Source organism: Vagococcus coleopterorum (assembly GCF_011303955.1).
Taxonomy (GTDB): domain Bacteria; phylum Bacillota; class Bacilli; order Lactobacillales; family Vagococcaceae; genus Vagococcus_D; species Vagococcus_D coleopterorum.
The window spans coordinates 1,441,121-1,498,791 of sequence record NZ_CP049886.1 but is presented as its reverse complement, the minus strand read 5'-3'; the positions used below and the strand labels follow the sequence as shown (position 1 = coordinate 1,498,791).

50 protein-coding genes and 1 other annotated feature (2 of these 51 running past the window's edge) are annotated in these 57,671 nt (G+C 38.1%); of the genes, 47 read left to right on the top strand and 3 right to left on the bottom strand.

Annotation, left to right across the window (positions count from 1 at the left end; genetic code table 11):
• The 10 genes from mgtA to G7081_RS07440 all read left to right on the top strand — a co-directional run.
• A protein-coding gene (mgtA, locus tag G7081_RS07485) for a magnesium-translocating P-type ATPase (RefSeq protein WP_166008315.1) crosses the window boundary here: on the top strand, positions 1–2,180 show its 3' portion. Its footprint begins 454 nt before the window's first position; the window shows 2,180 of its 2,634 coding nt (coding positions 455–2,634); its start codon lies off the left edge, out of view; it ends in the stop codon at positions 2,178–2,180.
• A gap of 459 nt (positions 2,181–2,639) precedes the next feature.
• Positions 2,640–3,752: a pyruvate dehydrogenase (acetyl-transferring) E1 component subunit alpha gene (pdhA, locus tag G7081_RS07480; protein ID WP_166008314.1), complete on the top strand. Its 1,113-nt coding sequence runs from the start codon at positions 2,640–2,642 to the stop codon at positions 3,750–3,752.
• 2 nt (positions 3,753–3,754) lie between these two features.
• Positions 3,755–4,732, top strand: coding sequence for an alpha-ketoacid dehydrogenase subunit beta (locus G7081_RS07475; protein ID WP_166008313.1), 978 nt, complete (start codon positions 3,755–3,757; stop codon positions 4,730–4,732).
• Between the two features lie 83 nt (positions 4,733–4,815).
• Complete coding sequence (locus G7081_RS07470; RefSeq protein WP_166008312.1) at positions 4,816–6,435, top strand: dihydrolipoyllysine-residue acetyltransferase; 1,620 nt, start codon at positions 4,816–4,818, stop codon at positions 6,433–6,435.
• A gap of 12 nt (positions 6,436–6,447) precedes the next feature.
• A complete protein-coding gene (lpdA, locus tag G7081_RS07465) occupies positions 6,448–7,854 on the top strand; it encodes a dihydrolipoyl dehydrogenase (protein ID WP_166008311.1) in 1,407 nt (468 codons plus the stop codon).
• 163 nt (positions 7,855–8,017) lie between these two features.
• Positions 8,018–10,843, top strand: coding sequence for a GW dipeptide domain-containing protein (locus G7081_RS07460; protein ID WP_202982265.1), 2,826 nt, complete (start codon positions 8,018–8,020; stop codon positions 10,841–10,843).
• A gap of 89 nt (positions 10,844–10,932) precedes the next feature.
• Positions 10,933–13,380 (top strand): GW dipeptide domain-containing protein, encoded by a 2,448-nt coding sequence (locus tag G7081_RS07455; protein ID WP_166008309.1) that lies wholly within the window; start codon positions 10,933–10,935, stop codon positions 13,378–13,380.
• 88 nt (positions 13,381–13,468) lie between these two features.
• The gene (locus G7081_RS07450; protein WP_166008308.1) at positions 13,469–13,639 is read left to right on the top strand and encodes a hypothetical protein; all 171 of its coding nucleotides are present in this window, start codon (positions 13,469–13,471) and stop codon (positions 13,637–13,639) included.
• 115 nt (positions 13,640–13,754) lie between these two features.
• On the top strand, positions 13,755–15,938 hold the full coding sequence (locus G7081_RS07445; RefSeq protein WP_166008307.1) for a Tex family protein: 2,184 nt from the start codon (positions 13,755–13,757) through the stop codon (positions 15,936–15,938).
• Positions 15,938–16,402 (top strand): SprT family protein, encoded by a 465-nt coding sequence (locus G7081_RS07440; RefSeq protein ID WP_166008306.1) that lies wholly within the window; start codon positions 15,938–15,940, stop codon positions 16,400–16,402. Before G7081_RS07445 ends, G7081_RS07440 begins: the two co-directional genes overlap by 1 nt.
• 31 nt (positions 16,403–16,433) lie before the next feature.
• On the opposite strand, the gene G7081_RS07435 is transcribed toward G7081_RS07440, so the two are convergent.
• Positions 16,434–17,408, bottom strand: a complete 975-nt coding sequence (locus G7081_RS07435; RefSeq protein WP_166008305.1) for an asparaginase — start codon at positions 17,406–17,408, stop codon at positions 16,434–16,436.
• Between the two features lie 355 nt (positions 17,409–17,763).
• On the opposite strand from G7081_RS07435, the gene G7081_RS07430 reads away from it, so the two are divergent.
• The 9 genes from G7081_RS07430 (at position 17,764) to radC (ending at position 29,034) form a co-directional block, all read left to right on the top strand.
• Positions 17,764–19,494, top strand: coding sequence for a septation ring formation regulator EzrA (locus G7081_RS07430; protein WP_166008304.1), 1,731 nt, complete (start codon positions 17,764–17,766; stop codon positions 19,492–19,494).
• Positions 19,495–19,627: 133 nt separating this feature from the next.
• Entirely contained in the window at positions 19,628–20,776 is a 1,149-nt protein-coding gene (locus G7081_RS07425; RefSeq protein WP_166008303.1) for a cysteine desulfurase family protein, read from the top strand.
• Positions 20,777–20,790: 14 nt separating this feature from the next.
• Positions 20,791–22,008, top strand: coding sequence for a tRNA uracil 4-sulfurtransferase ThiI (thiI, locus tag G7081_RS07420; protein ID WP_166008302.1), 1,218 nt, complete (start codon positions 20,791–20,793; stop codon positions 22,006–22,008).
• Positions 22,009–22,114: 106 nt separating this feature from the next.
• Positions 22,115–22,783: a redox-sensing transcriptional repressor Rex gene (locus G7081_RS07415; protein WP_166008301.1), complete on the top strand. Its 669-nt coding sequence runs from the start codon at positions 22,115–22,117 to the stop codon at positions 22,781–22,783.
• Positions 22,784–22,847: 64 nt separating this feature from the next.
• A complete protein-coding gene (gene tpx, locus G7081_RS07410; protein ID WP_238786636.1) occupies positions 22,848–23,342 on the top strand; it encodes a thiol peroxidase in 495 nt (164 codons plus the stop codon).
• Between the two features lie 44 nt (positions 23,343–23,386).
• Positions 23,387–23,598: a binding site (T-box leader), on the top strand.
• A 79-nt stretch (positions 23,599–23,677) separates the two neighbouring features.
• Complete coding sequence (locus G7081_RS07405; protein ID WP_166008299.1) at positions 23,678–26,320, top strand: valine--tRNA ligase; 2,643 nt, start codon at positions 23,678–23,680, stop codon at positions 26,318–26,320.
• 17 nt (positions 26,321–26,337) lie between these two features.
• Positions 26,338–27,639 (top strand): bifunctional folylpolyglutamate synthase/dihydrofolate synthase, encoded by a 1,302-nt coding sequence (locus G7081_RS07400; RefSeq protein WP_166008298.1) that lies wholly within the window; start codon positions 26,338–26,340, stop codon positions 27,637–27,639.
• Position 27,640: 1 nt separating this feature from the next.
• A complete protein-coding gene (locus G7081_RS07395) occupies positions 27,641–28,306 on the top strand; it encodes an HAD family hydrolase (protein WP_166008297.1) in 666 nt (221 codons plus the stop codon).
• Between the two features lie 56 nt (positions 28,307–28,362).
• Entirely contained in the window at positions 28,363–29,034 is a 672-nt protein-coding gene (gene radC, locus G7081_RS07390; protein WP_166008296.1) for a RadC family protein, read from the top strand.
• 36 nt (positions 29,035–29,070) lie between these two features.
• Here the strand turns inward: radC and G7081_RS07385 are convergent, their stop codons facing one another.
• Positions 29,071–29,238 (bottom strand): DUF3042 family protein, encoded by a 168-nt coding sequence (locus G7081_RS07385; protein WP_166008295.1) that lies wholly within the window; start codon positions 29,236–29,238, stop codon positions 29,071–29,073.
• 136 nt (positions 29,239–29,374) lie between these two features.
• On the opposite strand from G7081_RS07385, the gene G7081_RS07380 reads away from it, so the two are divergent.
• From G7081_RS07380 to G7081_RS07355, 6 genes are all read left to right on the top strand, one after another.
• Entirely contained in the window at positions 29,375–30,112 is a 738-nt protein-coding gene (locus tag G7081_RS07380; RefSeq protein WP_166008294.1) for a glycerophosphodiester phosphodiesterase, read from the top strand.
• Positions 30,113–30,120: 8 nt separating this feature from the next.
• Positions 30,121–31,065 (top strand): tRNA (adenosine(37)-N6)-dimethylallyltransferase MiaA, encoded by a 945-nt coding sequence (miaA, locus tag G7081_RS07375; protein ID WP_166008293.1) that lies wholly within the window; start codon positions 30,121–30,123, stop codon positions 31,063–31,065.
• 12 nt (positions 31,066–31,077) lie between these two features.
• Positions 31,078–32,325 carry a GTPase HflX gene (gene hflX / locus G7081_RS07370; protein ID WP_166008292.1) on the top strand — a complete coding sequence of 416 codons (1,248 nt, stop codon included), beginning with the start codon at positions 31,078–31,080 and terminating at the stop codon, positions 32,323–32,325.
• A gap of 116 nt (positions 32,326–32,441) precedes the next feature.
• Positions 32,442–32,804: a MerR family transcriptional regulator gene (locus G7081_RS07365; protein WP_166008291.1), complete on the top strand. Its 363-nt coding sequence runs from the start codon at positions 32,442–32,444 to the stop codon at positions 32,802–32,804.
• A gap of 18 nt (positions 32,805–32,822) precedes the next feature.
• Positions 32,823–34,163: a type I glutamate--ammonia ligase gene (gene glnA, locus G7081_RS07360; RefSeq protein ID WP_166008290.1), complete on the top strand. Its 1,341-nt coding sequence runs from the start codon at positions 32,823–32,825 to the stop codon at positions 34,161–34,163.
• 74 nt (positions 34,164–34,237) lie between these two features.
• A complete protein-coding gene (locus G7081_RS07355) occupies positions 34,238–34,540 on the top strand; it encodes an ArsR/SmtB family transcription factor (protein WP_166008289.1) in 303 nt (100 codons plus the stop codon).
• Positions 34,541–34,572: 32 nt separating this feature from the next.
• On the opposite strand, the gene G7081_RS07350 is transcribed toward G7081_RS07355, so the two are convergent.
• On the bottom strand, positions 34,573–35,400 hold the full coding sequence (locus G7081_RS07350) for a pyruvate, water dikinase regulatory protein (protein ID WP_166008288.1): 828 nt from the start codon (positions 35,398–35,400) through the stop codon (positions 34,573–34,575).
• 65 nt (positions 35,401–35,465) lie between these two features.
• Between G7081_RS07350 and G7081_RS07345 the strand changes: the two genes are divergently transcribed.
• The 22 genes from G7081_RS07345 to G7081_RS07240 form a co-directional block, all read left to right on the top strand.
• The gene (locus tag G7081_RS07345; protein ID WP_166008287.1) at positions 35,466–35,891 is read left to right on the top strand and encodes a Fur family transcriptional regulator; all 426 of its coding nucleotides are present in this window, start codon (positions 35,466–35,468) and stop codon (positions 35,889–35,891) included.
• A 126-nt stretch (positions 35,892–36,017) separates the two neighbouring features.
• Complete coding sequence (gene rpsU, locus G7081_RS07340) at positions 36,018–36,194, top strand: 30S ribosomal protein S21 (RefSeq protein WP_126831326.1); 177 nt, start codon at positions 36,018–36,020, stop codon at positions 36,192–36,194.
• A 135-nt stretch (positions 36,195–36,329) separates the two neighbouring features.
• Positions 36,330–36,773, top strand: a complete 444-nt coding sequence (locus tag G7081_RS07335) for a GatB/YqeY domain-containing protein (RefSeq protein WP_166008286.1) — start codon at positions 36,330–36,332, stop codon at positions 36,771–36,773.
• Between the two features lie 143 nt (positions 36,774–36,916).
• On the top strand, positions 36,917–37,927 hold the full coding sequence (locus G7081_RS07330; RefSeq protein ID WP_166008285.1) for a PhoH family protein: 1,011 nt from the start codon (positions 36,917–36,919) through the stop codon (positions 37,925–37,927).
• Positions 37,928–37,940: 13 nt separating this feature from the next.
• Positions 37,941–40,115 carry an HD family phosphohydrolase gene (locus G7081_RS07325; protein ID WP_238786635.1) on the top strand — a complete coding sequence of 725 codons (2,175 nt, stop codon included), beginning with the start codon at positions 37,941–37,943 and terminating at the stop codon, positions 40,113–40,115.
• A 1-nt stretch (position 40,116) separates the two neighbouring features.
• Positions 40,117–40,593 carry an rRNA maturation RNase YbeY gene (gene ybeY / locus G7081_RS07320; protein ID WP_166008284.1) on the top strand — a complete coding sequence of 159 codons (477 nt, stop codon included), beginning with the start codon at positions 40,117–40,119 and terminating at the stop codon, positions 40,591–40,593.
• Positions 40,577–40,957, top strand: coding sequence for a diacylglycerol kinase family protein (locus G7081_RS07315; protein WP_166008283.1), 381 nt, complete (start codon positions 40,577–40,579; stop codon positions 40,955–40,957). Before ybeY ends, G7081_RS07315 begins: the two co-directional genes overlap by 17 nt.
• Positions 40,958–41,017: 60 nt before the next feature.
• Positions 41,018–41,920, top strand: a complete 903-nt coding sequence (gene era / locus G7081_RS07310; protein WP_166008282.1) for a GTPase Era — start codon at positions 41,018–41,020, stop codon at positions 41,918–41,920.
• Between the two features lie 56 nt (positions 41,921–41,976).
• Positions 41,977–42,783, top strand: coding sequence for a DNA repair protein RecO (gene recO / locus G7081_RS07305; protein WP_166008281.1), 807 nt, complete (start codon positions 41,977–41,979; stop codon positions 42,781–42,783).
• A gap of 255 nt (positions 42,784–43,038) precedes the next feature.
• Entirely contained in the window at positions 43,039–43,941 is a 903-nt protein-coding gene (glyQ, locus tag G7081_RS07300) for a glycine--tRNA ligase subunit alpha (protein ID WP_166008280.1), read from the top strand.
• Position 43,942: 1 nt separating this feature from the next.
• Positions 43,943–46,030, top strand: a complete 2,088-nt coding sequence (gene glyS, locus G7081_RS07295) for a glycine--tRNA ligase subunit beta (RefSeq protein WP_166008279.1) — start codon at positions 43,943–43,945, stop codon at positions 46,028–46,030.
• A gap of 22 nt (positions 46,031–46,052) precedes the next feature.
• Positions 46,053–46,433: a RidA family protein gene (locus G7081_RS07290; protein WP_202982291.1), complete on the top strand. Its 381-nt coding sequence runs from the start codon at positions 46,053–46,055 to the stop codon at positions 46,431–46,433.
• Positions 46,434–46,560: 127 nt separating this feature from the next.
• Positions 46,561–48,099, top strand: a complete 1,539-nt coding sequence (locus tag G7081_RS07285) for an ABC transporter permease (RefSeq protein WP_166008277.1) — start codon at positions 46,561–46,563, stop codon at positions 48,097–48,099.
• Between the two features lie 13 nt (positions 48,100–48,112).
• Positions 48,113–48,787 (top strand): ABC transporter ATP-binding protein, encoded by a 675-nt coding sequence (locus G7081_RS07280; protein WP_166008276.1) that lies wholly within the window; start codon positions 48,113–48,115, stop codon positions 48,785–48,787.
• Positions 48,788–48,791: 4 nt separating this feature from the next.
• Positions 48,792–50,252, top strand: a complete 1,461-nt coding sequence (locus G7081_RS07275; RefSeq protein ID WP_166008275.1) for a PASTA domain-containing protein — start codon at positions 48,792–48,794, stop codon at positions 50,250–50,252.
• Between the two features lie 209 nt (positions 50,253–50,461).
• Positions 50,462–52,342 carry a DNA primase gene (gene dnaG, locus G7081_RS07270; protein WP_166008274.1) on the top strand — a complete coding sequence of 627 codons (1,881 nt, stop codon included), beginning with the start codon at positions 50,462–50,464 and terminating at the stop codon, positions 52,340–52,342.
• 357 nt (positions 52,343–52,699) lie between these two features.
• Positions 52,700–53,758 (top strand): RNA polymerase sigma factor RpoD, encoded by a 1,059-nt coding sequence (gene rpoD / locus G7081_RS07265; RefSeq protein ID WP_238786677.1) that lies wholly within the window; start codon positions 52,700–52,702, stop codon positions 53,756–53,758.
• Positions 53,759–53,871: 113 nt separating this feature from the next.
• Positions 53,872–54,333: a hypothetical protein gene (locus G7081_RS07260; protein ID WP_166008273.1), complete on the top strand. Its 462-nt coding sequence runs from the start codon at positions 53,872–53,874 to the stop codon at positions 54,331–54,333.
• A 23-nt stretch (positions 54,334–54,356) separates the two neighbouring features.
• On the top strand, positions 54,357–55,058 hold the full coding sequence (locus tag G7081_RS07255) for a tRNA (adenine(22)-N(1))-methyltransferase (RefSeq protein ID WP_166008272.1): 702 nt from the start codon (positions 54,357–54,359) through the stop codon (positions 55,056–55,058).
• Complete coding sequence (locus tag G7081_RS07250) at positions 55,055–56,089, top strand: Nif3-like dinuclear metal center hexameric protein (RefSeq protein WP_166008271.1); 1,035 nt, start codon at positions 55,055–55,057, stop codon at positions 56,087–56,089. Before G7081_RS07255 ends, G7081_RS07250 begins: the two co-directional genes overlap by 4 nt.
• Positions 56,090–56,110: 21 nt before the next feature.
• The gene (gene pepT, locus G7081_RS07245; RefSeq protein WP_166008270.1) at positions 56,111–57,349 is read left to right on the top strand and encodes a peptidase T; all 1,239 of its coding nucleotides are present in this window, start codon (positions 56,111–56,113) and stop codon (positions 57,347–57,349) included.
• An 86-nt stretch (positions 57,350–57,435) separates the two neighbouring features.
• Positions 57,436–57,671, top strand: the 5' portion of a protein-coding gene (locus tag G7081_RS07240) for a hypothetical protein (RefSeq protein ID WP_166008269.1). It continues 220 nt past the right edge of the window; 236 of the gene's 456 nt are visible here — the first part of the coding sequence; the start codon lies at positions 57,436–57,438; the stop codon falls past the right edge of the window.

The following is a 57,671-nucleotide window of genomic DNA, read 5'->3' as shown; positions in this document are numbered from 1 at the left end:
AAGTGGTGCCGGGAGATATTGTTAACCTATCAACAGGGGATATGATTCCAGCGGATGCGGTTTTGATTTGGTCGAATGACTTATTCGTCAATCAATCGTCACTAACAGGTGAATCTATGCCAGTCGAGAAATTTGTCGAAGCCGGGGTTCCTGAGAAGGCTATCAAAGACGATTCATTGACAGCTTTGGATATGGAAGATTTAGTGTTTATGGGGACGGATGTTTTAAGTGGTCAAGGTAAAGCGATTATTTTAAGAACAGGTGAAGGAACCTTCTTCGGTGGCATTGCTAAGACTGTTTCGGGAAGTCGTGAAGAAACAGCTTTTGATATTGGGTTAAATAAAGTCAGTCGTTTGTTATTAAGAATGGTGGCAGTCTTATTCCCAGTCGTTCTTTTATTAAATGGCTTTACTAAGGGAGATTGGAGTCAGGCCTTCTTCTTTGCAATTGCAGTAGCAGTTGGTCTAACACCAGAGATGTTACCAATGATTGTGACGAGTAACTTAGCGAAAGGTGCCATTGCGCTATCTAAGAAAAAAGTCATCGTGAAAGAGTTAGCAGCGATTCAAAACCTAGGTAGCATGGATATTCTATGTACGGATAAAACCGGAACGATTACGGATGATGAAGTCGTGTTAGTAAAACATGTGAATCCGCTGGGTGATGTGAATCAAGATGTTTTGAACATGGCCTACTTAAATTCAAAATATCAAACAGGTTGGAAAAACTTAATTGATCATGCTGTCATTAAATATTATGACGAAACAAAAGATAAGTTGAACCAAGAAATCATCACAAAAATTGATGAAATTCCGTTTGATTTTTCACGTCGTCGTTTAACTGTGGCGGTTGATGTAGATGGTCGTCATTTGATGGTGACTAAAGGTGCCGTTGAAGAGATGAGTGATATCTGCACTTATGCAGAAATTGATGGTGAGATTTTACCAATAGATGCTAAATTAAAAGCAGAAATGCTGGCAGTTAACGAACGTCTTAACATGGACGGGATGCGTGTGATTGCTGTGGGTTACCGTCAGGATGTCTATGACGAACCAATTTATACAATCGAAGATGAGCGCGACATGATTTTAGTTGGATTTGTAGGTTTCCTTGATCCTGCTAAAAAATCTGCCATTCCTGCGATTGCTTCGTTACATGAGCATGGGGTCGGCGTTAAAGTTTTGACAGGAGACAATGAAATTGTTGCACGCAAAGTCTGCCAAGATGTGGGGATTGAAGTGAATGAGGTTTTAGTGGGTAATCAGATTGAAGAGATGACAGATGAGGAATTAACCGGAAAAGTTGAGGGTGTTAATCTATTCGCCAAACTATCACCTATGCAAAAATCACGGATTATTGACTTGTTGCAAAAACAAGGGCATACAGTTGGGTTTATGGGGGACGGCATTAATGACGCGCCAGCGCTAAGAAAAGCTGATGTCGGTATTTCGGTAGACACGGCTGCGGATATTACGAAAGATGCTAGTTCGATTATTTTGCTAGAGAAGAGTTTAACCGTTCTTGAAGATGGTATTTTAGAAGGACGTAAAGTTTTCTGTAATATGATGAAATACATTAAAATTACCATTAGTTCAAACTTTGGGAATGTCTTCTCGGTATTAGTCGCAAGTGCCTTCTTACCGTTCTTACCAATGTTGTCATTCCAACTGTTAGTTCAAAACTTAGTGTACGATATTGCTCAGTTAACAACGCCGTGGGATAACGTGGATGAAGAAGATATTGCTCATCCAGTTAGCTGGGGAACAAAAGGGTTGTTGAAATTCACCTTAAGTATTGGGCCGATTAGTAGTATTTTTGATATTTTGACATTCTTTATTATGTGGCATGTCTTTAGTGCCAATACCGTTGCTGAACAAGGGTTATTCCAAGCAGGTTGGTTCTTAGTTGGGTTGACGAGTCAAACGTTGATTGTTCACATCATACGGACTAAGAAATTACCATTTATTCAAAGCGTTGCTAGTTGGCCACTATTGTTATCTAGTGTCATGGCAATCTTAGTAGGATTTGTTATTGTCCTAACACCATTAGGCGGGAAATTTGGCTTTGAATCTGTTCCAACATCATACTGGCCTTGGTTTGTAGGGATTATGATTGCTTATATGTTAGTGACCGAAGTTGTCAAACGTATTTATATTAAAGTTAATAATGAATGGTTATAAAATATAAAAAAGTTTGTTAAATATTTATTTCACTAACTAGTGAAAATAAAACAGTTTATGAGAGAGAAAAGTATTTTTCAGAAGGAACTTTCCTACTGGAAAATACTTTTTTTATTTCCTCTGAAAATAAGGGTTATTAGTTGGAATACTTAGCAAAGGTCGATATACTGTAGGTATGGGAGGATGTATCGAAATAATAGCATCATCTTTGACAAGTTTAGGGAAGGAGGAAGTACTTTTAAAGGGAAACGTTTTAAGCGCAAGTGACATTGTTCACTAACTGATACAGAAGTAAAAACTGTCATACATCTGTACTAGTAAAATGACAAGCAATTACCTTGCGTCCTTATATGTATCATGGTAAATTGGGATTGTAACAGCAAGAAATACTGATACAGTTTTCTTGCACAGTTTGATATTCAAACACTACTAAATGGAAACAGAGAGGATTGTGAAACAATGGCGACTAAAAAGAATAACACAGTTGATTTTGAAGCATTGTTAGAAAACATCAATGCAGATTTCCCAACATATCAAGTGTTGGATGAGGATGGTAAAGTTACTAACCCTGACTTAATGCCTGATTTATCAGATGAGGAATTGGTTGAATTAATGAGTAATATGGTATGGGCTCGTGTCCTAGACCAACGTTCAACAGCCTTGAACCGTCAAGGACGTTTAGGTTTCTACGCTCCTACAGCAGGACAAGAAGCAAGTCAATTAGGTAGTCAATTTGCAATGGATAAAGAAGATTATCTATTACCAGGTTACCGTGATGTTCCGCAACTTATTAAACAAGGATTACCTTTAAAAGAAGCTTTCTTATGGTCACGTGGTCACGTGGCAGGTAACTACTACCCAGAAACGCTTAAAGCATTACCACCACAAATCATCATCGGAGCACAATATGTGCAAGCTGCTGGTGTGGCTCTAGGTCTTAAAAAACGTGGTAAAGATAACGTCGTAGTAACTTACACTGGTGACGGTGGATCTTCACAAGGTGACTTCTATGAAGGTATTAACTTTGCAGGAGCTTACAAAGGAAACGCAATTTTCTTCATCCAAAACAATGGATTCGCGATTTCTACTCCACGTGAAAAACAAACAGCCGCTACAACATTAGCTCAAAAAGCTGTTGCAGCAGGAATTCCTGGTATCCAAGTAGATGGTATGGATGCGTTAGCAGTTTATGCTATTACTAAACAAGCAAGAGATTGGTCAATTGCCGGTAACGGTCCTGTCCTAATCGAAACATTAACTTACCGTTACGGTCCACACACACTTTCAGGTGATGACCCAACACGTTACCGTTCAAAAGAAGAAGACGATATTTGGGAAAAACGTGACCCATTGAAACGTCTACGTATTTACTTAACTGACAAAGGTTTATGGTCAGAAGAAAAAGAAGAAGCAGTAATTGAAGCAACTAAAGAAGAAATTAAAGTAGCAATTAAAGAAGCTGATTCAGCTCCAAAACAAAAAGTTTCTGACTTCTTGAAAAATATGTTTGAAGTTGCTCCTCAAAGCATCCAAGAACAAATTGAAATCTACGAAGCAAAGGAGAGTAAATAATCATGGCACAAAAAACAATGATCCAAGCCATCACAGATGCGCTTGCTGTTGAATTAGAAAAAGATCCTAACGTCCTAATTTTTGGTGAAGACGTTGGTAATAACGGTGGTGTTTTCCGTGCGACTGAAGGCTTACAAGCTAAGTTCGGTGAAGACCGCGTGATGGATGCCCCTCTTGCTGAGTCAGGTATCGGTGGTATGGCATTCGGTTTAGCCTTAGAAGGTTACCGTCCAGTACCAGAAATCCAATTCTTCGGATTTATCTTCGAAGTAATGGATGAAGTTGTTGCTCAAATGGCACGTACTCGTTACCGTATGGGTGGCACTCGTCACATGCCAATTACAATCCGCGCGCCTTTCGGTGGTGGTGTACATACTCCAGAATTACATGCTGATAACTTAGAAGGATTGATCGCTCAATCTCCTGGTATCCGTGTTGTTATTCCGTCAAACCCATATGATGCTAAAGGATTACTTATTTCAGCAATCCGTGATAACGATCCAGTTATCTTCTTAGAGCACATGAAACTTTACCGTTCATTCCGTGATGAAGTTCCAGATGGTGAATACACTGTTCCCCTAGATAAAGCAGCTGTTACTAAAGAAGGTAAAGATGTTTCTATCATTACTTACGGTGCAATGGTTCGCGAATCAATCAAAGTTGCAGAAAAATTAGAAGCAGAAGGTATCTCAGTTGAAATTATCGACTTACGTACTGTTGCTCCTTTAGATATTGAAACAATTATCGCTTCAGTTGAAAAAACTGGTCGCGTAGTAGTTGTTCAAGAAGCTCAAAAACAAGCAGGGGTTGCTGCACAAGTTGTTTCTGAAATTTCAGAACGCGCAGTCATGTCATTAGAAGCTCCAGTTGGACGTGTATCTGCTCCAGACACAATCTTCCCATTCGGTCAAGCTGAAAATGCTTGGTTACCAAATGCAGCTGATATTGAAGCTAAAGTTAGAGAAGTATACGAATTCTAATTATAAAAAAATAAGCGAGTAGGGAGTTAGTTAGCTGACTCCCTATGCGCTAATACTATGTAAATGAAGGGATGAGTGCGATCATGGCATTTAAATTTAAATTACCAGATATCGGTGAAGGTATCGCAGAAGGCGAAATCGTAAAATGGTTTGTAGCAGTAGGCGATACAATTAACGAAGATGATACATTATTAGAAGTACAAAACGACAAATCTGTTGAAGAGATTCCATCTCCAGTAACAGGTAAAGTATTAAACATTGTTGTTCCAGAGGGAACTGTAGCAAACGTTGGTGACGTCTTAATCGAAATCGACGCTCCAGGTCACGAAGACAATGATGCTCCAGCAGAAGCAGCACCTGCAGCGCCAGCTCAAGAAGCGGCTCCAGCAGCAGCTCCAGCCGGTGGCGTATTCCAATTCAAATTACCAGATATCGGCGAAGGTATTGCTGAAGGCGAAATCGTTAAATGGTTCGTAGCAGCAGGCGATACAATCAACGAAGATGATACATTATTAGAAGTCCAAAACGACAAATCTGTTGAAGAGATTCCATCTCCAGTAACAGGTAAAGTTGTGAACATCGTTGTTGCTGAAGGTACAGTAGCAAACGTTGGTGATGTCTTAATCGAAATCGATGCACCAGGTCACAACGACTCAGCAGCTTCAGCTCCAGCAGCCCCAGCGGCAGCTGCACCAAAAGCAGAAGCAGCACCGGCAGCAGTTACACCAGTAGCAGCTGTAGCAGCAGATCCAAACAAACGCGTTTTAGCAATGCCTTCAGTCCGTCAACATGCACGTGAAAAAGGAATTGACATTACAACTGTACCTGCAACAGGTAAAGGTGGACGTGTTCTTAAATCAGATATTGATGCCGTAGCAGCAGGTGGCGCACCAGTAGCAACTACTGAAGCTCCAGCAGCAACAGCAACAACTGAGGCAGCTGCACCAAAAGCAGCAGCAACTCCAGTAGCAGCACCAATTGCTCCAGCAGCAAGTGGCGAAGCTCAAACTCGTGAGAAATTAACACCAATGCGTAAAGCAATTTCTAAAGCAATGGTTAACAGTAAACACACTGCTCCTCACGTAACATTATTTGATGATGTAGAAGTTTCTAAAATGTGGGATCACCGTAAGAAATTTAAAGATACAGCTGCGGCTCAAGATGTTAAATTAACATTCTTACCATACGTAGTTAAAGCGTTAGTTGCGACAATGCGCGACTTCCCAATCTTAAATGCTTCTATCGATGATACTACTGAAGAAATTGTTTACAAAAACTACTTCAACATCGGTATCGCTACAGATACTCCAAACGGATTATTTGTACCAAACATTAAAAACGCTGACTCAAAAGGCATGTTCCAAATTGCTAGCGAAATTACATCTAATGCTCAAAAAGCAATGGAAGGTAAATTAGCTGCAGGTGAAATGCGTGATGGTACAGTAACAATCAGTAACATTGGTTCAGCACGTGGTGGCTGGTTCACGCCAGTTATCAACTACCCTGAAGTAGCTATTTTAGGTGTAGGTACAATTGCTCAACAACCAATCGTGAACGAAGACGGCGAATTAGCTGTTGGACGCGTAATGAAATTATCATTAAGCTTTGACCACCGTATCGTTGATGGCGCTACAGCGCAAAATGCTATGAACAACATTAAACGTTTACTAGCAGATCCTGAATTATTATTAATGGAAGGGTAAGGTGAATTATTCATGGTAGTAGGAGATTTCGCTTTAGAATTAGATACAGTTGTTATCGGTGCCGGCCCTGGTGGGTACGTTGCAGCTATCCGTGCAGCTCAAATGGGACAAAAAGTTGCCATTATTGAACGTGAATACATCGGCGGCGTTTGTTTAAACGTCGGCTGTATTCCTTCAAAAGCACTTATCAGTGCAGGACATAAATACCAAGAAGCATTAGATTCAGAAATCTTTGGTGTATCAACTAAAGGTGTTGAATTAGACTTTGCTAAAACGCAAGATTGGAAAGATAACCAAGTTGTTAGCAAATTAACTTCTGGTGTTGAATTCCTTCTTAAGAAAAACAAAGTTGAAGTAATCAGAGGGGAAGCTTTCTTCGTAGATGAGCACACTTTACGTGTTATCAACGATGAATCAGCTCAAACTTATGAATTCAACAATGCGATTGTTGCGACTGGTAGTCGTCCAATCGAAATCCCAGGTTTCAAATTTGCTGGTCGTGTCTTAGATTCAACTGGTGGTTTAAACCTTAAAGAAGTACCTAAAAAACTGATCATCATCGGTGGTGGAGTTATTGGTGCTGAACTAGGTGGAGCTTACGCTAACCTAGGTGCTGAAGTAACTATCCTTGAAGGTTCTCCACAAATCTTACCAAGTTTTGAAAAAGACATGGTTAAATTAGTTGAGAAATCATTTGAAGATAAAGGTATTACAGTTGTCACTAAAGCAATGGCTAAAGAAGCTGTTGATAATGGTGATAGCGTAACAGTTAAATACGAAGTTGATGGTAAAGCGCAAGAAGTTACTGGTGACTACGTAATGGTAAACGTGGGACGTCGTCCAAACACTGATGAACTTGGTTTAGAAGTTGCGGGTGTTGAAATGACTGACCGTGGTTTAGTGAAAGTAGATAAACAAGGCCGTACGAATGTATCTTCAATCTTTGCGATTGGTGATATCACTCCTGGTGCTGCTCTTGCTCACAAAGCAAGCTACGAAGCTAAAATTGCTGCTGAAGCAATTGCCGGAAAACCTGTTGAAATCGACTACCGTGCTATGCCAGCTGTGGCCTTCACAGATCCTGAATTAGCAACTGTTGGTTTAACAGAAAAAGAAGCTAAAGAACAAGGCTTAGATGCTAAAGGTTACAAATTTGCATTAGGTGGAAATGGCCGTGCTATTTCTCTTAACCAAATGGAAGGTTTTGTACGCTTAGTAACAACTAAAGAAGACAACGTTATCGTTGGGGCACAAGTTGCCGGCGCTGGCGCTAGTGATATGATCGCTGAACTTGGTTTAGCAATCGAAGCTGGTATGAACGCTGAAGACATCGCTTTAACAATTCACTCACACCCATCACTTGCAGAAGCAGTAATGGATACAGCTGAATTAGCTTTAGGTATGCCTATTCATATGTAATAAATTGAAAGACCTGACTAGTAATAGTCAGGTCTTTTTTTGTTTGGATGCTTAGGCTCTAATGATGATCGTTTTCTGAAAATGTGTTGATATTTTTCTTAAGAACTTTGACGAGAAAATAAAAAAAAGGTATACTTTAGTATAAATGTTTTGGAGGATATATATGAAAAAAGTAAATATAATATTATTGATTATGGTTTTTTTTTCGTCTGTAAAAATTGTTAATGCTGAATCCTCTCAAGTTGTTAAAGAGGTTCAGCAACAAATTGCGTTCGATAAGTCAACGGCAGTCGGGAAAAATGGTAAAGGGGAAGATGATAGAGCTCATTCGGATAATTATTTTAAATTTAGTGAAAAAAACCCTAAAAAAACAAAAATAAATGAGTATATCAAAAAAAATAAATTGCCATTAGCAAATGTTGATTTTAAAGATAGCAGATTTGGAAAAATTACGCCTAAGTATAAATATGCTGGAAATAAGCCGATAGGTGTTGTTATTCACGAGACTGCAAATCCAAATTCAAATATTTATGGCGAAGTTAACTACATGTTTAATAATTATTTTAACGCTTTTGTTCATGCCTATGCTTCTAGTGATAAAATTATAAATACAGCACCTACCAAATATTTAGCTTGGGGGGCTGGTCCAGAAGCCAATCCTTATTTTATGCACATTGAACTGGTTGAAGAACACAGTTTAGACGCCTTTGCAAGATCTGTTAATAATGACGCTTATTGGGTTGCAACACAATTGCTTGAATATAACCTCCCTGTAACTTTTGGGGATACAAATGGAAACGGAACTGTTATTAGTCATTCAGCGATTTCTAAATTTTGGGGAGGATCAAATCATACAGATCCAGTTGGTTATTTTGGTTCTTGGGGTTACTCAATGAAAGAATTCTATGAACTAGTAAAAAAACATTACAATGGAATTGAACGATATAGAGAAATAGATGAAGATGTTAGATTAATTGAAGGAGGTTATTCTGTCTATAGTGCACCTAAAGGATTTGAAGGTGCAAAATATCTTGGTAAGACAAAGCAATACGTAGGGAAAGATTTTACAATAAAAAAAGAATCTATCGCTCCAGATGGGGTATCATATGAAATTCCTGGTATTGGCTGGGTAGGGAAAAATGCCTTTGAACAATTGAGTAAACCAAAATATAAAACGATGGATCAAGATGTCCGACTGTTGAATGGGAGTTTTGCAGTTTACAATGTGCCGAAGTATTACAAAGGATACAAGTATCTAAGCAATGCGAAAGCATATGAAGGGCAAGACTTTACAATCACAAGAGAAGCAACATCGAAAGATGGAGTATCATATGAAATTCCTGGTGTTGGCTGGGTAGGGAAAAATGCCTTTGAACAATTGAGTAAACCAAAATATAAAACGGTGGATCAAGATGTCCGACTATTGAATGGGAGTTTTGCAGTATACAACGTGCCCAAGTATTACAAAGGATACAAGTATCTAAGCAATGCGAAAGCATATGAAGGGCAAGACTTTACAATCACAAGAGAAGCAACATCGAAAGATGGAGTATCATATGAAATTCCTGGTGTTGGCTGGGTAGGGAAAAATGCCTTTGAACAATTGAGTAAACCAAAATATAAAACGGTGGATCAAGATGTCCGACTATTGAATGGGAGTTTTGCAGTATACAACGTGCCCAAGTATTACAAAGGATACAAGTATCTAAGCAATGCGAAAGCATATGAAGGGCAAGACTTCACAATCACAAGAGAAGCGACATCGAAAGATGGGGTATCATATGAATTAAAAGAAACTGATGATAAAGTAATCGGTTGGGTAGGAAAAAATGCTTTTGAAAATCTAGAACCAGAAAATTATAAAACAATTAACAAAAAAATGTGGTTAGATAGTAGTAAAGGGTATGCAATCTACAGCAAACCGAAATATTATAAAGGTTATCAAAAAACAGGCAATATAAAAACACTAGCAAGTAAGGATTACTTGGTAACACGACAAGCAACGGCATCAGATGGAATTTCATATGAAATTAGTCTAAACGATGAAGTAATTGGTTGGGTTGGTAAGGGAGCATTTAAAGAAATAGAACATCCTTCTTATGAGTCAGTAAACAAAGAAATGAGATTAACAGGAAGTAATTTTGGAGTGTCTACCGCACCGAAATATTATGAAAATTATAGTTATTTGGGTACTGTTTCAAGTTTAGGTTTGGCAGGTAAAGATTGCCTAGTAACAAGACAAGCACAAGCATCTGACGGTATCTCGTATGAAATAAGTGTAGAGGGTCAAGTGATTGGCTGGGCAGGGAAAAATGCTTTTGAAAATCTAGAACCAGAAAACTATAAAACAATTAACAAAAAAATGTGGTTAGATAGTAGTAAAGGGTATGCAATCTACAGCAAACCGAAATATTATAAAGGTTATCAAAAAACAGGCAATATAAAAACACTAGCAAGTAAGGACTACTTGGTAACACGACAAGCAACGGCATCAGATGGAATTTCATATGAAATTAGTCTAAACGATGAAGTAATTGGTTGGGTTGGTAAGGGAGCATTTAAAGAAATAGAACATCCTTCTTATGAGTCAGTAAACAAAGAAATGAGATTAACAGGAAGTAATTTTGGAGTGTCTACCGCACCGAAGTATTATGAAAATTATAGTTATTTGGGTACTGTTTCAAGTTTAGGTTTGGCAGGTAAAGATTGCCTAGTAACAAGACAAGCACAAGCATCTGACGGTATCTCGTATGAAATAAGTGTAGAGGGTCAAGTGATTGGCTGGGTAGGGAAAAATGCCTTTGCCATTTTACAGAAGACTCAAGCAATCACAGAAACTGAAAGTGAAGAACTGATAGAAACTGAAAGTGAAGAACTGATAGAAACTGAAAGTGAATTAAGTGAAGAGTCTCAAGAGGAGAAGAAGTATCCTTTAAGCGATGAAAGCACTACTGTTGAAATGATTGATGAATCTTTAGAATTACTTTAAGATAAAGATGATGTGAACTTTGAGGAGCTAATTTAATATGAAGCAAGCTTGCAAACTGCAAGCTTGCTTTTTTAAAAGTGGGGTATCATATGTTAGTAAAAAAGAATAAAAAATATTTATTAATACTTTTATTTATTATGTTGTTTGGATATGAGTTAAAGGCTTTTTCAAAGTCAGAAACAAAAGCTATAAGTACTAATGAAAATAGACAAGTAGAAAGACAACGTTTTATTAGTGCTATAGGTGAAGTTGCTCAAAAAAAAGCTGCTGAAAATGACTTATTTGCATCTGTTATGATAGCGCAAGCAGCATTAGAGAGTAATTTTGGAACGAGTGTATTGGGTTCTGAGCCAAACAATAATTTATTTGGTATTAAGTGGAATAAAGGAGACCTTTGGGATAAGGTTTTTGTTTGGACTAAAGAAGCGAATGAAAAAGGAGAGTTAGTTGATGTTTATGCTAGCTTCAGGAAATACCCAGATATAAAATATTCATTGCAAGATAATGTCGATAAGCTAAAAAAGGGAGTATCTTGGGATAAAAACAGGTATAAAGGAGCATGGAAGTCTGTTGCTAAAAAATATAGCAATGCAACTAAGCACTTACAAGGACGCTATGCGACGGATCCTAACTATGCTCAGAAATTAAACAAACTAATTGAACAATATCAGTTAAACAGGTTCGATAAGCAGTTTACCTACTTTGAAATAGATGAAGATGTTAGATTAATTGAAGGAGGTTATTCTGTCTATAGTGCACCTAAAGGATTTGAAGGTGCAAAATATCTTGGTAAGACAAAGCAATACGTAGGGAAAGATTTTACAATAAAAAAAGAATCTATCGCTCCAGATGGGGTATCATATGAAATTCCTGGTATTGGCTGGGTAGGGAAAAATGCCTTTGAACAATTGAGTAAACCAAAATATAAAACGGTGGATCAAGATGTCCGACTATTGAATGGGAGTTTTGCAGTATACAACGTGCCCAAGTATTACAAAGGATACAAGTATCTAAGCAATGCGAAAGCATATGAAGGGCAAGACTTTACAATCACAAGAGAAGCAACATCGAAAGATGGAGTATCATATGAAATTCCTGGTGTTGGCTGGGTAGGGAAAAATGCCTTTGAACAATTGAGTAAACCAAAATATAAAACGGTGGATCAAGATGTCCGACTATTGAATGGGAGTTTTGCAGTATACAACGTGCCCAAGTATTACAAAGGATACAAGTATCTAAGCAATGCGAAAGCATATGAAGGGCAAGACTTCACAATCACAAGAGAAGCGACATCGAAAGATGGGGTATCATATGAATTAAAAGAAACTGATGATAAAGTAATCGGTTGGGTAGGAAAAAATGCTTTTGAAAATCTAGAACCAGAAAATTATAAAACAATTAACAAAAAAATGTGGTTAGATAGTAGTAAAGGGTATGCAATCTACAGCAAACCGAAATATTATAAAGGTTATCAAAAAACAGGCAATATAAAAACACTAGCAAGTAAGGATTACTTGGTAACACGACAAGCAACGGCATCAGATGGAATTTCATATGAAATTAGTCTAAACGATGAAGTAATTGGTTGGGTTGGTAAGGGAGCATTTAAAGAAATAGAACATCCTTCTTATGAGTCAGTAAACAAAGAAATGAGATTAACAGGAAGTAATTTTGGAGTGTCTACCGCACCAAAGTATTATGAAAATTATAGTTATTTGGGTACTGTTTCAAGTTTAGGTTTGGCAGGTAAAGATTGCCTAGTAACAAGACAAGCACAAGCATCTGACGGTATCTCGTATGAAATAAGTGTAGAGGGCCAAGTGATTGGCTGGGCAGGGAAAAATGCTTTTGAAAATCTAGAACCAGAAAACTATAAAACAATTAACAAAAAAATGTGGTTAGATAGTAGTAAAGGGTATGCAATCTACAGCAAACCGAAATATTATAAAGGCTATCAAAAAACAGGTAATATAAAAACACTAGCAAGTAAGGACTACTTGGTAACACGACAAGCAACGGCATCAGATGGAATTTCATATGAAATTAGTCTAAACGATGAAGTAATTGGTTGGGTTGGTAAGGGAGCATTTAAAGAAATAGAACATCCTTCTTATGAGTCAGTGAACAAAGAAATGAGATTAACAGGAAGTAATTTTGGAGTGTCTACCGCACCGAAATATTATGAAAATTATAGTTATTTGGGTACTGTTTCAAGTTTAGGGTTGGCAGGTAAAGATTGCCTAGTAACAAGACAAGCTCAAGCATCTGACGGTATCTCGTATGAAATAAGTGTAGAGGGTCAAGTGATTGGCTGGGTAGGGAAAAATGCCTTTGCCATTTTACAGAAGACTCAAGCAATCACAGAAACTGAAAGTGAAGAACTGATAGAAACTGAAAGTGAAGAACTGATAGAAACTGAAAGTGAATTAAGTGAAGAGTCTCAAGAGGAGAAGAAGTATCCTTTAAGTGATGAAAGCACTACTGTTGAAATGATTGATGAATCTTTAGAATTACTTTATGACAATATAGAAAATTAAATTAAGAAGGACAAAGAATTAACATACAGTTGGCGGATAGTAACATGATTTAGTAAATGCTTATATATTATCATTTAGGGGGTACGATATGTTTCAAGTGTTATTTTTAATGTTAACGTGGATAAGTGCATTTGTGATGATGATTAGTTTGATTGCAACCATTTATTTATGGGCGAATGGTCATCGGACATTTAGAATGTTTATTTTTAGCGTTATCTTTTTTGCTATCAGTTTAATCGGTTTAGTTATTTTTAGTTAAGAACAATCTTCGGATTGTTCTTTTTGTTTAGTCATGTTGATTTGATTAGTTTCTAATCCGTGGATGCTGTATAATAGAAGATGAGATTATTAAGATAGACAAAGGGGTTTTAAATATGGCAGTCGAATTAAATCAAGAAATTTTAGCAATGTTAACAAAAGAATTGAGTGGTATTGGTGTCAAACAAATCAAAACTGTTTTGACGTTATTAGAAGAGGGTAATACCGTGCCTTTTATCGCTCGTTACCGTAAAGAAATGACAGGGAGTTTGGATGAAGTCCAAATCCGCGATATATCTGAACGTTATACTTATATTCAAAACTTAGAAAAACGTAAAGAAGACGTGATTCGTAACATTGAAGAACAAGGGCTATTGACAGATGAGTTAACAAATAAAATTATGAAGGCTGCTAAGATGCAACAAGTGGAAGATTTATATCGTCCCTTCAAACAAAAACGCCGCACAAAAGCGACAATGGCCAAAGAAAAAGGGTTAGAACCGTTTGCTTTGTGGTTAAAAGAATTACCAGTAACAGGTGATGTCTCTGCTGAAGCAGTTAAATACATCGATGAGGAAAAAGAAGTCTTAACAGAAGAAGATGTCTTAGCCGGAGCACATGAAATTTTGGCTGAAACAGTTGGGGATGAACCAACATTCAGAACTTGGACCCGTGATTTCCTATATAAAAATGGCGAGGTCGTAAGTAAAGTCAAAGATGCTGAGAAAGATGAAAAAGGCGTTTTTGAAATGTACTATGACTATTCAGAGGCTATTAGTAAAATTGTCGCTCACCGTATTTTGGCAACAAATCGTGGCGAAAAAGAGGGGATCCTTAAAGTTGATCTAGTTTGTGATGAAGCTCAAATTTTTAACTATTTAAATCGAGCAATCATTGGTGACAAACAGCAATCACCTGCAGCACCCTTTGTGCAAGCAGCTTATGAAGATGCTTATAAACGTTTCATTGGTCCAGCGATTACTCGTGAGATTCGTAATGAATTAACGGAAAAAGCAGATGAGCAAGCCATTGGTATTTTTGGTCAAAACTTGCATAACTTATTATTACAATCACCGTTAAAAGGCAAAGTCGTTTTAGGATTTGACCCAGCTTACCGTACTGGTTGTAAAATGGCGGTGGTTGATGAAACGGGTAAAGTATTAGCGATTCAAGTAATCTACCCACATAAACCGGCGAGCAATGATAAGCGAGCTGCAGCTGGTAAACTCTTCAATGAGTTAGTTGAAAAGTATCAAGTGGAAATGGTTGCTATTGGAAATGGTACCGCAAGCCGCGAATCAGAATTATTTGTAGCAGAACAATTAAAACAATTACCTCGTGAAGTTTTCTATGTGATTGTAAATGAAGCGGGAGCATCGGTTTATTCAGCCAGTGATGTGGCTCGTACAGAATTTCCTGATTTACAAGTTGAAGAACGTAGTGCTATTAGTATCGCTCGTCGTTTACAAGATCCCTTAGCTGAGCTTGTGAAGATTGATCCTCAAGCAGTAGGCGTTGGTCAGTATCAACACGATGTGTCACAAAAAATGCTAGGAGAACAATTAGACTTTGTTGTTGAAACAGCGGTAAACCAAGTCGGTGTAACCGTTAATACAGCAAGTCCACAGTTGTTACAACATATTTCAGGATTGAATAAAACAACTGCGACTAATATTGTGAAGTTCCGTGAAGAAAATGGAGCCTTTGCAAGTCGTGCTCAATTGAAAAAAGTACCTCGCTTAGGACCTAAAGCTTATGAGCAAGCGATTGGCTTCTTACGTATTCCAGCAGCTAAAAATATTTTAGATAATACAGGAATTCACCCAGAAAGTTATGCTACAGCTAAAGAAGTTTTAGCTAAAGCAGGGGTAACTAATAAAGATTTAGGAACACCGGAAGCTAAAGAATCGTTAGAGCGTTTAAATGTGACACAATTAGCAACAGAGCTATCTGTTGGGGAAGAAACCTTGAAAGATATCGTTGCCGGCTTAATTCAACCGGGACGTGACTTGCGTGATGAAATGGCAGCGCCATTATTACGTAAAGATGTATTAAGTATGGAAGATTTAAAACCTGGTATGGAGTTAGAAGGAACCGTTCGTAACGTGGTAGACTTCGGTGCCTTTGTTGATATTGGTGTCAAACAAGATGGCATGGTTCACATTTCTAAATTAAGTAATAAATTCGTTAAACACCCAACGGACATTGTTGCTGTTGGCGATGTGGTAACAGTTTGGGTGGAGTCAGTTGATTTGCAAAAAGGTCGTATCGCTTTAAATATGTTAGGACCAACTGAGTAATGACAACGGAACAATTATTAAAACAGGAAACGCTGCAATCAATGGTTGAAGCAGTCTCGCTTGAATTTTTTAGCAAACCGTTTAAACATCATGCGACCTATAATCGTCGGTTACAAACGACTGGTGGGCGCTATCACCTTGGCAGTCACGATTTAGACTTCAATCCTAAAGTGGTTGAAGTTTATGGAGAAGAGGAGTTAATTAAGGTCATAAAACATGAGTTGTGCCATTATCACCTTCACATTGAAGGGAAAGGCTATCAGCATCGTGATCGTGATTTTAAAGAACTCTTAAAAGCAACAGGTGGGACTCGTTTTGTGCCGCCGTTAGTTGAAAAGAAAAAGCGTGCGCCTAAATATCTATATCAATGTAAAACATGTGGCAAGGCATTTCCTCGCCAACGTAAAATTAACCTTTGGCGTTATGGCTGTCCTTGTGGTGGTCGACTAAAATTAATAAAATAAAAAAGCCCTTCTATCGAAGGGCTTTTTTGTTTTAAACTTTTTCAATCATAAAGTCATTAAATTCGGCTTTAGTTAGGTTGGCATTTAGCGCAACTAGTAATTTAATACGCGCTTTTTGGCTGTTTAATCCGTTACAGAAAATAACACCTTTTTTCTCTAATTGGATACCGCCACCTTCGTAACCGTAAACCCCTTCAGCAACACCGTTGAAACAACGTGAGACTAAGATGACAGGAATATTTTTAGCAATCATTGCTTCAATAGCAGGCACGGTTTTTGGTGGTAGGTTACCAGCGCCAAGTGCTTCGATGACCAGACCATCAATTTGACTATCAGCAAGTAAGTCTAGGATTTCAGAATCCATACCAGCGTATGCTTTAACAATTGGGATACGAGCAGATACATTTGCAATATCAAGTGTATGGCTAGTTAATAGTTGTTGATAGAATGAAACTTTGTGTTTTGTGACTAATCCAACAGGACCAAAAGTCGGTGTTCTGAATGTAGCGACGTTTGTTGTGTGAGTTTTAGTCACGTAACGTGCTGTATGAATTTCATCGTTCATGACAACTAAGACACCTTTACCTTGTGATTGGTCATCACAAGCAACACGAATTGCTGTTAAGAAATTATAAAGTCCATCCGTTCCGATTTCGTTACTTGAGCGCATCGCGCCAGTGACAACGATTGGTAATAGGTCGCCAACGGTAATATCTAAGAAATAAGCTGTTTCTTCTAATGTGTCTGTTCCGTGAGTAATCACAACGCCAGCAAAGTTTTCAGTAGCGGCTTTTGCAACGCGTTCTTTTAGAGCAAGCATGTGCTCTGGTGTAATATGTGGAGAAGGGACATATAAAAAGTCCTCAACGATTAATTCGGTTTCTGTATCATTCATGTTTGAGAAATTTAATAATGGATTGCTTTGCTCAGTCGACACTTCACCAGTTTGGCTATCTTCTGCCATGGCAATTGTTCCGCCTGTGTGCAAGACTAAAATACGTTTCATGTCATCCCAACTTTCTTGTTATTTATTGTCATAAATCATTAGTCTGATTATAACAAAAAAAACGATTACATACAGTATTTTATAAATAAGAATTCATTGAGAAAATGATGAATTTATCCCAAGGTAGTAAAGGCAATTAAAAGTTTTTTTATAGGAGATTAAAAAAGGTTTGAATAGAACTGTTCAATTTCTAATTTTTTCGGGTTGAAGCTAGCATTTTTTAGACATTATGTGTATAATTTATTAAGTCTGAGTATGTTCTTTTTATGATAGAAAATAAACAATATGATATACTAAAATTAATAATTAAAAGCTTGCTGAAACTGAGTTTAAAAAAGCGATGGAGGAAACAAAAATGAAATCAAATACAATCTTATGGATATTTCTAGCGATTATTCTAATTGCGGCAGTAGCTTATCTTGCAGCGTTTATTGTGAGACGAAAAAATGAAGGGCGATTAAAAGAATTAGAAGAACGTAAAATGTCATTATTTGAATTGCCTGTAAATGAAGAAGTGGATGAAGTGAAGCAAATGCATCTAGTTGGTCAAAGCCAAAATACATTCCGTGAATGGCAAGAAAAATGGTCAGATTTATCAACGGCCTCATTTGCCGAATTAGAAACAAAAATCTTCGATGCAGAAAACTTAAACCAAACATTTAAATTTGGTGGCGTGAAGAAAGCGATTGTTGATGCAGAAGAAACAATGGATTCGATGGAATCAAAAGTAGCGGATATCCGTGTTGGTTTGAAATATTTACGTGACCGTGAAGCCGAAAACTCAGTAGCAGTACAAGAAGCATTAGATAAATATGAAGAAGTTAAAACACAAATCACTGAAGAAGAAGCGAAATTTGGACCAGCTATCGAAAGTTTGAAAAAAGAAATTGATAGCATCGATAACCAATTCAAATCATTTGTAGCTTTAAATACGTCTGGTGATCCAATGGAAGCTGGTTTAGTTTTAGCAGAGGCTGAAGAACAAGCTAAAGCTTTAGAAGAAAAAATGACAGTCATCCCAGGTTACTTTGAAGAGTTGGATCAAGAGTTTCCAATTCAAATGAAAGAAATCGTTAGTGGTCATGAAACATTAGTTAAACAAAAATATCAATTCCCAGAAGTTAAGATTGAAGAACAAATTAAAGAAGTTAACCAAAAAATTGGTAAGAACGTTAATAATTTAAAAGAAATGGATTTAGAATTAGTTAAATCTGAAAATGAAGCAATCGCTGAACAAATTGATGGGTTATACAACATCATGGAGCAAGAGATTGAATCAAAACAATTTGTTGATAAAAATGTTAAAACAACAAATGAGTACATTGAACACATTAGTAAAAACAACAAACAATTAAAGATTGAATTAGACCATGTATCTCAATCATATGCGTTAAATAACAATGAACAAGGTCGTGCTGAAGAGTTCGAAAAACAAGTTGATAACATCGCTAAAGCATTTAAAGAAACAGAAGAAAAAATCAACAAAAATACTGTTGTTTACAGTGATGCTGAGTTTGAAATTAAAAACCATTTAGAAGCTTTAGATGAAGTGGAAAACAATCAAATCGCTATTAACGAATCGGTGACTGAGATGCGTGAAGGTGAAAAAATGGCTCAAAGTAAAATCGATACATTTGAATTTGATATGCGTGCCATCAAACGTAAAGTGGATAAACAACGTTTACCAGGTTTGCCGAAAGATTACTTAGACTTCTTCTATGTGGCAACAGATAGAATTGAAGAATTAAGTCATGAATTAAACAAAATGCGTATCGATATGGATCGCATCAATCAATTGGTTTCATTCTGTGAAGAAGACATCCAAATGTTAGATGATAAAACAGAAGAATTAATTGATAGCGCAGCGCTAACTGAACAAATGTTACAATATTCAAACCGTTACCGTATGACGGATGAAGACATGGCAGAAGCTGTGACTAAAAGCTATGAACTATTCACTGAAGAGCACCGCTACAACGATGCCTTGGATGAGATTGGCGTTGCTTTAGAACAAGTTGAGCCAGGTGCTTTCAAACGTATTGAAGCAGCATACTTCAGTACTAAAGGAAATAACACACAATTTTAAAACATAAGGAGGGCTAAAAGGCTCTCCTTTTTCTTTTTGTTTTAAATGTGTCGCATTGATATTAAGACAGATAAAGACTATAATAAGTAGTGCTTTAATCAGCCTAGAGAGAATATAAATAGAGGTGGATAAAATGATCTATTTTGACAATAGTGCCACAACTGCGGTTCATCCTGCAGTTTTAGATACGTATGTAAAAACAAGTCAACGGATACTTGGCAACCCATCAAGTTTACATCGCTTAGGAAACCAAGCCAGTCGCTTGTTAAATGAGTCACGTAAACAGATTGCCGAAATGTTGGCAGTTGATCCAAGTGAGATTTTTTTCACTAGTGGAGGAACAGAAGGAAATAACTGGATTATCAAGGGAACAGCCTTAGCTAAGGCTGACTTTGGTAAACACATTATTATTTCTGCTGTGGAACACAGTGCTGTGTCAGCCGCAGCGCTGCAGTTAACTGATTTAGGATTTGAAGTCAGTGTGGCACCAGTTGATGAACGTGGTCAAGTTCGTGTAGATAAAGTAAAAGAATTATTACGACCAGATACAATTTTAGTATCAGTTATGGCAGTCAACAATGAGGTAGGGGCTGTTCAACCGATTCGAGAAATTGGTGATTTATTGAAGGAGCATCCAACAACTCATTTTCATGTCGATGCTGTTCAAGGATTAGGTAAAATCCCAACAAGTCGTTTCTTGACAAAGCGAGTGGATTTTGTGACTTTCTCAGCTCATAAATTCCATGGACCAAAAGGAACTGGTTTTATTTATTGGAAAAAAGGGCGTCGAATTGAACCGCTATTAAACGGTGGTGGTCAAGAAAGTCAACAACGTAGTGGGACGGAAAATGTTCCGGGGATTGTTGCCATGGCGCGTGCTGTTCGTCTGCATTTAACAGACCAGGAGTTAAAGAATAAACGAGAACAAAATATCAAAGACTATCTAATTGACTCGTTGAAAAAATACCCCAAAGTAACCTTGTTCTCTGAAGCGAATGAGGACTATGCACCGCATATTGTTTGTTTTGGCTTGAAAGATATTAAAGGTGAAGTATTAGTTCACGCTTTTGAAACGAAAGATATTATTATTTCTACAACCAGCGCTTGCTCAAGTAAGAGTAAAGTGTCTGGCAGTACCTTATCTGCTATGGCGGTGCCTGAAGCCAAAGCAATTACAGCTGTTCGTTTAAGTATCAATGCGGATACAACAATGGTGGAAGCAGAGCAGTTCATGGTGGCCTTTAATCAATTACAAGAAAAATTTTCAAAAATTAATAACTAGTTAGGATGAAATAGATGAACTATACAGAAGTAATGGTCCGTTATGGTGAGCTATCAACAAAAGGAAAAAACAAACGTATTTTTATTCGTATTTTAGCAACAAACGTTAAAAAAGCGCTGCATGCTTTTCCTGAAGTTAAAGTTCATGGTGAACGTGACCGGATGCATTTATTATTAAATGGTGCAGATAGCGCAGGTGTTTTAAATGCCTTAAAACCAATCTTCGGGATCCAAAACTTTTCACCAGCGATTCGTGTGGAGAAAGATTTGGATACGATTTATCAAACAGCGGTAGAGATGGTGAAAGAACACTACCAACCGGGGATGAGTTTCAAAGTGAATGCTCGTCGTGCCGATCATGATTTTGAATTAGATACCAATGAATTGAACCGTGAAGTTGGTTATCACGTGATTCAGGCTATTCCTGAAATTGATGTGAAGATGAAAAATCCTGATATTACCATGCGTGTGGAAATTCGTATGGATGGTGCTTACTTATCATGTGAGACAATCAAAGGAGCAGGTGGTTTACCTGTTGGTTCTAGTGGTCGTGGGATGTTGATGTTATCTGGTGGGATTGACTCACCCGTTGCAGGCTACTTAGCGATGAAGCGTGGGGTTGAAATTGAAGCCGTTCATTTCCATAGTCCACCTTATACAAGTCAACAAGCTTTAGATAAAGCTAAAGATCTAACCGTAAAACTAGTACCTTATGTCGGAAGTATTCAGTTTATTGAAGTGCCGTTTACTGAGATTCAAGAAGAAATTAAAAAGTCTGTTGATGAAGGTTATTTGATGACCATTACGCGTCGGTTCATGCTGCGTATTACAGATGAAATTATGAAACAACGCAAAGGTTTAGCCATCTTTAATGGTGAATCTTTAGGGCAAGTTGCCTCACAAACATTGCATAGCATGATTGCCATTAATGATGTGACAACAACACCGATTATTCGACCCGTCGTTGCGATGGATAAAAATGAAATTATTGAAGTAGCTGAAAAAATTGATACGTTTGATTTAGCTATTCAACCATTTGAAGATTGTTGCACAATCTTTGCGCCGCCAAAGCCCAAAACAAAACCACGTTTGGATCGTGCAATTGCTATGGAAGAACGGATGGATGTTGAAGGATTAGTTGCACGTGCTGTTGCAGGTATTAAAATTACTGAAATACAATCTGGTCAACGCTATTTAGCTGGTGATCAAGATGAATTTGATGATTTACTATAAAAGACTGAGCTTAGCTCGGTCTTTTTTTGTTTGTGAAGAGTGATTGCTAATGTTTCACAAGAATGGTACACTTGTAATGTGAAAAGTTTAACAAAGGAGTGAGAAGATGGCAGTAGAAGCAGAATTAAAAATCCCAAACGCCACAGCAAAACGTATACCTTTGTATTACCGATACTTAAGAACATTAGCAGAATCCAATGTTGAAAGAATTAAATCTCAAGAATTTAGTCAGCTGATTCAAATCCCATCAGCAACCATTCGCCGAGATTTTTCTCATTTTGGGGAGTTAGGCAGAAGTGGCTATGGTTATGATGTATCTTATCTGATCGAAGTGTTTGGCCACATTTTAAATACTCAGGTTAAGAAACCGCTAGCAGTTGTGGGAGCTGGAGATTTAGGGAAAGCATTAGCGAAAAATAATTTCCGTCGTAATGACAATTTACAAATAGAAGCTATATTTGATAATAACCCAGAAATCATTGGCACGATGGTTAATGGAATTGAAGTTCAAAGTGTTAAAGATTTTAGCAAAGTGATTAAAGCTAAGGGAATCACTACCGCTATCTCGACAGTGCCAAGCAAATATTCACAAGATGCTGTTAATCACATGGTAGAGGCAGGCATTACCGCCATCTTAAACTTTGCTCCAGGACGTGTGACAGTGCCAGATAATGTTAAAGTTCAATACATAGATTTAACGACGGAACTACAAACCTTAATATACTTTGATGAGAATTTTAGTTCGAATCACCAATTTAATTTTAGTAATCAGTAGTAAGCAGATTAATAGTCAATCGGATTCCTTAGTTCTATAATTAAGATAAGAAAAGGAGGGCGTTATGATGAAAATTTCAATTAAAGGTGAAGAGTTTACTTTGCCAGGTCAACCTGTTTCAGTAGGAGCCCAAGCTCCTGATTTCAAGATGCAAGATTTAGAGGACACAGTTAAAACTTTAGCTGATTTCCAAGGGAAGCCAACGATTATTAGTGTGGTACCAGCAATTGAAACGCGCATCTGTCAGTTGCAAACAAAACGTTTTAATCAAGAAGCTGGCAATATGCCTGAGGTAAACTTGGTGACAGTTTCGACGGATTCTAAAGAAACGCAAGCTAATTGGTGTGCTTCAGAAGGTGTCACAATGACCATGTTACGAGATGAAGATCGTGAATTTGGTAAAGCTTATGGCTTGTATTTAGCTGAAAAAGACTTTGATACACGAGCGCTAATTGTATTGGATACTAATGGTCAAGTTGCTTATGTGAAAGTCTCAGAGGAAGTTTCAGAAGAACCAAATTACCGTGCGGCGTTAGATATTGTGAACAGCTTAATCTAAGATTATCCAGATTGACGAATCAGTGTCTTCCGTGTAAAATAATACACAAGACAATGATTAAGAGGAGTAACTTCTGTCAGAAATGCTAGAGAAAAAATCCCCGGCTGAAAGATTTTTATTTCTAAAGAAGTGAAGGTAGCTTAATCGTCGAGTGACTGAACTAAAAGTAAGTCATTCCGATTCGTGATCGTTAACTCACTTAGAGAAATAGACTTAGTCTATAATTTAGGTGGTACCGCGTTAATTCGCCCTAAAACACAGGTGTGTTTTAGGGCTTTTTTTTATGATCATTGTCATCAGACTATTAAATAAACAAGACAGAAAGAAGGGGTAGTATGTCAGAAGATAAAAACTTAGCACCAAAATATGAACCCAATGCCGTTGAAGCAGGACGTTATGCTAAATGGGTAGCAGAAGGACGTTTTAAACCAAGTGAAGATCCCAATGCAGAACCATATTCAATCGTCATTCCACCACCAAACGTAACAGGTAAATTACACTTAGGTCACGCTTGGGATACAACACTGCAAGATATTATTATTCGTCACAAACGTATGCAAGGGTATGACACATTATGGTTGCCAGGGATGGACCATGCTGGGATTGCAACGCAAGCAAAAGTAGAAGGAAAATTAGCTGAAGAAGGTATTTCTCGTTATGACTTGGGCCGTGAAAAATTCTTAGATAAAACATGGGAATGGAAAGAAGAATACGCTGGACATATCCGTGAGCAATGGGGCAAAGTCGGTATTTCTGTCGACTACGACCGTGAGCGTTTCACGTTGGATGACGGACTGTCAGATGCGGTTAAGAAAGTCTTTGTTAAACTTTATGAAAAAGACTTGATTTACCGTGGTGAATTTATCATCAACTGGGATCCAAAAGCGAAAACAGCTTTATCAGATATTGAAGTGATTCATAAAGATGTGGAAGGTGCTTTCTACCACATGAGCTATCTGATTGCTGATGGCAGTGGTGACAGTGTTGAGATTGCCACAACTCGTCCTGAAACAATGTTAGGGGATACAGCTGTTGCTGTTCACCCTGATGATGAACGTTACCAACACTTAATTGGAAAAAATGTTATCTTACCTTTATTAAATAAAGAAATTCCTGTTGTTGCAGATGACTATGTTGAGATGGATTTTGGAACTGGAGTTGTAAAAATCACACCAGCCCACGATCCGAATGACTTTGAGGTCGGTAACCGTCATGACTTACCACGTGTTAACGTGATGGATGAAGATGGTTCTATCAATGAATTAGGCGGCAAGTATGAAGGTATGGATCGTTTTGAAGCCCGTAAAGCAATCATTGCTGATTTAGATGCCGCAGGTCGTTTAGTTAAGATTGAAAAAATGACTCACAGTGTGGGACATTCAGAACGTAGTGGTGTGGTTGTTGAACCACGTCTTTCGACACAATGGTTTGTTAAAATGGAACCACTGGCTAAAAAAGCAATGGATAACCAAGAGACAGATGACAAAGTTGAATTCTTCCCGCCGCGTTTTGAAAATACATTCTCAACTTGGATGGAAAATGTTCATGACTGGTGTATCTCTCGTCAATTATGGTGGGGCCACCGTATTCCAGCATGGTATCACAAAGAAACGGGTGAAATGTACGTGGGTGAAGAAGCACCTGCTGATATTGAAAACTGGAATCAAGATGAAGACGTCCTTGATACATGGTTCAGTTCTGCTTTATTCCCATTCTCAGGAATGGGCTGGCCAGATGAAGAAAATCCAGATTATAAACGTTATTTCCCTAACTCAACATTAGTAACAGGTTATGACATTATCTTCTTCTGGGTAAGTCGCATGATTTTCCAAAGTTTAGAATTTACTGACAAAGCACCATTTGAAAATGTTTTAATCCACGGCTTAATTCGTGCTGAAGATGGTCGTAAGATGAGTAAATCACTAGGTAACGGAATTGATCCGATGGATGTGATTGAAAAATATGGTGCCGATGCCTTGCGTTGGTTCTTATCAACAGGATCAACACCAGGTCAAGATATGCGTTTCAGCTACGATAAGATGGATGCTTCTTGGAACTTCATTAACAAAATTTGGAATGCTAGCCGTTTCGTCTTAATGAATACAGAAGATTTCACTTATGAAGATATCAACTTAGAAGGACACAAAACAGTGGCTGACCGTTGGATTTTAACGCGTTTAAATGAAACGATTGAACGTGTAAATACCCAATTCGAGAAGTTTGAATTTGGTGAGGCAGGTCGTCATTTATACAACTTCATCTGGGATGATTTCTGTGACTGGTATATTGAAATGAGTAAAGAAGTTCTTTACGGCGAAGATGAAACGCAAAAACAAATGACTCGTAGTATTTTAGTTTATGTTTTAGATAACATCACGCGTTTATTACACCCAATTATGCCATTCGTAACAGAAGCCATTTGGGAAAAAATTCCACATCAAGGTGAGTCGATTGTGATTGCAGATTACCCAACAGTCAACGCTGACTTATCTGATACAAAAGCAGCTGAAGGAATGGAAATTCTTAAAGAGTTAATTCGTTCAGTTCGTAATATTCGTTCAGAAGTGAATACACCATTATCAAAACAAATTACCTTATTAATTAAAACAACTGACGAAGATGCAGAAGGTTTCTTGAAAGAGAATACAAACTACATCGAACGTTTCTGTAACCCAGAAGAGTTAGAAATTTCACCAAGTATTGAAGCCCCTGAATTAGCCATGAGTGCTGTCATCACAGGCGCAGAAATTTACTTACCATTAGCAGACTTAATCAACATTGATGAAGAAATTGCTCGTCTTGAAAAAGAATTAGAAAAATGGACTAAAGAAGTGAAGATGGTTCAAGGTAAATTATCAAATGAACGTTTTGTTGCAGGCGCTCCAGAAGCAGTTGTAGCAGGTGAACGTGAAAAAGAAAAAGATTACTTAGAAAAACAAGCGGCAGTTAAAGAACGGATTGCGACACTTAAAAAATAACAGTTAGGAGGGGTTAGATGGAGATACAGGAAGCGATTGATTGGATTCACAGTCGACGTCCGCAAGGTCAGCGGCCTGGTCTAACAAGAATTGAAATCTTGTTAGAAAAACTAGCTAATCCCCACCGTAAACTGAAGGTGATTCATGTTGCTGGGACAAACGGTAAAGGGTCAGTGGTGGCTAACTTACGCGTGCTTTTAGAAGCCCAAGGCTTAAAAGTCGGGACATTCACTTCGCCCTTTATTACGGTTTTTAATGAACGCATTTCCATTAATCAGCAACCAATTCCTGATGAGGACTTAATTGCTTTAGTAGAAAAGTTCAAACCGTTGATTGTTGAGTTAGATAACGAGAAAGCAACCGCAGGCATGATTGAGTTTGAAGTGATTACCGCCATGATGTTTGATTACTTTGTGGAACAACAAGTTGATATTGCGATTGTTGAAGTTGGTTTAGGGGGGACGTTAGATTGTACTAACGTAGTCGCCCCGTTAATTTCAGTTATCACAACAGTTGGTTTAGATCACCAAGATATTCTTGGTCAAACTATTTCTGAAATCGCAGCACAAAAAGCTGGGATTATTAAACCTAGGAAACCAGCTGTCGTTGGTCGCTTATCAGAGGATACTTTAGCAGTTGTTAAGCAGAAAGCTGAAACAGAAGGATGTCAGTTAAGTGTATTAGCTGAGGATTTCAATATTCAGGATGTTCGAAGCTTAGGCTTGCAGGGTGAACGCTTCACTTTTGAAAATCGGAAACAGTGTTTAACTGAAGTCCCTGTACCGTTGATTGGTCAACATCAAGTTGATAATACGGCTGTTGCCTTAGAAACGTTTATACAAGTTTCAGAACTATTAAAACTTGAAGTTAGCACTGAGCAGATTCGGACAGCGTTGGAAACTGTCAGTTGGTCAGGGCGAATGGAACAACTAACTTCTGATCCGCTCATGATTATTGATGGGGCTCATAATGAGCCGGCAATCAATGTGCTAGTTGAAAATTGTCGCGACTTATTAAAAGGTAAGAAAACACACGTGATTTTCGCAGCGTTAAAAACAAAAGAAGCCAGTGGGATGTTATCAGAGTTGGCAACCATTCCTAACAGCCAGTTATATATTACGAGCTTTGATTATCCAACGGCTCTAAAGGTGTCGGATTATACAGCTATGAATTTAACTGTTGAATTTGAAAGTTGGGATGATTGGCAAAAACAGTTAAGTAGTTTGTTGAAAGAAATACCTCAAGATGACTGTATTTTGATTACCGGATCGCTGTATTTTATTTCCCAAGTTAGAGCGTTTATTTTAGGAGGACGATGAGATGGCAAAAGCATATAAAGGCATTATTTTTGATATGGATGGTTTGTTGTTTGATACGGAGTTAGTTTATTATCAAGCACAAAAAGCAGTAGCACCTAAATACGGTTTGACGAACTATACGAAAGAGTATTACTTACAATATGTTGGTCAATCAGACAAAGAGTTTCACCCAGCATTGTATCGTGATTTTGCTGATGCAGGTGAAAAAAATGTCAAAGGCTTCATTGAAGAAAGTTACGTTAAAGTAGAAGAGCTTTTTAGTGCAGGTAGTGTTCCGTTGAAACCAGGTGTTTTAGAATTGTTAGCTTATTTTAAAGAAAACAATATTCCTTGTGTGATTGCCTCTAGTAATTTCCGTCGTTATATTGATGTCTTGGTAGCGTCTAAAAATATAGGCGAGTACTTTGTTGATATTGTATCAGCCGAAGATGTAAAAAATGCCAAACCTGCCCCTGAAATTGTTTTGAAAGCAGCTAAGGTTTTAGCTGTGGATCCATCGGAGTGTTTAATGTTCGAAGACTCTGCCAATGGGATTAAAGCCTCTCATGGTGCAGGTGTTGATGTGATTATGGTTCCAGATTTAATTGAGCCAACACCCGCTTTAGAAGAGATGACTTTAGCGATTTTAGACTCGTTGCATGATGTGCCAGCTTACTTAGAAAAATAATTTAAAAAACTCCTTTAATCGTAGCTTATTGATAAGCTGGTGAGAGGAGTTTTTTTATGAAGAAAGAGATGGCATTGATTGGACCGAGAGAACGATTAGAAAATTCAGGGCCGTCAGCTTTAGCTGATTATGAATTATTAGCAATTGTCCTAAGAACAGGCTATCAAAATAGTGATGTTTTAACGGTTTCCCAAACCGTGCTAAAAGAATTTGAAACATTGTATGAGTTCAAGTCGGCAAGTTTAGAAGAACTACAACAAATTAAAGGGATTGGCTTAGTTAAAGCAATTGAAATTAAAGCGGCTCAAGAATTAGGTAAACGCTTAGAAAGCGCCAGTCAAATTAAATTAGGAGAAGTCGTGTCTAGTGAAAATTTGGGACAAATGATTTGCGCTGAATTGAAAGACTTTCAACAGGAGCACTTAATGGTTGTTTACTTAAATAATCATCATGAAATGATTAAAAAAGAAGTTGTATTTATAGGGAGTTTAACGGAGTCGGTAGCCCATCCAAGAGAAATCTTTAATCTAGCAGTCAAGTGTTCAGCGGCCAAAATCGTCTTAGCTCACAATCATCCATCGGGAAACTTAACACCGTCCAAAAATGATTTAGCATTTACGGCTCGCTTGAAAAGTTGTGGGGAGTTAATGGGAATCGAGTTGCTAGATCATTTTATTGTTAGCAGTCAAGGCTATTTGAGTTTTAGAGAGAAAAGTTTATTAAAATAAAAAAGGAACTGCAGATGCAGTTCCTTTTTTTAAAAATTAACGTGCGCGACTTTTGCGCATTGCTTTACGACGGTTTTCTTCAATTTCAGCTTCTTTTTCTTCAACTGGTTCGATGACTTTTTTCTTAACTGCAAATAATGCGCCAGCGGCAGTTCCGATAGTCAAGGCAGTTCCTGTAAGGATACCTGATACGAATTTTTTCATAAAACACACCTCTTTCTGATTGGTTCTAACTATATTATCTATCAAAAAGGCTGAAAAAGCCAGTCAAAAGAATAACAGATAAGTGTATCTTTCATTGAGAAAATGCTAAACTATATAAGAAGTGGAGGTTGAGACTATGACTAAAATTTTTGCTCATCGTGGCAGTAAAGGGACACATCCAGAGAATACTTTACCAGCTTTCCGTGAAGCAGTACGTGTAGGGGCTGACGGGGTTGAATTAGATGTCCAATTAACCAAAGATCAAGAGTTAGTGGTGATTCACGATAATGACGTTGACCGGACGACTGATGGAACTGGTGAAATAACAGATTTTACTTTATCAGAAATCAAACAATTAGATGCAGGTTCATGGTTCAAGCCGGAGTTTTCTGGCGAACGGATTCCCACATTTGTTGAAGTTTTAACTTGTTTGCAAGAAGAGGGCTTTACTGGCATCTTAAATATTGAAGTCAAAACAGACGAAAAAGAGTATCCTGGAATTGAAGCTAAAGTGATTGAATGTTTAAATCAGCAAGAGTGGTCTTTCCAGGTGGCTTATTCAAGCTTCAACTTTTCAACATTAGAAAATTTAGCTGAATTAGATCCAACGAGAGAAATCTGCCATATTATGTATGCGAAACAAAGTGAGATTGAGATGGTGAAACACGTACCATTTATTAGTGGCGTCCATCCTAAAATCACGTGGATTCAAGAAAATCCAGAGCAAGCAGTAACGTATCCTTTACCATTAAGACCTTGGACGGTGAATCAAGTGGGAGATATGTTATTAGCTTTTGAGTTAGGACTTGCAGCTATTCATACAGATTATCCGGAACAAGCAAAATTGCTATTAAAAAGTTACCAAGAGAGATAGGAATAAATATGCCAAGTAAAGAAAAAGTATGTGTCATTGTAGGACCAACGGCTGTTGGCAAAACAGCTTTAAGTGTGGAACTAGCAAAACAGTATAATGGGGAAATTATTAGTGGCGACTCGCTGCAAATTTATCGTGGTTTAGATGTGGGGACAGCTAAAGCGACAACAGAAGAACAGCAAGGTGTCCCTCATCATCTACTAGATATTTGTGAGTTGGGAGATAGCTATTCTGTTGCTGACTTTAAAGAAACGGCCCGTGGCTTGATTACCGAGATAACAGCTCGTGGAAAGTTACCAATAGTAGTAGGTGGTACGGGGCTTTACATTCAAGCCTTATTATTCGATTTTGAACTAGGGAGCGCTGAAGGTGATGTTACCAACCAAGCCTTGCGTGATGAGCTAGAAGAGTATGCTGAAACATACGGTACCATGCAATTGTGGGAACGCCTACGTAGTCAAGATCAAGCCGCAGCTGATTTGATTCATCCTAATAATGTCCGCCGTGTGATTCGTGCGATTGAAGTGATTGAGCAAACAGGGATCAGTATGACAGCTCAACCTAAAGTAGACTTCAAAGATTTGTCAGAGTCCTGCTATGACGTAAAGCTAATTGCTTTAGAATCTGACCGTCAGGCGTTGTATGACCGGATTAATAACCGGATTGAGAGTATGTTAACTAACGGCTTGTTAGCAGAGGCTCAACAAGTTTATGATTTTGGTCCTAGTCAAGCAGCTCAGGGGATTGGTTATAAAGAGTTCTTCCCGTATTTTGAAGGGGAACAAACCTTGGAGGAAGCGACGGAGTTTGCCAAACAACAATCTCGTCGTTATGCTAAGCGTCAGTTAACGTGGTTTAGAAATCGCATGACCTGTGAGTGGTGGGATTTAACGCAAAGTCCAGAAACAATGGTAGATTTATCGAATGATGTGGCAACGTGGTTAACTAACTAAAGGAGGGGTGTCATGTTTAAAGAAAAAGAACGAGTGGTAGTTGTCGGCGTAGAAACCGCAGATAACTATCGTTATTTTGAAGAGTCTCTCCGTGAAGCGGCTAATTTAATTGAAACAGCCCAAGGTGTGGTAGTGCATGAAGTTATCCAGAAGCGACCGGCTGTTGACCGTAAGACGATTGTCGGTAAAGGTAAGTTAGAAGAGTTGGTTCAGTTGATTGATGCTTATGAAGCTGATTTAGTTGTCTTTAATCAAGAACTAACACCGCGCCAAAGTCAGTTGTTAAGTGAAGCTTGCCAAGTTAAAGTGATTGATCGCGTACAATTAATTCTAGATATCTTTGCCATGCGTGCGCAGTCTAAAGCGGGTAAATTGCAAGTGGAATTAGCTCAATTGAATTACTTGTTACCTCGTTTAACAGGTCAAGGTGCAGCCTTATCTCGTCTTGGTGGTGGGATTGGGACGCGTGGACCAGGTGAGACGAAATTAGAAACGGATCGTCGTCATATCCGTAATAAAATCACTAATATTAAGACAGAGTTAAAAGAAGTTGCTGCCAGTCGTGAGCGTAACCGCCAAAAAAGACAATCAACTGGCATCTTCCAAATTGGCTTAATTGGTTATACGAATGCTGGTAAGTCAACCTTGCTAAATCGTTTAACAAATGCAGAAGCCTATTCTCAAGATCAGTTGTTTGCGACGTTAGATCCTTTAACAAAACAATGGCAATTAGCAGAAGGGTTTGAAGTAACACTAACGGATACGGTTGGTTTTATCCAAGACTTGCCAACCCAATTAATCGAAGCGTTTCAATCGACGTTGGAAGAAAGTCGCAATATGGACTTACTGCTACATGTAGTAGATGCTAGTTCTGCTGATCGTGATTTACAGGAACAGACCGTCTTGAAATTGATGGATGAGTTAGAGATGGATGATGTGCCAGTCTTAACAGTCTATAATAAGATGGATCAAGTCGAACAAGCAGATTTCACCCCAACTTTATTCCCGCATATTCAAGTATCAGCTAAACGACCGGAAGATCGCCAAGTGATTGAGGCGGGTATTCGTCAGCGTTTGATGGAGCTGTTCATACCCTATGAGTTTGAATTAGCTGTGGACCAAGGGTATAAGTTAACCAAGTTAACAACGGATACTTTAGTCATTAATCAAGAGTTTGATGAAGAACAAGAAGTTTATCGAGTAGCTGGTTTTGCGCCAGAAAATTCTCGTTGGTTACCTAAAGAAGAATCAGAGTGGTAAAAGAAAGTCCTAACACTGTTAGGGCTTTTTTATTTTGATGTCAGATTATCTAACATCATTTGTTGACCGCTTTATTTCAATTGGTATATTATAAATTAATAAGGGGGATAACCATCATGCAGACAAAAGAAATGCTGAAATCGCGAGCAGTTTTCCCGATTGGTACAGTCATGAAATTGACAGATTTATCGGCTCGACAGATTAGATATTATGAAGAACAAGGTTTTTTTCGAGCAGAACGTTCTGAAGGCAATCATCGAATGTATTCTTTAAATCATGTGGACCTTATATTGGATATTCATGAAGCGATAGCTTCTGGAGATACGATTGATAGTTTGAAAAAACGTTTTGAGAAAAAAGTCGAAACAAAAAAAGTCATTCACTGGAGTGAAAATGACTTATCGGATAGGCAAGTTCGGGAGTTGTTTCAAGAAGAATTTATCATTCAGAGTGGCATGCAAAGTAATAAAAAACTTTAAGGTAAGGGAGTTTGATTTATGACTGATACGACAAAAAGAATTGCTGAAATAAAAGAAATGGTGGAACGTGAAAATGTTCGTTTTTTACGTTTGATGTTTACTGATGTCATGGGCACAATTAAAAATGTTGAGGTTCCTGTCAGCCAACTTGATAAGGTACTAGATAATAAAATGATGTTTGATGGCTCATCAATTGATGGCTTTGTCAGAATTGAAGAAAGCGATATGTATTTATATCCAGACTTGAAGACGTGGCTAGTTTTTCCTTGGGACACAGGTGGTGGGCGAGTAGCTCGCTTGATCTGTGATATCTATATGCCGAACGGGCAACCTTTTTTAGGGGATCCTCGTGGAAACTTAAAACGTGTTGTGTCGCAAATGAAAGAGCTAGGTTTTACAGAATTCAACCTTGGACCAGAACCAGAATTCTTCTTGTTCAAACTAGATGAATTAGGTAAGCCAACCTTAGATTTGAATGACAACGGCGGATATTTTGACTTCTCACCACAAGATTTAGGGGAAGATTGTCGTCGTGATATTGTTTTAGAATTAGAGAAACTAGGGTTTGAGATTGAAGCTTCACATCATGAATGTGCTCCTGGTCAACATGAAATCGACTTTAAATACGCAGATGTGATTGAAGCTTGCGATCAAATTCAAACCTTTAAGCTGGTTGTTAAAACGGTGGCACGCAAACATGGCTTACATGCGACTTTTATGCCGAAACCTTTGCATGGAATTGCTGGTTCTGGGATGCACTGCAATATGTCCCTTTTCACGGAACAAGGAAATGCCTTCTTTGATCCCAAAGGAGAACAAGAATTGAGTCAAACTGCTTATCATTTCTTAGGTGGCTTGTTAGAACATGCCCGTGCTTACACAGCGATATGTAATCCAACGGTTAATTCGTATAAACGCTTAGTTCCTGGATTCGAAGCACCAGTTTATGTAGCGTGGAGTGGTCAAAATAGATCACCGCTAGTTAGAGTTCCGGCATCGAGAGGAGTTTCGACTCGTTTAGAATTAAGGTCAGTTGATCCAGCAGCTAATCCGTATTTAACGATGGCGGTTTTATTAGCGGCAGGTCTTGATGGGATAAACAATAAAATTCAACCACCAGCTGAAGTGAACCGTAATATCTATGTGATGGATGCAGAGGAACGAGCAGCGGCAAATATTACTGATTTACCATCAACATTACACAACGCCATGAAAGCTTTACGCGAAGATCAGGTGATGAAAGAAGCGCTGGGTTCACATATCTATGCAAGTTTTATGGAAGCTAAAGGAATTGAGTGGCATTCTTTCCGTCAACAAGTTTCTGAATGGGAGCGCGAGCAGTATTTAGAATTGTTCTAAAGAGAGGGCAACCTCTCGACTTTTAAAAATAAAAAGCATAAAATATGGGTATTAGGAACAAAGGAGTGGAACCAATGCCTGTGTTAAATGCAACACCCGCAGTGATTGCCAAAGTCAGTCAATTTTATAAAGCGCTTAGTGAACCAACTCGCTTACGTATATTGACGATTTTATCAGAGTCAGAAAAAAATGTATCAAGTATCGTTGCTGAAATCGGATTAGAACAATCGGCCGTTTCTCATCAACTAAAAATATTAAGAGATGCTAATCTAGTTAAAACACGTCGTGAAGGTAAAGGGATTTTTTATTCTCTATCCGACGATCATGTTGTTGATATTTTGGGGCAATCATTTACCCATGTCAAACATTCAAAATAAAAAAGCAGACCAAACTGGTCTGCTTTTTTTTATTACCCCACACCAAAGTGTGAATTTAAATTTAGTTCGTCTAAGACGATAGAGGCTGTTTCCTCAATCGAAAGGTCAGCGACGTTAATCACGATACAGCCTAGTTTGTCGTACAAGTCTTGAGCGTAAGCTAATTCTTCTTGAATCTTGTCGATGTTTGAGTAAGCTGTATCAGGACTTAACCCGTAAGCTTTCATTCGTTCTTGGCGAATTTTGTTCAAGATTTCAGGATTGTTTGTTAAGCCAATGATTTTAGCGGGATCCATTTCCCAAAGCTCTTTTGGAATAGAAGCTTGGGGAACTAGTGGCAGGTTAGCCACTTTTAAATTTTTATTAGCTAGGAATAAACTTAGGGGTGTTTTAGATGTTCTAGAAACACCAAGTAAGACGATATCAGCGTCTAAGAAACCTTTAGGGTCTTTTCCGTCATCATATTTCACGGCGAATTCCATGGCTGTAATTCGGTTAAAGTATTCTTGGTTTAAAGAGTGAACAGCACCAGCAATCCGCTTTGGTTCGATCGATGTGCGATTTGAAATTTCGTTAACCAATGGCGATAATAAATCCATACAGAATAGGCCATTTTCTTGGCAATAGTCATTGGCAATTGCAATAAATTCTTTAGAAATTAACGTGTGAATGATTAGTGCATTTAGTTCTTTAGCTTTTTCTAATGCTTGTAATAAGGATTCCTTTTCACTGACGAAGGTTTGATGAGTAAAGGTAATATCCAAGTCTTCATATTGTGATACAGAGGCTTGGGCTAATTTTGAGGCCGTTTCACCTGCTGAATCAGAGATGATAAAAATATTTACATTTGTTTTAGTCATAGGTAAGCTCCCTTGCAATTGTCTTTCTTATATTATAGCATAGAGCTAAGAGAAGAGGTGGACAGATGGGCTGTAAACAAGTATTTAAGGCTTTGGATATTTTAAAAAAGAACGGCTTTAAGACGACAAAAAAACGAGAAGAAATTCTGCGTTATTTGTTTGAAGCGGATCGTTATACGAGTGCCAAAGAAGTTTACCAACATATGAATAAACTCTATACCGGAATCAGTTATGATACAATTTACCGCAACCTGAATGATTTTTCTATCCATGGCGTGATTGAAGAAACTGAATTGAATGGCGAAAAAAAATTTCGTTTCCACTGTAGCCACGACAATCATGAACATCATCATCACTTTATTTGTACAAACTGTGGCAGTACAAAAGAGATCAATATGTGTCCCATGGGTTATTTTGAAGATCAACTAGCAGATTGTAAAATTACAGGTCACCGCTTTGAAATTTTTGGTTTATGTGCAAATTGTCAGTAATAAATGCTAGAAACAGCAAAAGATAGTTGACGTTGAAAACGAGATTAGATATAATAACAAAAGGACAGTTTATTGAATGTAAATTTAATGACGGTTACTTTTTAAGCCCGGGGGGAGGGAATTTGTATGTCAAAAACAGTTGTTAAGAAAAACGAATCTCTTGATGATGCTCTTCGCCGCTTCAAACGTTCCGTTTCAAAAACTGGTACTTTACAAGAATACCGCAAACGCGAATTCTATGAAAAACCAAGTGTAAAACGTAAGAAGAAATCTGAAGCTGCGCGTAAGCGTAAAAAATTCTAATTTTAATTAGAGTTCATCAGTTTAACATTATGACCAGTAGACTTTGTCTGCTGGTTTTTTTGTGCGTCAAACTTTATGGATAGTAGGTTATATGCTATATTAAACATATAAAATAAAAGAGAGCGAGTGAATGATATGTCATTACTTACAACATTAAATGAAGATATTAAAACAGCAATGAAAGCCAAAGATAAAGCAACCTTAGACGTCTTGCGTTTATTGAAAGCTTCTGTTCAAAATGAACAAATTGCTAAAGGTGAAGACTTAACTGCTGATGAAGAACTTTCAGTTCTAGCTCGTGAGATGAAACAAAGACGTGATTCAGTGACAGAATACAAAGCAGCTGGACGCGATGATTTAGTCGAGGGTGTTGAAGCGGGTATGGTCGTTGTTGAGAAGTATTTACCAAAACAACTAGATGAAGCAGAAGTTCGTCAAATCGTTGAAGAAGCAATCAAAGCTACAGGGGCAACTTCAGCTAAAGAGTTTGGTAAAGTGATGGGTGCTGTGATGCCAAAAACAAAAGGTAAAGCAGACGGAGCATTAGTGAATAGTATCGTGAAAGAATTGCTGAAATAATATTAAGACTGACCAATATTTGGTTAGTCTTTTCTTTTGTTGAAAATGATAAAAAGATAAGAATGGAAAACTTTTGCCAAATCGCAAAGTATGGTATATTTAGAGTACTAATTATAGACTAATTTAAGGGAGATGTTCTTTTTTTGACAGAGGTAATCAATGAAACAATCGATATTCAAGTAAAGGATCAAACTGAGGCACAACAGCTGCTAGGGACAAATGACCAACACTTAACATTAATTGAAGAAAATCAGCATGTGACGATTCATAGTCGTGGTGATATGATCCAGATTACCGGTGAAAAAGAAGCGGTACAACAAACCTTCCAAGTAATAAAAGAATTACATGGATTAATTTTACGTGGTATTCCTGTGGGGACACCAGATGTCGTCACTGCTTTGAAGATGGTGAACAAGGGGACATTGGAGTATTTTCGTGATATGTATGACCAAGAAATCTTACGTGATAAAAACGGTCAAGCGATTCGTGTAAAGAACTTAGGTCAAAAACATTACGTTGATACTATTAAGAAAAAAGATGTGACCTTTGGGATTGGACCAGCTGGAACAGGTAAAACCTTCTTGGCTGTTGTTATGGCAATTGCGGCATTGAAAAAAGGTGAAGTTCAAAAAATCATCTTAACTCGGCCGGCGGTTGAAGCAGGCGAAAGCTTAGGTTTCTTACCGGGTGATTTAAAAGAGAAAGTCGATCCGTATCTACGTCCGGTGTATGATGCGTTGTACAGTGTCTTTGGCATGGATCATACCAACCGCTTAATGGAACGTGGCGTGATTGAAATTGCCCCACTTGCTTATATGCGTGGTCGAACACTAGAAGATGCTTTTGTTATTTTAGATGAGGCACAAAATACAACCATTGCTCAGATGAAAATGTTTTTAACACGCTTGGGCTTTAATTCTAAAATGATTGTCAATGGTGATGCGTCACAGATTGACTTGCCGAGAGGGGTCACAAGTGGTTTAATTCATGGTCAAAAGACTTTGCAAGGAATTGACCGGATTGGCTTTGTTCAGTTCAACTCAAGTGACGTGGTTCGTCATCCAGTTGTGGCAGAAATTATTGAAGCGTACAAAACGACTGATGAAGTAAAGAAAGCAACATCGCTTAATCAGTCTGAAAGTCAAAGTAAATAGGGGATACTGAAAAATGAAACTAGATTTTAAAACAAGTAAACGAATGGTCCTAGGTCATCGTTATATTATTGGAGCGGGCATTATTTTTGCCTTATTATCGTTCTTATTAATTTCAGGAAATGTTCGTCAAAAAGTGGTGACACTTCATGAAGGGCAGTTAGCGGAAGAAACAATTCGTGCCAATAAGACAATTGAAAATAAAAAGGATACCGAAGCTAAGCGCAAGTTAGCAGCCGAAGCCGTTAGTTTAGAATATACCTTTAATAAAGAACTTGTGAAAAAGCAAGGGGACTTAGTAACTCATCTATTCAAAATGATTACTGAAGTTAAAGAAGAATCAAATAAAGCCAAAGCTAAAAATGGTGGCGAAGATGTTGCCATGGAAGATAAATTAGCGAGTTTGAAAAAGAAATTTGAAACTGGGGATCAGGATGATGTCCCTTACTATCAAGGTTATTCTACTGGAGTGTTTGAAACATTATTTAACCTAGGACAGACAGATTTCGATAAGATTGAAAAGTATAGTGTTGATAATGTGAAAAAAATCATGGGTGAACCCATCCGTGAGACACAATTAGATGCTATTAAACAAAAAGCGATTTCTGACGTTGAAAATTCTGATTTGGATAGCACATTAAAATCAGTGGCTAGTCCAATTATGGAAAGAACAATCGTATCTAATGAAGCTGCCAATGAGAAGCGTACAGAAGAATTACGTGCGCAAGCAAGCGAGAATGTTGCGCCTTCAATGATTTATCAAGGGGAAGTTATTGTCCGTGAAGGGGTTCAAATTGACCAAGCCGCTATTCAGAAATTAGATTCATTAGGATTAACAAATCGTAAGCAGTCGGTTTTCCCATTAGTCGCGCTAGCTTTGGTTATTTTAATCCAAGTCGGAGTTTTAGCGTATATTGTTTATCACACGCCTGGTATGGCAGTGAAAGTGCGTTTAGTTACTTTCTATGGTGTGATGATGATTGTGGGAATCTTGTTAATGAAAGGTTTCCAAATGTTGCAGTCGGAAAGTTTATCGGCAATGCCGTTCTTATTCCCCGCAGCCTTTACACCATTGGTATTAAACTTATTTATTAATCGCCGAGCTAGTATCATCGGTGCGATTTTCCAAGTGATGTTTGCCTTGTTTATCTACTATGATTTATTAGGAACAAGTACCTTACTGTTGATTGCAGTGATGTATATGTTCACTGGTTTGATGGCACCACTTGTACAGCGCGATCGAATTGGTCGTCAGTTAAAAGCAGCGGCCGTTTGGTTGATTGCTTTACCAATGCTAGCGATGTTAGTCATGGTGACGTACCAAGGGATGGAGTTCAGTGACAACAAAACGATTACGATTTTAATTTTCTCATTAGTAGGCTGTGTCTTCACATTCGTGACATCTGTTGGTTTACATCCCTATATTGAATTATTATTGAATGATGACAGTATGATTGTGTTAAATGAATTGAGTAATCCAAATCATCCACTATTGAAAAAATTATTAGTGGAAGCGCCAGGAACATATCACCACAGTATGATGGTAGCTAGTTTAAGTGCCAACGCCGTTGCTGATATTGGTGGTCGTTCATTATTAACCCGTGTTGGTTGTTACTATCACGATATTGGTAAGATTAAACATGCCAATTTCTTCGTAGAAAACTTACCAGATGGGGCAGAGAATCCTCACAACTTCTTACTTCCTGAAGATAGTAAAGAAATTATCTTTAGCCATGTTAGTGAAGGGGTTAAGATTTTAGAAAAAGAAAAAATGCCACAAATGGTGATTGATATTTGTCAACAACACCACGGTACAACGTTAATGAGTTACTTCTATGCAAAAGCCAAAGAACGTAACCCCGAAGTCACAGAAGAGGACTTCCGTTATGCTGGACCTCGTCCGCAAACGAAAGAAGCGGGTGTAGTTAGTTTGGCAGATACTTGTGAAGCAGCGGTCCGTGCGATGGATCACCCAACAAATGAAAAAATTCGTAAGTTCGTTAATAACTTGATTGAAAAACGTTTAATTGATGGTCAGTTAGATGATACAGGATTAACAATGAAAGAAATTCGGATTGTGGAAGAGTCATTAATTAATGGTTTATGTAGTACCTTCCACTCAAGAATTAAATATCCTAAAATGCAATCAGAAGCTGAAAAGATGAAAAAAGAACAGGAGGAGAGTAACTAAGATGGACTTAACACTAATTGATGAGACCACTAAAGTCTCTTCTGCTGATCAAGCAGAAATCGAAAAGATTTTAAACTTTGCAGCAAGCAAATTAGAATTGCCAGCCGATACAGAAATGTCGGTGACCTTTATGGATAACAAAGGGATTCAAGAGATTAATCGCGATTACCGTAACAAAGATCAAGCGACAGATGTGATTAGCTTTGCTAATGAAGAAAATATGGCTGAAGAGTTTGAAATCAACTTCGCTGAATTAGGGGAAGAGATGCCTCGTGATTTAGGCGATATTATGATTTCAATCGAACGCGCTGCTGAACAAGCAGAAGAGTATGGTCATAGTTATGAACGTGAGTTAGGTTTCTTAGCTGTTCATGGTTTCTTACATTTAAATGGTTATGATCACATGACTGAAGAAGATGAAAAAGAGATGTTTGGTTTGCAAAAAGAAATCTTGGATGCTTATGGCTTACAGCGATAAACAGACTGATAAAAACCGCAACTTCAAAGAAGCGCTGTACCATGCCTTAGCAGGATGGAAGGTAGCTTTAGTTGAAGAACGTAATCTTAAAATTCATCTTGTGATCTCAGTTTTAGTCATTGCTTTAGCAACGTTTCTAGGTTTTAACCAGATGGAATGGTTAGTTTTAATCATGACAATTGCTGCAGTGGTTGGACTTGAAATGTTGAACACGCTAATTGAAAACCTGGTTGATCTGGTTACAGAGAAGCAATTTCATCCGTTAGCAAAAAAAGTCAAAGATGTGGCAGCCGGCTTAGTCTTATTTGCAAGTTTAGTGGCAGTCATCATCGGCATCATATTATTTTTACCAAAATTAGTTTAATAAAAATGAGAGCAGCGGGTGTGAAATTTGCTGCTCCTTTAGAGAAAGAGGCAAAAGAAGATGGGCTCAGAACATAAGTCAGGATTTGTGGCGATCATTGGTCGTCCTAACGTAGGGAAATCAACATTATTAAACAGAATCGTGGGGCAAAAAATTGCCATCATGAGTGATAAAGCACAAACGACACGTAATAAAATTCAAGGAGTTTACACAACAGATAACTCACAAATCGTCTTTATCGACACACCGGGTATTCATAAACCAAAACACCGTTTAGGCGATTTTATGGTTGAGACAGCTTACAGTGCGTTACGTGAAGTAGATGCGACTTTATTCATGGTCAGTGCCGAACAACCTCGCGGACGTGGTGATGATTTTATCATCGAACGTTTGAAAAAAAGTGATACACCGGTCTACTTAATCATTAACAAGATTGATACGATTGAACCAGATGACTTACTACCGATTATTGATGATTACCGTGCGCAAATGGACTTCGCCGAAATTATTCCAATCTCAGCAACGGAAGGTAATAACGTGGAAAACTTATTAAGCATTTTAGAAGATAAAATGCCAGAAGGTCCACAATACTTCCCAGAAGACCAAGTAACAGACCACCCAGAATACTTTATCGTTTCTGAATTAGTCCGTGAAAAAGTCTTGCTATTAACACGTGAAGAAGTACCGCATTCAGTAGCGGTTGTAGTAGAAGATATGCGCCGTGATGAATATGATAAGATTCATATTCAAGCGACAATCATTGTAGAACGTTCAAGCCAAAAAGGGATCATCATTGGTAAGGGCGGTAAGATGTTGAAAGATGTTGGGATTAAAGCCCGTAAAGATATTGAGAACTTATTAGGTAACAAAGTCTATCTTGAACTTTGGGTTAAAGTTCAGAAAAACTGGCGTGATAAGTCAACTCATCTCCAAGACTACGGTTACCGTGAGATGGATTATTAAACAACTCGGGGCTGACTTTGTTCAGCCCTTTTGTTTTTTGAGAAAGGAGGAGTGGCATGGCCGTTCAAGGAGAAAGCAAAGGTTTAATTTTATTTGCTCGTGATCATCGTGAGAAAGATCAGTTAGTCAAAATTTTCACTGAAAAATATGGCAAGTTAATGTTTTTTGTCCGCAATGCGAAACGTCAAAATAGTGTGTTGACCAGTGCCACTCGTCCTTTCACAGAGGCTGTCTACATTGGTCAGATGAACAGTGAAGGGTTATCCTTTTTAAATGATGTTAAAGAAGTAGAGCCATTCCAACTGATTCAACAAGATATTTTTGTCAGTGCTTATGCTACTTACATCTTAAATCTTGTGGATGTAGCGATTGAAGATCAGACTTATGATCCAGCTTTATATGGCTTTACTAGACAGGCATTAGATTATTTAAACAAAGGAATGGATTCCGAAATCATTACCAATATTTTTGAGGTTCAGCTGTTAAATCGTTTCGGTTTTGAGTTCCAGTGGCAAAGTTGTTGTGTCTGTGGCGAGACGCAAGGGAAGTTTGATTTTTCCTCAAAGTTCTCCGGTGTTTTATGCCAACGTCACTTTGGTGAAGACGATCATCGTTACCATGCGGACCCAAAAGCCATTCATTTTATCCGATTGTTTTCAGCTATCACTTTAGATAAAATTGAGAGCATTGATTTGAAACCTGATACAAAATTAGCCATTCGTCAAACTGTTGATTTATTATATGATGAGTTTACCGGTGTCAGACTGAAGAGTAAGAAGTTTATTGACCAGATGAAAAGCTGGGAAGGGATGTTGAAGCCCTTAGATAAACCTGATGAAACAGTTGACAATCAAGGAGAATAAAGGCTATTATAATAGAAGAATTAAATAGTTACGTTGAAAGAGAAAAGTAAGTTGACTGTTATTGTTTAGCGAGGTGGGATCGTGAAAGCCACTCCTTAATACCAACCGAAGAGGCGCTCTGGAGTAACCTTAACGAAGCTGCTGATACAATTATCAGAAGTAGGGTGGAACCGCGATTAGTCGTCCCTATGTTAGACCTTGGTCTAGCATAGGGACTTTTTTATTACGTGAAATTAAATGAATGGAGTGACAACAATGAAAAAGAAATTAACCGTGCAAGAAATGATTTTAACCTTGCAAAAATTTTGGTCTGAACAAGGCTGTATGTTAATGCAATCATATGATACTGAAAAAGGTGCGGGAACTATGAGTCCGTATACGTTCCTACGTGCTATTGGTCCTGAGCCATGGAATGCGGCTTATGTTGAGCCTTCACGTCGTCCTGATGATGGTCGTTATGGTGAAAACCCAAACCGTTTGTTCCAACACCACCAATTCCAAGTCGTGATGAAACCTTCACCAAATAATATTCAAGAACTTTACTTACAAAGTTTAGAATTAATTGGGATTAATCCATTAGAACATGACATTCGTTTCGTTGAAGATAACTGGGAAAACCCATCAATGGGTTGTGCTGGTTTAGGTTGGGAAGTTTGGTTAGATGGGATGGAAATTACCCAGTTTACTTACTTCCAACAAGTTGGGGGCCTAGAGTGTAACCCAGTAACTAGTGAGATTACTTTCGGGATTGAGCGTTTAGCGTCATACGTTCAAGAAGTGGAAAGTGTCTATGATTTAGAGTGGACTGAAGGCGTTAAATATGGCGAAATCTTCTTCCAACCTGAATATGAACATTCAAAATATGCTTTTGAAGTGAGTAACCAAGAAATGTTATTTGACCTATTTGAAAAATACCAAGCTGAAGCTGAAAAATGTATTGCTGAAGGTCTAGTTCACCCAGCTTATGACTACGTTTTAAAATGTAGTCATGCTTTTAACTTGCTTGATGCTCGTGGTGCGGTATCGGTGACTGAACGTGCTGGTTTCTTATCACGTATTCGTAAAATGGCTCGTGAATTAGCGAAAACTTTTGTAGCTGAGCGTGAAAAATTAGGATTCCCATTATTAAACAAAGAGACAGAAAAGGAGGCGGAATAAGATGACTCACAACTTTTTATTAGAAATTGGTTTAGAAGAAATGCCCGCACACGTGGTCACACCAAGTGTCTTACAATTAAAAGAAAAAACTGCTAGATTCTTAGAAGAAAATCGTTTGTCATTTGATTCAATTGAAGAATTTTCAACGCCTCGTCGTTTAGCTGTTCGTGTCAATGGCTTAGCTGAAAAACAAGAAGATATTGAAGAAGAAGCCAAAGGTCCCGCTAAAAAGATTGCTTTAGATGAAGAAGGCAACTGGTCAAAAGCGGCCCAAGGATTCGTTCGTGGACAAGGCATGACACCAGAGGATATCTTCTTTAAAGAAATCAAAGGCGTGGAATATGCCCACGTTAATAAATTTGTGGCAGGTAAAACGGCCGCAGAAGTCTTAGCCGACATACCTGACGTGATTAAAAGTATTAACTTCCCAGTTAACATGCACTGGGGTAGTTACGATTTCAAATACATTCGTCCTATTCACTGGCTAGTTGCGTTATTAGATGAAACCGTTGTGCCGTTTGAACTGTTAGATTTAACAACAGGTCGTAACAGTCGTGGTCACCGTTTCTTAGGGGAAAACACTGATATTACAAGTGCGGATACGTATGAATCTGATTTACGTAATCAATCTGTTTTGGTGGATGCGACTGAACGTAAAGAGTTAATTAGCCAACAAATTGAAAGTCTAAATGTTGAAAACAACTTCACCGTTGCCGTTGATGAAGACTTATTAGAAGAGGTTAATAACTTAGTAGAGTTCCCAACGGCCTTTGTGGGTAACTTTGATGAGAAGTATTTAGACATTCCAGAAGAAGTTTTAATCACATCAATGAAGGAACACCAACGTTATTTCTACGTGACAGACGCAGCTGGTAAATTATTACCGCACTTTGTGTCAGTTCGTAATGGTAACGATCAATTTATCGAGAATGTCATCAAAGGGAACGAGAAAGTCTTATTAGCTCGTCTTGAAGACGGTGAGTTCTTCTATAAAGATGACCAAGCCTTAACCATTGCAGAATGTGTTGAGAAACTGAAAAATGTGACGTTCCACGAAAAAATTGGTTCGATTTATGAGAAAATGATTCGGGTTGGTAAAATTTCTGAGTTGTTAGGTAAGCGTTTAGGTTTATCAACTGAAGAATTAGCAGACTTACAACGTGCTTCTGAAATTTATAAATTTGATTTAATGACAAATATGGTGGGTGAATTCCCAGAGTTACAAGGAATTATGGGGGAGAAATATGCCTTAATGCAAGGTGAAACACCTGCAGTAGCTCAAGCGATTCGTGAGCACTATATGCCAACATCCGCTGATGGGGACTTACCAGCCTCAACGATTGGTGCAGTCTTAGCAGTCGCTGACAAACTTGATTCTATTATGAGTTTCTTCAATGCTGGTATGATTCCAAGTGGTTCAAATGACCCTTATGGTTTGCGCCGTCAAACAGCAGGTATCGTTCGAATTGTGGATGCTAATGAATGGGGCTTCCCAGTCAAAGACATTCAAGCTGAAATCAAAGAAGCAATCAATCAAGACATAGCTAAATATGGCATTGAGATTAGTAATTCGGAAGAAGAAATGGTTGAGTTTATTAACGCTCGATTAAAACAATTCTTACTTTCGGCAGATACTAAGTATGATATAATTGAAGCTGTAATCGCTAGTGATTCAACAGATTTACGTCGCATGGTTTTAGCTGCCGGTATCTTAAAAGAGCACTCAGCAGCAAGTGATTATAAACCAGCGATTGAAGCTCTAAGTCGAGTGATTAACTTAGCTAAAAAAGGTCAAGAACTTTTAGCAGAGCAAGTCACGGGTGACGTTGATCCAAGCTTGTTTGAAAACGAGTCAGAAAAAGCTTTACACACAGCTGTTTCAACTATTGAAGCAAATGCTGACAGCCAGTCGATGGCAACTAATTATCAGGAATTAAAAAATCTAACACCATTAATCGAAGCTTACTTCGAGAACACAATGGTCATGGTAGATGATCAAGCTGTGAAGCAAAATCGCTTACGTCAATTGTATCGAATTGCTAAAATGGTGAGAACATTTGCTAGTCTAGATTTATTAATTATAAAATAATACAAAAACCTAAGGAGGATTTATCATGAAAACAATTAACACGACTAAAGCTCCATCAGCAATCGGACCATACGTTCAAGGGAAAATCGTCAACGGATTCTTATTCGCTTCAGGTCAAGTACCAATCAACCCTGCAACAGGTGAAATCGAAGCTACAACAATTGAAGGCCAAACTAAACAAGTAATGGAAAACATTACAGCTATTTTAGAAGAAGCTGGAACATCATTCGATAACATCGTTAAAACAACTTGTTTCGTAACTGACTTAGGTCAATTCGCTCAATTCAACGAAAACTATGCAGCATACTTCGGTGAAGAATTACCTGCACGTTCATGTGTACAAGTTGCTGGCTTACCAAAAGGTGCGTTAGTAGAAGTAGAAGTAATCGCGACAGTTAAATAAAATTAAATAACAAAAAAAGCTAGAACCCCTTGGGGCTCTAGCTTTTTTGTTGTGGTTTTGTCTTTTTTTTCATGCTATAGTCTAAGCGTATATGGTTACTTTGGTTTGTTAGGGAAAGGAGTTTTATATGAATTTTTTGAAACGTGCATGGGCAAGTATCACACGAAGGAAAGGCAAGTCACTTATTTTGTTTGCGGTGATTTTTGTCTTAGGTAATGTTTTGGCGGGAGCCATTTCAATTCAGCAAACGACAACAGGTGTTGAAAAGAATATCAAAAAAGAATTAGGTGGACGGGCCTCAATTGCCATGGATTCAGATTTGTATGAAGAATATTATAACAATCTACCAGAAGGTGATGAATCGATAGTTCCGGCTAAAAATGTTTCGGAAAAAACATTGATTGAAATGGGCAACCTTCCGCAAGTGAAGTATTTTGATTACAGTGTACCAGGGGGCGTTTCGACTCGTGAGTTTAAAATGTACTCAACGGAAAATGACGAAGAAAGCCATCGTTATAGTATGAGTGGGTTATTGGAAAATTACTTTGTCTATACAGGGGTTAATTCACCTGAATTTGTCGATATGAAGGATAAGAAAATCGAACTGACAGCGGGACGGATATTCACTGATGAAGAAGTCAATGAAGGAAAAGCTGTTGCCATTGTTTCAAAGGAAGTTGCCGAGCTTAATAATCTTGCAGTCAATGACAAAATGGTTATTGATGCTAGTGGAGAAAATTATTTATCTGAAGATGCAGATAGTAAAAATGCAGAAATATTTAGCCAAAAACAAGTTTATCAAGTGATTGGAATTTATGATTTAATAAAAAAAGAGTCAGAGGCAGCCAAGAAAAATAATAAAAAAATGGGTTACATGAATGATGGCGAACAAGATTTTAATACCATTTATATGCCTAATAAAACAGTTTCCGCAGCTAATAAGAGTTATGAAGAAAGTATGTATGAATTTTTCCCAGAGATAAAAGCGGCTCAAGAAGAGCACGGTGGAGAGATTCAAAAAGATGAAGGGGAATACTATCAAGCATCTTTTATCTTGAATAGTCCGGAAGAATCAGAGGCCTTTAAAAAAGCTGCTACTGATTTATTACCGGATAAGTACAGCAAAATAATTGTGGCAACTGATCAATACGACAACATAGCAGCGCCGGTGAAAAATATGAGTAAGATGGCAACTTATGTTATTTTCATAGCTATAGCAGCCACAATTCTAATTTTATCCTTAGTAGTCATTTTATTTTTACGTGATCGGAAACATGAGCTAGGTATTTACCTATCACTAGGTGAACGACGCGTCAAAATTTTAGGTCAAATAGTGATTGAGGTTCTAATAGTAGCGTTCATCGCCATCACTTTATCAGTTGTAACAGGTAATGTAATTGCTAAAAACGTGTCGCAATCAATGGTTGAGACCCAGTTAAATAAAAAGGATAAAGAGCTTGAGCAAAGTGGTAACTTTGATTTTGAACTAATGCAATTAACGGGTAATGAAATTGGCAGTGAGCAAATAAAAGAAAGTTATCAAGTTAAATTATCTCTGGGTTACGTGGTGCTGTTTTATCTTGTAGGGATTGGCACAGTCCTTTTATCAACGGTGATACCACTGAGTTATATTTTACGATTGAATCCTAAAAAAATTATGATGTAAGGAGGAAGAGGGCATGTCAATTATTGAGGCACAGGATTTAAGTTACTATTACCAAGATGGCGATCAACGCCGTTATATTTTGAAAGAAACTTCAGTTGCCTTTGAAAAAGGGAAGTTCTATACGATTTTGGGCCAATCTGGTTCAGGAAAAACAACCTTTTTATCTTTAGTTAGTGCATTAGAAATACCTCAAAGTGGGAATGTTTTATTTGAAGGTAAAGATATTAAAGATATTGGATATGAAAATTATCGTCGGAATAAAATTAGTATTATTTTTCAAAGTTACAATCTGATTCCTTACTTAACAGCAGTCGAAAATGTTCTAGTGCCAATGTCGATTACCGATAATGAGATTCCTGATAACCAACTAGCTGTGGCGTACAACTTGTTGGATTATATTGGGATTGTCAAAGATAAAGCGGATCGCACAGTGAATAAACTATCTGGTGGGGAACAACAACGTGTGGCAATCGCTAGAGCCCTAGCAACTAATGTTGATGTGATATTTGCCGATGAACCGACTGGTAATTTAGATGAAGCAATGGAAAAGGAAATGGTGGAAATTTTTAGGAAGCTGGCTCATGAACATGATAAATGTGTAGTGGTAGTCACCCACTCACAAGAGATTGCTCAACAATCAGATGCTACTTTTTATTTGAAGAAGGGTACCTTAAGCCAAGATGAGTGATTTTTTGAAAAAGTTCGGCGAGGGAAAGTATCACAATGAAAAAGAACAGGTGACTAATCAGCCAGATTCAGCTGAGAGAATTGAAGAGGGGCAAGTTGTAGATACTAGTTCGCCAGCAGCTAATGATGCCGGTGAGAAACTCACAGGAAACAATGAAGGACATGTACCCCGACAAAAGAGTCGATCAGTTGGTACGCGTTCGGGTTTTACCTCGACTGGGGATGTGGTGGAGCACGATCCAACCTTTCAAGTGAAAAGAAAAAAGAAACGGATTTTAATCGGCTTAAGTAGTGTGTTAGCTGTCTTACTGATAGGAGTGATCTATTATCAAGTAACTCATGTCAAAGTTCGTAATTTTGTTGGGAAACCCATTACTGAGGTTCGTAAATGGGGAAATGATCAGAGTGTTAAAGTAACAGAAGAACAAGCCTATGACGATGAGGTAGAGGCTAATAACATTGTGAAGCAAGTGCCAAAGGCTGGTACAAAAGTTAAAAAGAAAAAAGCAATTCAAGTGACAGTTAGCATGGGTGCCGATCCAGAAGCGGTCTTATCTTTACCTGATTTTAAAGTTACTACCAAACAAGCCCTAGTTGACTGGCAAAAAGCTAATCACGCCGATAATTTAACGATTATGGAAGAATTTGATGACACGGTGGCAGCCGGTAAGTATTTAAAAGAAGAGTTTAAAGATAAAGATGTGACCGTGACAAACTACAAGCGGAAAAATCAATTGGTAGTTTATTACTCAAAAGGGAAAGAAGCATTAACAAAATCAATTCCAATGCCAGAATTTAAAGGTAAAGCCAAGGCAGAAGTCGAAAAATGGGTAAAAACGAATCAAATTGAAGCAACCTATAAGGAGGTGGCTTCTAACAAAATAGCAGAAGGCATGCTAGTTTCTCAAAGTGTCAAAGCTAATGAAAAGATTGCCAAACGGACAGCCATCACATTTGAAATATCTGGAGGAAAGGGAGTAGCTGTACCTGATTTTTCTGACATAGATATGGAATCAGCAAGTGATGTCGAGGGGCTGAATATTCAAGTGAAAGAAGTCTTCACACCTGACGTTGCTTATGGCGGCTTGATTTCTCAATCAGTCAAAGCCGGTGAGCTAGTGCCGTTGAAAGATGCGCCCTTAATTAAAGTAGTCTATTCTGTAGGTGCTCCTTATTTGAAAGCATACTTTGGGATGCTTGAAGGGGACTTACAAAAATCTTTCTATAGTGACTATCGTGCTAAAGGGGCAGAGATTTATTACGACCGTTACTATGTGGACTCATCAGAAGAACGAGGTCGTGTAGTGGAAATGAGTGCGTATAATACCTATGTTCCGATGACCTATACAGTTAGTATCGGGATTAGTAACGGAAGTCAGGCTGGACCGCCAAGTTTGAAAGGGGACGGTCTAGAGGATGAGAAACAAGATAAAGAATTAAAGGCTGAATCACTTGAGGATAACTAAATTTATTAAAGTGGGGTCAAGACATTGAAATAATGTTTTGGCTCTATTTTTGTGGTATCAATCATAGCCTAAACGATTGCTATCACCGTCAGATGTGCTATAATTATTTATAACTATTTCTTGAAATAGGTAAAGGTCGAATCAATAAGAACGCTTATTGACTCGGCCTTTCCTAAGTCAGTCAGAAAATTATCTGGGAGGTGAGAAAAATGTCACAGCGTATCCCTCATGAAGTCATTGAGGACATTAGAAATCAAGCCAATATTGTCGATGTTGTCGGTCAATATGTTCAACTGAAAAAATCAGGTAAGAATCATTTTGGTTTATGTCCATTCCATGACGAGCGTTCACCATCTTTCTCAGTTGCCGAAGATAAACAAATGTATCACTGCTTTGGTTGTGGTAAAGGCGGGAATGTCTTTAAGTTTTTACAAGACCTTGAAGGCTTAACCTTCCCAGAATCAGTCAAAAAAGTCGCGGACTTAGGCAACATGGCGATTGATCTTTCCTTTGTGGGTAGTCAACCGGCTATGGAGACACCTGAGCAAAAAGCAAAAGCGGCATTGATTGAGCTACATGAATCAGCAGCTGATATGTACCACCACATTTTATTGAATACCGAGGTGGGCGCAGAGGCCTTAGCTTATTTAAACGAGCGTGGTTTAACGGAAGAAATCATTAAAGAATTCCAAATTGGTTTTGCCCCAGCAGAGCGTATCTTATTACAAAAGATTTATGAGCGGGATGAAGTTCCTCGTGAACGTCAAATAGCCTCTGGTTTAATGTCAGAACGTCACGATGGAGAATTAGTCGATCGGTTCTATCAACGAATCATGTTTCCAATTAGAGATGGTCGTGGTCAAACGGTAGCTTTCTCAGGTCGTATTTTACCTAATGAAAAGATTGATAGTTCGAAACAGCCGAAGTATTTAAATAGTGCTGAGACGGATATCTTTAATAAACGAGAAGTGCTCTTTAATTTTGATAAAGCGAAAGGTCATGCTCGGAAAGAACAAGAGTTAATCTTGTTTGAAGGCTTTATGGATGTGATTGCGGCTTGGCGTGCTGGCGTTAAACATGGGGTTGCCTCAATGGGAACCAGTTTAACCAATGAGCAAGTTCGCATGATTCAAAAGACCACACCACAAGTATTGATTTGTTACGATGGTGATTCGGCGGGGATTGAAGCCACACATCGTGCCCTAGACTTACTTGGGAAACAAACTAACCTTGAATTGGGTGTCTTAAGTATTCCTGGTGGTTTAGACCCAGATGAATACTTGAAAGAGAATGGTGAGGAGCAGTTCCAAACATTCTTTAACACCGGACGTGAGTCAGTCTTTACCTTTATGATGCGTTACCATCAACGAGGTAAAAATTTGCAAACCGAACAAGACCGCTTCACTTATATTGAACAAGTGGTCAAAGAATTAGCGAAAGTTAATTCGGTGATCGAACGAGAAGTCTACATTAAACAATTGTCTGATGAGTTTGATATTTCGGTGGATGCCATTTCAGCAGAGTTAGCAAAAGCTAAGACGGAAGAACGGCAAGAGTATCAACAACAAAGACAGCAACAACAGTATGAACCAGAGATGGTGGAAGAACCCGTTTATCAACAACAGCCGGGAACCGTTCGTGAGTTCCAAGAGCGACCATTAACAACTGGAGAGCATGCTGAAAAATTATTATTGTATCGTCTAATGACGGAACGCGGCGTCCATGGTAAAATTAACCAGATACCAGATTTTGCGTTTAATCATGACGAGTATCAAGAGTTGTACCAACATTTTAACGATTACATGCTAACCCATAGTCAATTTGATGCCTCAGCCTTTGTTGATTACTTAAAAGAAGAACCGCTAAAGCAAAAGTTTGTGACGGTCTTTTATCAAGAAATGTCTGAAGAAAGTTCGGAACGTGAGATTTCAGATTACCTGATTGCGATTAAACAAGCGCGATTAGAAGGCATCAAACAAGAGAAAATCAAAGAACAACGTGAAGCTAATCGAGTGGGTAATAAGCAACTAGAACAAGAATTAACAATTGAAATCATTAATATTCAACGTAATTTAAAGAATTTAAGATAAATAAGGGGGCTATCATCAGTGGCAAAAAAAGACGAAGTAAAAGATGTAACAACTGAAACGACAGAAGAGGTTAAAGCGCCTAAGAAAGCAGCAGCTAAAAAAGCACCAGCGAAAAAGAAAGCACCTGCTAAGAAAAAAGAAGAAACAACTGAAGCACCTGCCAAAAAAGCAGCTCCTAAAAAAGCAACAAAAGCCAAAGCAGTAAAAGACGACAAAGAAGTTGTTGAAAAAGAAACGAAAAAACCGGCCGCTAAAAAAGCACCCGCAAAGAAAGCGCCAGCGAAAAAGAAAGCAGCTGCTAAAGACACGGATACAGCTGCCAATGAAAAAGAATTTAACAAAGCTGTTAAAGCCTTTATCAAAGAACACAAACCAAAAGGTGAAGCCCAAATTGATATCTTAACAGATGAAATTGCGACACCGTTTAACTTAGACTCTGATGGTATGGATGATTTAATCCAACAAGTAGAAGACCAAGGGATTAGCTTAGTTGATGAATCTGGTGAACCAGCAGCTCGTAGTTTGAAGAAAGACGAAAAAGTCGTTGAAGCTGCCGTTAAAGAAGATTTAACAGCGCCAACAGGTGTTAAAATTAATGATCCAGTTCGGATGTACTTAAAAGAAATCGGACGTGTGTCATTATTAACAGCTGAAGAAGAAGTTGAGTTAGCTTTACGTATCCAAGAAGGTGAACAAGAAGCGAAACAAAAACTTGCTGAAGCTAACTTACGTTTAGTAGTAAGTATTGCCAAACGTTATGTTGGACGTGGCATGCAATTCTTGGATTTAATCCAAGAAGGTAACATGGGTCTAATGAAAGCCGTTGAAAAATTTGATCATACTAAAGGGTTCAAATTCTCAACTTATGCAACATGGTGGATTCGTCAAGCGATCACTCGTGCGATTGCCGACCAAGCTCGTACAATTCGTATCCCAGTTCACATGGTGGAAACAATCAACAAACTAATCCGTATTCAACGTCAATTGCTACAAGACTTAGGTCGTGAGCCATTGCCAGAAGAAATCGGTGCAGAAATGGACTTAACAACTGAAAAAGTTCGTGAAATCCTAAAAATTGCTCAAGAGCCAGTATCATTAGAAACACCAATTGGTGAAGAAGATGATTCGCACCTTGGGGACTTCATTGAAGACCAAGATGCAACAAGCCCAGCTGATCACGCTGCTTATGAGTTATTAAAAGAACAACTTGAAAGCGTGCTAGATACCTTAACTGACCGTGAAGAAAACGTTCTACGTTTACGTTTCGGTTTAGATGATGGTCGTACGCGCACGCTTGAAGAAGTCGGGAAAGTATTTGGCGTGACACGTGAACGTATCCGTCAGATTGAAGCGAAAGCATTACGCAAATTACGCCACCCATCTCGTTCAAAACAATTGAAAGATTTCTTAGAATAAAAAAAGCAAACCTCCAAATCCTTTTGCGGATTTGGAGGTTTTTATGTGTCAGCGCTATCAAAATGTAGTAAGATAAGAGTGTAAAGATAAAAATTTAAGGATAGGTGATAACCATGTCAAAAAAATATATTTTAAGTGCTGCAGCACTAGTTGCCGCGTTAAGCTTAACAGCCTGTGGCGATAAAAAAGAAGAAACTAAAAATACTAAAGAAACAGCAACAAGTGAAACGGTGGAAACGCAAATGCCAAAAGTTAACGATGAAGAAAAATCAAAAGAAGAAGCAACCGTCTTTACAGGTGTCTTAGCAGAAGATGCGCGCGAAGCAGGCACATCAACTGTCTTGACAATTATTGAAACAGAAGGCGTAAAAGATAAAAATGACATCGTCAAAATGTTTTCTCAAGCCGGTGTCGTCATTAACTTAGACGATGACCAATTAGGAAAAGATTTAACAGCTGCTGATTATAAAGAGGGTCAAAAAGTAGAAGTAGAAATCGAAGGGTCTGCACCAATGACGCGCTCATTGCCACCGCAATTACCAGGTAGTGCTGTTATCTCAATCAAAAAAATCTAATCAGTAAAGGTGTCGAAACAAGAATGAACGAACAAAAGTTATCGCTACGTTTAGAAAAAGTAGCAAGTTATGTACCACAAGCTGCCGTTGTGGCAGACATTGGCTCTGACCATGCCTATTTACCTGCTTGGTTAATTTTAAATGGTGTCGTGAAACAAGCAGTAGCAGGAGAAGTGGTAAAAGGACCGTTTGAATCAGCTAATCAGCTAGTTCAACAATTAGGACTGGAAAGTCAGATTACCGTGCGTTTAGCTAATGGTTTAGAAGCGATTGAACCAACGGATCATGTTTCGGCGATTACCATTGCTGGCATGGGCGGCTCGTTAATTAGTGAGATATTAGACCGGGGATTTGAAAAAGGTATCTTAACAGGTAAAGAACGTTTAATCTTACAACCTAATATCGGGGAACGTAAGTTGCGTCTTTGGCTACAAGCCCATCAGTATCAACTAGTAGCGGAGGAATTGATTGAAGAAGATGGCAAACGTTATGAAATTTTAGTAGCGGAAAAAGCCACAGAGACAACCAACTATTCACCGCAAGAACTATTGTTTGGACCTTTCTTATTAAAAGAAAAATCTCAGTTATTAAAAGATAAATGGGCGCAAGAGTTAGTTCAGAAAGAATTAATTTTAAGTCGTTTATCTGAAGATAATCCGAATCATCAAGATAAAATCAATGAGTTAAAAGAAAGCATTAGCTGGATTAAGGAGTTGATTCAATGAGTTTAAATGGCTTAGAGTTTATCCGTCGTTTCGAAGAATATTGTCCCCTTGAACTAGCTGAAGAGGGTGATCCCGTGGGTCTTCATATCGGTCAGCTTGACCGTGAGATGGAGCGGGTAATGTTTACCTTAGATGTTCGTCCAGAAACAGTCGCTGAAGCAATTGAAAATAAGATTGATTTGATTGTCGCAAAACACCCACCGATTTTTAGACCGATTAGTCGTTTAGACTACGATGATGCCCAAACTAAAATGTATGCTGATTGTATTAAACATGATATTGCGGTTTATGCCGCTCATACAAATCTCGACATTATCGAGAATGGTTTAAATGATTGGTTCTGTGAAGAACTAGGGATTGAAGAGGCTACTTATTTAAAAGCGACTCATAATGTTGCCTATCATGAAGTGGCGTTACACATTGATCCTAAAAATAAAGTGTCATTACTGACTTATTTAGCTGAGTTAACGACTGAAACGATTAGTGAAGAAACACCAGAATATAACAAAACGGTGATTACTTTTCCAGTAGTGGAAACAGAAATAACAAAGATGAGAAACTCATTAGAAGATATTTCTGAAGAAATCCCAATGGAACAACAATGGAAACCCTTACATAACAAGGTGAAGACCTTTGGGATTGGTCGAATTGGGGACTTGTCAGAGCCAATTATGATGGAAAAATTTATTAGCCAAATCAAAGAGACATTTAACCTAGATGGGTTACGATTAGTTTGTAGCAATCCAGATCAAGCGATTCAACGTGTGGCCATCTGTGGTGGCAGCGGTGAAAAGTTTTATCGTGATGCTTTAGCGAAAGATGCTGACGTTTATTTAACAGGTGATGTCTATTACCATACCGGTCACGATATGCTAACAGCAGAATTGCCAGTGATTGATCCCGGTCATCACATTGAAGTCTTGTGTCAACCTCGATTGCTTTCATTAGCAAACGAATGGAAAGAAGTTTATAATTGGGATATTGAATTCAGTCAGTCTCTGACGAATACAAACCCATTTAAATATTATTAAAGAGAAAAAGGAGAATGTCATATGTATGAAAATCTAGTACCTCGTTTTATCAAGTATGTGAAAACAGAAACTCGTTCGGATGCAACAAGTACCACTATTCCATCTACTCAAACACAGGTAGAGTTCGCGCAAACATTAGTTGCTGAATTAAAAGAAATTGGTATGTCTAACGTTAGCTATAACGAAAAAAACGGTTTCGTAACAGCTGAGTTACCAAGTAACACAACTAAAGAAAATGTTCGTAGTATTGGTTTTATTGCGCATATGGATACAGCAGATTTCAATGCTGAAAATGTGAATCCTCAATTCGTAGAAAATTACGATGGCTCTTCAGATATTGCCTTAGACAAAGATGGCAAATATAAATTAACAGTTAAAGATTTCCCAAATCTTGCTAACTACAAAGGTCAAACGTTGATTACAACAGACGGATCGACTTTATTAGGTTCTGATGACAAATCAGGTATTGCTGAAATTATGACAGCAATGGAATTCTTAGTTAAGAATCCAGATATCGAACACGGTAAATTAAAAGTTGCGTTCGGTCCTGATGAAGAAATCGGTACTGGGGCAGATAACTTTGATGCTGAAGGCTTCGATGTTGACTTTGCTTACACTATGGATGGTGGCCCAGTGGGTGAATTACACTATGAAACATTTAGTGCTGCTTCAGCTGTTATCACAATTAATGGTAAAAACGTTCACCCAGGATCAGCTAAAAATACAATGATCAACGGTTTACAAGTTGCTCATAAATTCCACAGCGAAATTCCAGCTAACGAATGTCCAGAAATGACAGAAGGCTATGAAGGCTTCTATCACTTAATGCACGTTGAAGGTAACGAAGAATTAACAACGATGCAATACATCATTCGTGACCACGATCGTGAAAAATTTGAAGCTCGTAAAGAGTTCATCAAATCTATCGCAACTAAATTAAATGCTGACTTCGATGAAGAACGTATCTTAGTTGATATGCACGATCAATACTACAACATGGGCGAAATCATCGCTAAAGACATGAGCATCATTGAATTAGTTAAAGATGCTATGGGTGTTGTCGGAGTAGAACCAAAAGTTGAACCTGTACGTGGGGGAACTGATGGCTCTAAAATTTCTATGATGGGTATTCCAACACCAAACATTTTTGCTGGTGCGGAAAACATGCACGGACGTTTTGAGTTTGTTTCAGTCCAAACAATGGAAAAAGCGACTGCTGTAATCGTAGAAATTGCAAAATTAAATGCATCTCAAGCGTAATTAGTCTATAATAAAGGAAGTTCCCTGATTTAGGGACTTCCTTATTTTTTTACGATAAAAAGACAATCAACTAGAAGAGGTGCCTCGTGTTATCATTTGAAGAAAAAAAAGCTATCTTTGATAGCTTCGAAGAGCTGACATGTCAGCCAGTTTCATTGAATCGTTTAAACTATCACTTTGAAGAAAGTGCTATTCCTAAAACAACTTTAGTGAAGTTCTTACACCCGAAAAGTGGCAATGCTTTTATTTACGCTGGTTACTTACCAGGACAAGAAACTAAGGGCGGTTACATTTCAGTTCATGGCGATACAAAAGAACAGAT

Bases quoted from the DNA above. Each gene is read 5' to 3' on its own strand.
- pdhA (WP_166008314.1), top strand. From the start codon at position 2,640: ATGGCGACTAAAAAGAATAACACAGTTGATTTTGAAGCATTGTTAGAA.
- G7081_RS07475 (WP_166008313.1), top strand. From the start codon at position 3,755: ATGGCACAAAAAACAATGATCCAAGCCATCACAGATGCGCTTGCTGTT.
- G7081_RS07470 (WP_166008312.1), top strand. From the start codon at position 4,816: ATGGCATTTAAATTTAAATTACCAGATATCGGTGAAGGTATCGCAGAA.
- lpdA (WP_166008311.1), top strand. From the start codon at position 6,448: ATGGTAGTAGGAGATTTCGCTTTAGAATTAGATACAGTTGTTATCGGT.
- G7081_RS07460 (WP_202982265.1), top strand. From the start codon at position 8,018: ATGAAAAAAGTAAATATAATATTATTGATTATGGTTTTTTTTTCGTCT.
- G7081_RS07455 (WP_166008309.1), top strand. From the start codon at position 10,933: ATGTTAGTAAAAAAGAATAAAAAATATTTATTAATACTTTTATTTATT.
- G7081_RS07450 (WP_166008308.1), top strand. From the start codon at position 13,469: ATGTTTCAAGTGTTATTTTTAATGTTAACGTGGATAAGTGCATTTGTG.
- G7081_RS07445 (WP_166008307.1), top strand. From the start codon at position 13,755: ATGGCAGTCGAATTAAATCAAGAAATTTTAGCAATGTTAACAAAAGAA.
- G7081_RS07440 (WP_166008306.1), top strand. From the start codon at position 15,938: ATGACAACGGAACAATTATTAAAACAGGAAACGCTGCAATCAATGGTT.
- G7081_RS07435 (WP_166008305.1), bottom strand. From the start codon at position 17,408: ATGAAACGTATTTTAGTCTTGCACACAGGCGGAACAATTGCCATGGCA.
- G7081_RS07430 (WP_166008304.1), top strand. From the start codon at position 17,764: ATGAAATCAAATACAATCTTATGGATATTTCTAGCGATTATTCTAATT.
- G7081_RS07425 (WP_166008303.1), top strand. From the start codon at position 19,628: ATGATCTATTTTGACAATAGTGCCACAACTGCGGTTCATCCTGCAGTT.
- thiI (WP_166008302.1), top strand. From the start codon at position 20,791: ATGAACTATACAGAAGTAATGGTCCGTTATGGTGAGCTATCAACAAAA.
- G7081_RS07415 (WP_166008301.1), top strand. From the start codon at position 22,115: ATGGCAGTAGAAGCAGAATTAAAAATCCCAAACGCCACAGCAAAACGT.
- tpx (WP_238786636.1), top strand. From the start codon at position 22,848: ATGATGAAAATTTCAATTAAAGGTGAAGAGTTTACTTTGCCAGGTCAA.
- G7081_RS07405 (WP_166008299.1), top strand. From the start codon at position 23,678: ATGTCAGAAGATAAAAACTTAGCACCAAAATATGAACCCAATGCCGTT.
- G7081_RS07400 (WP_166008298.1), top strand. From the start codon at position 26,338: ATGGAGATACAGGAAGCGATTGATTGGATTCACAGTCGACGTCCGCAA.
- G7081_RS07395 (WP_166008297.1), top strand. From the start codon at position 27,641: ATGGCAAAAGCATATAAAGGCATTATTTTTGATATGGATGGTTTGTTG.
- radC (WP_166008296.1), top strand. From the start codon at position 28,363: ATGAAGAAAGAGATGGCATTGATTGGACCGAGAGAACGATTAGAAAAT.
- G7081_RS07385 (WP_166008295.1), bottom strand. From the start codon at position 29,238: ATGAAAAAATTCGTATCAGGTATCCTTACAGGAACTGCCTTGACTATC.
- G7081_RS07380 (WP_166008294.1), top strand. From the start codon at position 29,375: ATGACTAAAATTTTTGCTCATCGTGGCAGTAAAGGGACACATCCAGAG.
- miaA (WP_166008293.1), top strand. From the start codon at position 30,121: ATGCCAAGTAAAGAAAAAGTATGTGTCATTGTAGGACCAACGGCTGTT.
- hflX (WP_166008292.1), top strand. From the start codon at position 31,078: ATGTTTAAAGAAAAAGAACGAGTGGTAGTTGTCGGCGTAGAAACCGCA.
- G7081_RS07365 (WP_166008291.1), top strand. From the start codon at position 32,442: ATGCAGACAAAAGAAATGCTGAAATCGCGAGCAGTTTTCCCGATTGGT.
- glnA (WP_166008290.1), top strand. From the start codon at position 32,823: ATGACTGATACGACAAAAAGAATTGCTGAAATAAAAGAAATGGTGGAA.
- G7081_RS07355 (WP_166008289.1), top strand. From the start codon at position 34,238: ATGCCTGTGTTAAATGCAACACCCGCAGTGATTGCCAAAGTCAGTCAA.
- G7081_RS07350 (WP_166008288.1), bottom strand. From the start codon at position 35,400: ATGACTAAAACAAATGTAAATATTTTTATCATCTCTGATTCAGCAGGT.
- G7081_RS07345 (WP_166008287.1), top strand. From the start codon at position 35,466: ATGGGCTGTAAACAAGTATTTAAGGCTTTGGATATTTTAAAAAAGAAC.
- rpsU (WP_126831326.1), top strand. From the start codon at position 36,018: ATGTCAAAAACAGTTGTTAAGAAAAACGAATCTCTTGATGATGCTCTT.
- G7081_RS07335 (WP_166008286.1), top strand. From the start codon at position 36,330: ATGTCATTACTTACAACATTAAATGAAGATATTAAAACAGCAATGAAA.
- G7081_RS07325 (WP_238786635.1), top strand. From the start codon at position 37,941: ATGAAACTAGATTTTAAAACAAGTAAACGAATGGTCCTAGGTCATCGT.
- ybeY (WP_166008284.1), top strand. From the start codon at position 40,117: ATGGACTTAACACTAATTGATGAGACCACTAAAGTCTCTTCTGCTGAT.
- G7081_RS07315 (WP_166008283.1), top strand. From the start codon at position 40,577: ATGGCTTACAGCGATAAACAGACTGATAAAAACCGCAACTTCAAAGAA.
- era (WP_166008282.1), top strand. From the start codon at position 41,018: ATGGGCTCAGAACATAAGTCAGGATTTGTGGCGATCATTGGTCGTCCT.
- recO (WP_166008281.1), top strand. From the start codon at position 41,977: ATGGCCGTTCAAGGAGAAAGCAAAGGTTTAATTTTATTTGCTCGTGAT.
- glyQ (WP_166008280.1), top strand. From the start codon at position 43,039: ATGAAAAAGAAATTAACCGTGCAAGAAATGATTTTAACCTTGCAAAAA.
- glyS (WP_166008279.1), top strand. From the start codon at position 43,943: ATGACTCACAACTTTTTATTAGAAATTGGTTTAGAAGAAATGCCCGCA.
- G7081_RS07285 (WP_166008277.1), top strand. From the start codon at position 46,561: ATGAATTTTTTGAAACGTGCATGGGCAAGTATCACACGAAGGAAAGGC.
- G7081_RS07280 (WP_166008276.1), top strand. From the start codon at position 48,113: ATGTCAATTATTGAGGCACAGGATTTAAGTTACTATTACCAAGATGGC.
- dnaG (WP_166008274.1), top strand. From the start codon at position 50,462: ATGTCACAGCGTATCCCTCATGAAGTCATTGAGGACATTAGAAATCAA.
- G7081_RS07260 (WP_166008273.1), top strand. From the start codon at position 53,872: ATGTCAAAAAAATATATTTTAAGTGCTGCAGCACTAGTTGCCGCGTTA.
- G7081_RS07255 (WP_166008272.1), top strand. From the start codon at position 54,357: ATGAACGAACAAAAGTTATCGCTACGTTTAGAAAAAGTAGCAAGTTAT.
- G7081_RS07250 (WP_166008271.1), top strand. From the start codon at position 55,055: ATGAGTTTAAATGGCTTAGAGTTTATCCGTCGTTTCGAAGAATATTGT.
- pepT (WP_166008270.1), top strand. From the start codon at position 56,111: ATGTATGAAAATCTAGTACCTCGTTTTATCAAGTATGTGAAAACAGAA.